Annotated in this window: 48 protein-coding genes (1 of these 48 cut by a window edge); 31 read left to right on the top strand and 17 right to left on the bottom strand. The window is 47.5% G+C overall.

The window, feature by feature from the left end:
* Positions 1–779 carry the end of an adenine deaminase C-terminal domain-containing protein gene (locus J2X75_RS19880; RefSeq protein ID WP_310339392.1) on the top strand. The gene continues 961 nt to the left of window position 1, outside the view, so 779 of the gene's 1,740 nt are visible here — the last part of the coding sequence; the start codon falls outside the window, past its left edge; it ends in the stop codon at positions 777–779.
* A 180-nt stretch (positions 780–959) separates the two neighbouring features.
* On the opposite strand, the gene J2X75_RS19885 is transcribed toward J2X75_RS19880, so the two are convergent.
* A complete protein-coding gene (locus tag J2X75_RS19885; RefSeq protein ID WP_124116638.1) occupies positions 960–1,145 on the bottom strand; it encodes a hypothetical protein in 186 nt (61 codons plus the stop codon).
* A 228-nt stretch (positions 1,146–1,373) separates the two neighbouring features.
* Here J2X75_RS19885 and J2X75_RS19890 point away from each other — a divergent pair, with 228 nt between their 5' ends.
* Entirely contained in the window at positions 1,374–2,105 is a 732-nt protein-coding gene (locus J2X75_RS19890) for an HAD family hydrolase (RefSeq protein ID WP_310339396.1), read from the top strand.
* A 102-nt stretch (positions 2,106–2,207) separates the two neighbouring features.
* Here J2X75_RS19890 and J2X75_RS19895 read toward each other — a convergent pair whose 3' ends face one another.
* A complete protein-coding gene (locus J2X75_RS19895; RefSeq protein ID WP_124116636.1) occupies positions 2,208–2,558 on the bottom strand; it encodes a cupin in 351 nt (116 codons plus the stop codon).
* A 359-nt stretch (positions 2,559–2,917) separates the two neighbouring features.
* On the opposite strand from J2X75_RS19895, the gene J2X75_RS19900 reads away from it, so the two are divergent.
* Positions 2,918–3,397 carry a Dps family protein gene (locus J2X75_RS19900; protein ID WP_310339400.1) on the top strand — a complete coding sequence of 160 codons (480 nt, stop codon included), beginning with the start codon at positions 2,918–2,920 and terminating at the stop codon, positions 3,395–3,397.
* 127 nt (positions 3,398–3,524) lie between these two features.
* Positions 3,525–4,736 (top strand): nitric oxide synthase oxygenase, encoded by a 1,212-nt coding sequence (locus tag J2X75_RS19905; RefSeq protein ID WP_310339402.1) that lies wholly within the window; start codon positions 3,525–3,527, stop codon positions 4,734–4,736.
* A gap of 49 nt (positions 4,737–4,785) precedes the next feature.
* On the opposite strand, the gene J2X75_RS19910 is transcribed toward J2X75_RS19905, so the two are convergent.
* Positions 4,786–6,186 (bottom strand): MFS transporter, encoded by a 1,401-nt coding sequence (locus J2X75_RS19910; RefSeq protein ID WP_310339404.1) that lies wholly within the window; start codon positions 6,184–6,186, stop codon positions 4,786–4,788.
* 255 nt (positions 6,187–6,441) lie between these two features.
* Here J2X75_RS19910 and J2X75_RS19915 point away from each other — a divergent pair, with 255 nt between their 5' ends.
* The 4 genes from J2X75_RS19915 to J2X75_RS19930 are packed head-to-tail and all read left to right on the top strand — an operon-like array spanning position 6,442 to position 10,228.
* On the top strand, positions 6,442–7,551 hold the full coding sequence (locus tag J2X75_RS19915) for an ABC transporter ATP-binding protein (protein WP_076332432.1): 1,110 nt from the start codon (positions 6,442–6,444) through the stop codon (positions 7,549–7,551).
* On the top strand, positions 7,541–8,374 hold the full coding sequence (locus tag J2X75_RS19920; protein WP_091012714.1) for an ABC transporter permease: 834 nt from the start codon (positions 7,541–7,543) through the stop codon (positions 8,372–8,374). The genes J2X75_RS19915 and J2X75_RS19920 overlap by 11 nt, the downstream gene beginning before the upstream one ends.
* Positions 8,349–9,158, top strand: a complete 810-nt coding sequence (locus J2X75_RS19925; RefSeq protein WP_062836831.1) for an ABC transporter permease — start codon at positions 8,349–8,351, stop codon at positions 9,156–9,158. Before J2X75_RS19920 ends, J2X75_RS19925 begins: the two co-directional genes overlap by 26 nt.
* The gene (locus tag J2X75_RS19930; RefSeq protein WP_310339411.1) at positions 9,155–10,228 is read left to right on the top strand and encodes an ABC transporter substrate-binding protein; all 1,074 of its coding nucleotides are present in this window, start codon (positions 9,155–9,157) and stop codon (positions 10,226–10,228) included. Before J2X75_RS19925 ends, J2X75_RS19930 begins: the two co-directional genes overlap by 4 nt.
* Positions 10,229–10,558: 330 nt before the next feature.
* On the opposite strand, the gene J2X75_RS19935 is transcribed toward J2X75_RS19930, so the two are convergent.
* From J2X75_RS19935 to J2X75_RS19955, 5 genes are all read right to left on the bottom strand, one after another.
* On the bottom strand, positions 10,559–11,059 hold the full coding sequence (locus J2X75_RS19935; protein WP_017691802.1) for a hypothetical protein: 501 nt from the start codon (positions 11,057–11,059) through the stop codon (positions 10,559–10,561).
* A 254-nt stretch (positions 11,060–11,313) separates the two neighbouring features.
* Complete coding sequence (locus J2X75_RS19940; protein WP_091036009.1) at positions 11,314–12,315, bottom strand: cation diffusion facilitator family transporter; 1,002 nt, start codon at positions 12,313–12,315, stop codon at positions 11,314–11,316.
* 143 nt (positions 12,316–12,458) lie between these two features.
* A complete protein-coding gene (locus tag J2X75_RS19945) occupies positions 12,459–13,055 on the bottom strand; it encodes an SMI1/KNR4 family protein (protein ID WP_310339416.1) in 597 nt (198 codons plus the stop codon).
* A 324-nt stretch (positions 13,056–13,379) separates the two neighbouring features.
* Positions 13,380–14,150 carry a DODA-type extradiol aromatic ring-opening family dioxygenase gene (locus J2X75_RS19950; protein WP_310339418.1) on the bottom strand — a complete coding sequence of 257 codons (771 nt, stop codon included), beginning with the start codon at positions 14,148–14,150 and terminating at the stop codon, positions 13,380–13,382.
* Positions 14,147–14,824 carry an alpha/beta hydrolase gene (locus tag J2X75_RS19955; protein ID WP_310339420.1) on the bottom strand — a complete coding sequence of 226 codons (678 nt, stop codon included), beginning with the start codon at positions 14,822–14,824 and terminating at the stop codon, positions 14,147–14,149. Before J2X75_RS19955 ends, J2X75_RS19950 begins: the two co-directional genes overlap by 4 nt.
* Positions 14,825–15,051: 227 nt before the next feature.
* On the opposite strand from J2X75_RS19955, the gene J2X75_RS19960 reads away from it, so the two are divergent.
* Positions 15,052–15,417: a glyoxalase superfamily protein gene (locus tag J2X75_RS19960; protein WP_310339422.1), complete on the top strand. Its 366-nt coding sequence runs from the start codon at positions 15,052–15,054 to the stop codon at positions 15,415–15,417.
* A 67-nt stretch (positions 15,418–15,484) separates the two neighbouring features.
* Positions 15,485–16,024, top strand: coding sequence for a helix-turn-helix domain-containing protein (locus J2X75_RS19965; protein WP_017691808.1), 540 nt, complete (start codon positions 15,485–15,487; stop codon positions 16,022–16,024).
* Positions 16,025–16,132: 108 nt separating this feature from the next.
* On the opposite strand, the gene J2X75_RS19970 is transcribed toward J2X75_RS19965, so the two are convergent.
* The 5 genes from J2X75_RS19970 to J2X75_RS19990 form a co-directional block, all read right to left on the bottom strand.
* Entirely contained in the window at positions 16,133–16,852 is a 720-nt protein-coding gene (locus J2X75_RS19970; protein ID WP_076332439.1) for a 3-ketoacyl-ACP reductase, read from the bottom strand.
* Between the two features lie 77 nt (positions 16,853–16,929).
* Positions 16,930–17,829 (bottom strand): DUF4097 family beta strand repeat-containing protein, encoded by a 900-nt coding sequence (locus tag J2X75_RS19975; protein ID WP_310339424.1) that lies wholly within the window; start codon positions 17,827–17,829, stop codon positions 16,930–16,932.
* Entirely contained in the window at positions 17,826–18,419 is a 594-nt protein-coding gene (locus J2X75_RS19980; protein ID WP_091012730.1) for an HAAS signaling domain-containing protein, read from the bottom strand. Before J2X75_RS19980 ends, J2X75_RS19975 begins: the two co-directional genes overlap by 4 nt.
* The gene (locus J2X75_RS19985; protein ID WP_036667851.1) at positions 18,412–18,741 is read right to left on the bottom strand and encodes a PadR family transcriptional regulator; all 330 of its coding nucleotides are present in this window, start codon (positions 18,739–18,741) and stop codon (positions 18,412–18,414) included. Before J2X75_RS19985 ends, J2X75_RS19980 begins: the two co-directional genes overlap by 8 nt.
* Before the next feature lie 297 nt (positions 18,742–19,038).
* The gene (locus J2X75_RS19990; protein ID WP_310339428.1) at positions 19,039–20,583 is read right to left on the bottom strand and encodes an FAD-dependent oxidoreductase; all 1,545 of its coding nucleotides are present in this window, start codon (positions 20,581–20,583) and stop codon (positions 19,039–19,041) included.
* Positions 20,584–20,976: 393 nt separating this feature from the next.
* On the opposite strand from J2X75_RS19990, the gene J2X75_RS19995 reads away from it, so the two are divergent.
* A complete protein-coding gene (locus tag J2X75_RS19995; RefSeq protein WP_310339429.1) occupies positions 20,977–23,799 on the top strand; it encodes a glycoside hydrolase family 3 C-terminal domain-containing protein in 2,823 nt (940 codons plus the stop codon).
* 96 nt (positions 23,800–23,895) lie between these two features.
* Here J2X75_RS19995 and J2X75_RS20000 read toward each other — a convergent pair whose 3' ends face one another.
* The 3 genes from J2X75_RS20000 to J2X75_RS20010 form a co-directional block, all read right to left on the bottom strand.
* A complete protein-coding gene (locus tag J2X75_RS20000) occupies positions 23,896–24,735 on the bottom strand; it encodes a methyl-accepting chemotaxis protein (RefSeq protein WP_307541556.1) in 840 nt (279 codons plus the stop codon).
* 215 nt (positions 24,736–24,950) lie between these two features.
* The gene (gene nrdG / locus J2X75_RS20005; protein WP_253503873.1) at positions 24,951–25,460 is read right to left on the bottom strand and encodes an anaerobic ribonucleoside-triphosphate reductase activating protein; all 510 of its coding nucleotides are present in this window, start codon (positions 25,458–25,460) and stop codon (positions 24,951–24,953) included.
* Positions 25,457–27,418 (bottom strand): anaerobic ribonucleoside triphosphate reductase, encoded by a 1,962-nt coding sequence (locus J2X75_RS20010; protein ID WP_310339433.1) that lies wholly within the window; start codon positions 27,416–27,418, stop codon positions 25,457–25,459. Before J2X75_RS20010 ends, nrdG begins: the two co-directional genes overlap by 4 nt.
* 483 nt (positions 27,419–27,901) lie before the next feature.
* On the opposite strand from J2X75_RS20010, the gene J2X75_RS20015 reads away from it, so the two are divergent.
* Both J2X75_RS20015 and J2X75_RS20020 read left to right on the top strand, forming a co-directional pair.
* On the top strand, positions 27,902–29,539 hold the full coding sequence (locus J2X75_RS20015) for a histidine kinase dimerization/phospho-acceptor domain-containing protein (protein ID WP_310339435.1): 1,638 nt from the start codon (positions 27,902–27,904) through the stop codon (positions 29,537–29,539).
* Positions 29,540–29,697: 158 nt separating this feature from the next.
* Complete coding sequence (locus tag J2X75_RS20020; protein ID WP_310339437.1) at positions 29,698–30,636, top strand: aldo/keto reductase family protein; 939 nt, start codon at positions 29,698–29,700, stop codon at positions 30,634–30,636.
* Positions 30,637–30,777: 141 nt separating this feature from the next.
* Here J2X75_RS20020 and J2X75_RS20025 read toward each other — a convergent pair whose 3' ends face one another.
* Positions 30,778–31,890, bottom strand: a complete 1,113-nt coding sequence (locus J2X75_RS20025; protein ID WP_310339439.1) for a GGDEF domain-containing protein — start codon at positions 31,888–31,890, stop codon at positions 30,778–30,780.
* Positions 31,891–32,162: 272 nt separating this feature from the next.
* Here J2X75_RS20025 and J2X75_RS20030 point away from each other — a divergent pair, with 272 nt between their 5' ends.
* From J2X75_RS20030 to J2X75_RS20115, 18 genes are all read left to right on the top strand, one after another.
* Positions 32,163–32,558 (top strand): Fur family transcriptional regulator, encoded by a 396-nt coding sequence (locus J2X75_RS20030; RefSeq protein ID WP_036612807.1) that lies wholly within the window; start codon positions 32,163–32,165, stop codon positions 32,556–32,558.
* Positions 32,534–33,340, top strand: coding sequence for a winged helix-turn-helix transcriptional regulator (locus J2X75_RS20035; RefSeq protein WP_091012746.1), 807 nt, complete (start codon positions 32,534–32,536; stop codon positions 33,338–33,340). The genes J2X75_RS20030 and J2X75_RS20035 overlap by 25 nt, the downstream gene beginning before the upstream one ends.
* A 291-nt stretch (positions 33,341–33,631) precedes the next feature.
* A complete protein-coding gene (locus J2X75_RS20040) occupies positions 33,632–35,095 on the top strand; it encodes a catalase (protein ID WP_150365873.1) in 1,464 nt (487 codons plus the stop codon).
* A gap of 209 nt (positions 35,096–35,304) precedes the next feature.
* A complete protein-coding gene (locus tag J2X75_RS20045) occupies positions 35,305–35,721 on the top strand; it encodes a BlaI/MecI/CopY family transcriptional regulator (RefSeq protein WP_017691824.1) in 417 nt (138 codons plus the stop codon).
* 1 nt (position 35,722) lies between these two features.
* Entirely contained in the window at positions 35,723–36,583 is an 861-nt protein-coding gene (locus tag J2X75_RS20050) for a M56 family metallopeptidase (RefSeq protein WP_124116615.1), read from the top strand.
* Between the two features lie 49 nt (positions 36,584–36,632).
* Positions 36,633–37,046 carry a DoxX family protein gene (locus tag J2X75_RS20055; protein ID WP_307541570.1) on the top strand — a complete coding sequence of 138 codons (414 nt, stop codon included), beginning with the start codon at positions 36,633–36,635 and terminating at the stop codon, positions 37,044–37,046.
* A gap of 199 nt (positions 37,047–37,245) precedes the next feature.
* Positions 37,246–37,947 (top strand): pirin family protein, encoded by a 702-nt coding sequence (locus J2X75_RS20060; protein WP_310339444.1) that lies wholly within the window; start codon positions 37,246–37,248, stop codon positions 37,945–37,947.
* Positions 37,948–37,991: 44 nt separating this feature from the next.
* Entirely contained in the window at positions 37,992–38,327 is a 336-nt protein-coding gene (locus J2X75_RS20065) for a hypothetical protein (protein WP_310339446.1), read from the top strand.
* Between the two features lie 175 nt (positions 38,328–38,502).
* Complete coding sequence (locus J2X75_RS20070; RefSeq protein WP_310339448.1) at positions 38,503–40,098, top strand: spore germination protein; 1,596 nt, start codon at positions 38,503–38,505, stop codon at positions 40,096–40,098.
* Positions 40,099–40,102: 4 nt separating this feature from the next.
* On the top strand, positions 40,103–41,302 hold the full coding sequence (locus J2X75_RS20075; protein WP_307541576.1) for a Ger(x)C family spore germination protein: 1,200 nt from the start codon (positions 40,103–40,105) through the stop codon (positions 41,300–41,302).
* Entirely contained in the window at positions 41,295–41,516 is a 222-nt protein-coding gene (locus J2X75_RS20080) for a hypothetical protein (protein ID WP_310339450.1), read from the top strand. Before J2X75_RS20075 ends, J2X75_RS20080 begins: the two co-directional genes overlap by 8 nt.
* A gap of 56 nt (positions 41,517–41,572) precedes the next feature.
* Entirely contained in the window at positions 41,573–42,775 is a 1,203-nt protein-coding gene (locus J2X75_RS20085; protein WP_310339453.1) for a GerAB/ArcD/ProY family transporter, read from the top strand.
* A 130-nt stretch (positions 42,776–42,905) separates the two neighbouring features.
* Positions 42,906–43,736, top strand: a complete 831-nt coding sequence (locus tag J2X75_RS20090) for a uroporphyrinogen-III synthase (protein ID WP_310339455.1) — start codon at positions 42,906–42,908, stop codon at positions 43,734–43,736.
* Between the two features lie 207 nt (positions 43,737–43,943).
* On the top strand, positions 43,944–45,443 hold the full coding sequence (locus tag J2X75_RS20095; protein WP_310339457.1) for a cobyrinic acid a,c-diamide synthase CobB: 1,500 nt from the start codon (positions 43,944–43,946) through the stop codon (positions 45,441–45,443).
* A 178-nt stretch (positions 45,444–45,621) separates the two neighbouring features.
* On the top strand, positions 45,622–46,344 hold the full coding sequence (locus J2X75_RS20100; protein ID WP_307541586.1) for an SDR family oxidoreductase: 723 nt from the start codon (positions 45,622–45,624) through the stop codon (positions 46,342–46,344).
* A 42-nt stretch (positions 46,345–46,386) separates the two neighbouring features.
* Positions 46,387–47,025 (top strand): ThuA domain-containing protein, encoded by a 639-nt coding sequence (locus J2X75_RS20105; protein WP_074092596.1) that lies wholly within the window; start codon positions 46,387–46,389, stop codon positions 47,023–47,025.
* A 72-nt stretch (positions 47,026–47,097) separates the two neighbouring features.
* Positions 47,098–47,478, top strand: a complete 381-nt coding sequence (locus J2X75_RS20110) for a phasin family protein (RefSeq protein WP_091036091.1) — start codon at positions 47,098–47,100, stop codon at positions 47,476–47,478.
* A partial coding sequence (locus J2X75_RS20115) for an ABC1 kinase family protein (RefSeq protein WP_310339461.1) occupies positions 47,479–48,929 on the top strand: 1,451 nt, incomplete at its 3' end. It abuts the gene before it with no gap.

The raw sequence follows: 48,929 nt of genomic DNA on the forward strand, positions 1-48,929 counted from the left end.
TATCCAACTTGGATGATCTCTCTATTGATCAGGTGTACAAAAACGGCCGCAAAGCTTATGACGATTACGAACCGTATAAGCAGGAACGGATTACCGGGCAGTTCCCACCTCACTTCTATAAGAGTGTACAGTTGGAGAAGCTGGGCGTAGCTGATTTTGCAATTCAGTTGTCAGATCCAAAAGTCAGTGGATCAGGTGTTGATCTCGCTGGTGAAGGTGAGTACCAATGCCGTGTCATGATGGTCAAGGATGGTTCTACTTTTGTGGAAGAACATATTGCACCGGTTCAGTCTTCGGATGGTGAATTGCGCTGGGAAGAAAGCGGATATGCGCAGATTGCGACCTTTGAACGTTATGGCGTGAACGGCAATCGTGCACATGGTCTGATCGGTGGAGACACCATCAAACGCGGGGCCATTGCAACGACATACTCACACGACAATCACAACCTGCTGGTTGTGGGACGTAATCGTGAAGATATGATATTGGCAGCTAACACGGTAATTTCGAGCCAAGGCGGCTTCTGTGTGGTGGAAGACGGCAAGGTGCTGTCCCATCTGGAACTTCCCGTAGGTGGCATTTTGACGGAAGAACCACTCGCAGTGGTATCTCATCAAGTGAAGGAATTGCGCGCAGCCATGTTGTCTCTTGGGTATGTACATTACAACCCGATCATGTCGATCAGTACTCACTCTCTTGCGGTAAGTCCGGCGCTGAAGATCACTGACCATGGCCTGATTGATGTGAATGCAGGTAAGGTTGTATCGTTGATTGTTTAAGTGTGACAGACACATCTGGTGGTCTGCTTGCGATGATCCATTAGATTATTCGTTATTATATCGTTTGCGTGTTGTATTAGAAAAAGAAGCCCCAGTTCACTCAGGTGAACGAGGCTTCTTTTTCGCGGATTCATTATCGTATTATCATGTTCGTGTAATTATATATAATCCGAACCCCGCTTATTTTAATTTCTCTGGATTTTTCACCTTAATGGAGACCACTTCCCCGCAATCCAAACAAACGGTATATACTCTTTCCGAACCAATTGACAATTTCTTATCCAATGGACGAAGATTGATGAAGTCCGAGGCTTGTACGAAAGACGTGCCTCCGCAATCCGTGCATTTTTTTTCTGAAATATTCATCGCTTATTCCACCTTTTAGTAATTAGTGTTTGATGTGATATTAGATAATTGTATTCCATTAAATGGAATGAAGCAATCATCTAATGCGAGCTGAATAATGGGCTTATCCTCACATGGAATTAATGTATTTCCATAGCATGATGTTTCATGGTTTGGACGGGACAAATGAATACATATATAGTAAGAAGAGAATGTTTGGACTCAAAAGCAGGAGGATAGACAACCATTATGGATAAAATAAATGATGCCAAAACCATATTTTTCGACGTGGATGATACCTTATATGATCACTTGCAGCCACTTCGTGGCGCTTTGCAGGACGTTATCGGCCTGCCGGATGATTTTCCTTATGCTGAGGCATATCACCGTTTTCGCTATTATAGTGACTGCCTGTCTGCACAAGAAGATCTGTCTGCTGTACCGGAGCCAGATGCGGTGGAGCGAATGCGGCGTCAGAGGTTTGAGCTGACGATGGAAGAGTTCAGACTCCCTCTACAATCGGGTCAGGCTGAAGAACTGCAAGCACAGTATCTGAGCAGACAGTTTGAGATTGTGCCTTTTGAAGGAGCGTATGAACTGATAAAAAGGCTTCAGGCAGAAGGCCATACCGTCGGTCTAATAACCAATGGAGAAGGAGAGCATCAGCGCCGCAAGCTTGAAGCACTGGATGTGCTCAGTCTCGTGGACGAGCATCTGATTTTCATCTCCGGTACGACTGGTTATGCGAAACCGGATCGCAGGTTGTTTGAATATGTGAGTAAGCAGTCCGGGACAGATGCGCGTTCCAGCTATTACATCGGAGACTCGTGGCGTAATGATGTGGTAGGTGCAGTGGATGCAGGCTGGAAGGTTATCTGGTTCAATCATCGGGAGGCGCTGCCGGAATCCGATCATCAACCTCATTTTGTAGCATCGAGCTATGAAGAGATCAGTCGTATTCTGACTTTTGAGGTTGTATAAGTTTAAGGATATATATGTTGAAAGGAGCAGTCCTGTTACCGTTTTAGGTGCAGGTCTGCTTTTTGGTGTTAAAGAAGGACTTCATTTCTTACGTTACACCTTCTATAGAGGCATTAATAATGAGGTGTCTAACTCTTCACTTTCAATTACAATTGCCATGAGTCCAGCTTCTGTTTTGGTTTCGTGCCATTCATGTTTATCCCAGAGTACGGCTTCGCCACAATGCACTTTGATGTATTCATTTGCTTCACCTCTAACCCAACCCTCTCCGCTTACGATCAAAAGGAGTTGAGGAACCACAGCTTGGTGATAACCTACTACTCCATCCTCAGGCAAGTGCATACATCCGATATGAGCTGTTTTGTCGGTCTGCGTAATACGTGACATGACGAAATTAGAATCAAATTTGGTAATCTTCTTCCCGGACTCTTGTTTAAATTGAAATATCCTCATGTTTACCTCCGTAATAGTGACTAAGTTAACTTCCTACAATGGCAACGATCCTTATGATGGGTATCATCCTACTCCAAAAAAATATGGAAACCCAATCAGATGAGTCTATCATAGCTCCAATCGTTGAGGAATAGTTTACTGGCAATCATCAATCTTCTAATTGCCTGTGCCAACGTTTCTATGAAGCTGTGCTTCATGAAATCTTCATTCACAAGACAGTGCAAAAGCCTTCCCAAACCGTATATGCGGTGTTATAATTAAAACAAGATTTAGATTAAGTCTAAATTAAAGGAACGAATCAAAGTAGTCCATAACAATCATTCAAATTCTATTTTTATATTCGAGAGGGGATAAATTCCATGAGCACAATCCAAACTAAAAACAACACTTTTGCTAACAACGCCACAGCACTTCAAGAGGTCCTGAACCGTCAGATCGCAGGTTGGTCCGTACTGTACACGAAACTGCATAACTTCCACTGGTATGTCCAAGGGCCTCATTTCTTCACACTACATGCCAAATTCGAAGAGCTGTACAACTTGGCTACTGCAAATATGGATGAAGTTGCAGAACGTTTGCTTGCTATTGGTGGACGTCCAGTGGCTACGATGGGTGAACAGCTGCGTCTGTCTCCGATTGAAGAGGCACAAGGACAGTTGTCTGCTGAGCGTATGGTAGAGTCGGTGGTTGCTGATCTGCGTACGATGGTGGAAGTGATTCATCAAGGCATTCACGAAGCGGGAGAAGCAGAGGATAACGCAACGGAAGATATGTTGATTGGATTCACCGCTGCCCTGGATAAAGAGGTCTGGATGTTAAACGCATTTTTGGGCAAATAAGCAAAGTCACCCTTCATCCTGACAACGATATGTAGAGTCCGTGAACAAAGTGCCCGTTCGCTTACAAAACAGGTGCGCTTGCCGTATAATGATGGCATTCATGATGTACAGAATGGTGGAATGAACAATGCGGTCAGACCTGGAACAAATGCAGGAAGAAGCTGAACGGTTTATATATACATGTTATAAAGAGCTGGGCCATTCGCGTGAAGACGCGCAGGCCCGGCTTGTTGCCGTTATGGGCGAGATCGAAGTAACGGGTACCTATGTGCATACCACAGAAGAATTGGAGCAGGGTTGTAAAATGGCATGGCGGAACAGCAACCGATGCATCGGGCGGCTGTTCTGGGATAAATTGCGGATCGTGGATGCCCGTCATGCCGATACGGCAGGAACGGCAGCGGATGCTGTGCTGAATCATATTCATGTGGCATCCAACGGAGGCAAAGTGATTCCGATGATTACCATCCTTCCACCGGATGGACCGGAAGGAACTCCGATACGGCTCTGGAATCATCAGCTCATTCGTTATGCGGGATATGAGACAGAGCAAGGCATTATTGGAGACCCTGCTTCGGTGGAACTGACCAAGGCGGCGATGTCACTTGGCTGGCAAGGGGCAGGTAGCCCTTATGATGTGTTACCGCTCATTATTCAGGCGCAAGGACAAGCTCCGGAATGGTATGTTGTACCCGCAGAAGAGATTGTGGAAGTGATGATTGAACACCCGGAGCAGAAGGAGATTGGTGAGCTGGGTATGCGTTGGTATGGTGTGCCGATGATCGCCGATATGCGTCTGGAGATCGGCGGTATATCCTACCCGGCAGCGCCGTTTAATGGTTGGTATATGGGTACCGAGATTGGCGCCCGTAATCTGGCGGACACGTTTCGATATAACAAGCTGCCTGCGGTGGCGGCAGCGTTTGGGTTGAATACGTCAAGTGAAACAACTTTGTGGAAGGACCGGGCGTTGGTGGAGTTGAATGTCGCTGTGCTGCATTCGTTTAAGAAAGCAGGCGTGAGCATTGTCGATCACCACACGGCGGCAGCGCAATTTGCTATGTTTGAACAGCGGGAAGAGAAGGCTGGGCGTGAGCTGAACGGGGATTGGGTGTGGCTGATTCCGCCGGTATCTCCGGCGACAACGCATATTTTCCACAGCTCCTATCGTAATGAGATTGTGAAGCCGAACTTTTTCCATCAGGATCAGGCGTATACCCTGAAAGATGGCGTGGCATCTGCTGCAGAGCCGCGAAGCAGCGAGCAGCAGAATGCACAGGTAGAGAATCAACAGCCACAGGCCGGAGATGCTCTAATGAAATGCCCGTTTGCACATTAAATTGTGCAGACGGGTTATTTTTTGTTATTTTATTTTAGCAAAAGAAAAATCACCCCTGCTTCAAACGATACCGACTCCGCATCACAGCCTGAACTACAATGGCAACAGCAATCAGTACCAGATTGAATACAAACACAGAATAGAGCGTTCCAATTTCCATAAGCAATGCTGCAACCAGTGGAGATACGATGGAGCCGATCTCGGCCGCAGAGACAATTTTGCCTATGACAGAGCTTCGGCTCTCGTCTGGGATGTGATCACCGATATGAGCAAAGAACGAATCCATGTAACATGCCCCGCCAACCCCTCCAATCAGCATACCAACGTAGACCCATAGATGGGAGGACGTGCTTAGAAATACAACAACTTCGATTCCAATCAGGAACATGCCGAGCATACATAGCAACAGACGATCGCCTAACCGGTCAGAGAGATAACCGACAAAGGGAGCAGCGGCAAGCGTAGAAATCCCGGATACGGTGAAGGCGAGACTGGTTGCAAAGGGGTCCCAATGCATGATGTGAGCTGCATACAGTGCAAAATAGGTGAGGAATACCGCATAGGCGCTCATCTCCAGAAAATGTACTGTACCGTAGCCGAGAAGCTGTTGACGCTGGGTAAGCTCTGTAGTTGGGCTAATCGTTATTGAGTCGGAAGCTTGATTGGATTGGGAGATATCCGTACCTTGCGTATGCAGTGCATCAGAAGTTGTTGAAGGTAAAGGGGTAGCAGTCATAGTAGTATGCGGGTGGGAGTCTCTTGTAGTGAATTCTTCAACTTCATCCGTGTGCAGCACCGAGTATGTTGAGCTGTCCAGAGGTTCTTGTGTTACCGTCGCAGAAGGATCTTCTATTAGATGATCACTTAACGTATCCCCAGATTCATGACTAGCTCTAGCTTGTGCTGTCGTCTTTATCCCCATCGCAGCGACCACAGCCATCAGACAACATACGGTAACGAGTAAAAAAGGCACCGATAATGGCCAGTGCAGCGCAAGCCAGCCACTAATGACTGGGCCAAGTACCATACCGCCACCCTCACTGCTGCTGATATACCCATTGTACAGGCCGCGGTTGTCTACATTCCCCCCATCCCCGATGATGGAACGCACGACCACGGTAAGCCCGGTGGAAGCGAGCCCTTGTAGCAGTCGGAGCAGGCCGAACAATACCGCAGCAGAAGACAGAGCGAAGCCACCCATGCAGACAGCGAGCAGTAACAGCATGAGGATGAGAGCACGTTTACCCCCGAGTTTCTTATAAATTGCCGCAGCAGGAATACCACCAATCACTTTCCCGACATAAAAGAGCGCAAAAATAACCCCCATCATCCAGCCGGACATGCCGAATTCCTCAATAAACAAAGGGAACAGAGGCAGGATCATGAATCCGCCCATCTGACTCAGGAAACAAATGGTCATCAGCAAGGGCAGGTTACGACGAATATCCAAGAGCCAAGACTCCTTTCACACATAAAATGGAATCCCAAACGTGCTTCACTTCCCAAAGGAATGCGTAGATATCGACATATACCCGTAATGTATGCAGGATTTATGAAAATAAGAAGAAATGACACGTGGTGTTTACATCAAAACCATTGCGGATATACCTGAATCATATATAATAGATGGGTTATCTATAAGGATGCTTGAACGAAAGTGTACAGAATGAAGAGGTACCTCAAGTATAAGGGGGCGATGTGAGGCATGTCAGAACAACAACCGATTATCCGCTTCGAAGCGGTGACTCAGCAATACGATCAGGATGAAGCCGTATTGAAGGCGGTCAGCTTTGAGATTGAGCGGGGTAAATTTTATACGCTTCTCGGCCCATCGGGCTGCGGGAAAACAACGATATTGCGGCTGATTGCCGGTTTTGCGGAGCCGACACAGGGCAGTATCTATTTTAACGGTGCGCTAATCAACCGAGTGCCTGCCCATCAGCGGCAGGTGAATACCGTATTTCAGGATTATGCGTTATTTCCACATTTGAATGTATTTGAGAACGTAGCCTTTGGTTTGCGGATCAAAAAGATGAAAACGGCTGAAATTCGCAGCAAAGTGTTGGAAGCCCTCAAGTTTGTCAATCTGTCCGGGTATGAAAACCGGGAAATTGGCGAAATGTCCGGCGGACAACGACAACGTGTTGCGATTGCACGTGCAATTGTGAACGAACCTGAAATTCTGCTGCTGGACGAGCCGCTCTCGGCACTCGATCTGAAGCTGCGGACTGAAATGCAGTACGAGCTGCGGGAGCTGCAACAGCGACTGGGTATTACGTTTATTTTTGTTACACATGATCAGGAAGAGGCCTTGGCAATGTCGGATGAGATCTTTGTCCTGAATGGCGGCGTGATTCAACAGAGCGGTACACCGAATGATATCTATGATGAGCCGATTAACCGCTTTGTGGCGGACTTTATCGGTGAATCGAACATTGTATCGGGCAAAATGAAGCAGGACTTTGTGGTGGAATTTGCTGGCGCACAGCATGAGTGTGTCGATCAGGGTCTCCAGCCGGACGAGCCGGTAGAGATTGTCATTCGCCCAGAGGATCTGGAGATTACAACCGAAGACCAAGGTAAGCTCAAGGTTAATGTGGACTCCCAGTTATTCCGCGGGGTGCATTACGAGATATCCACGTACGATGATGCTGGCAATGAGTGGTTGGTTCATTCAACGAAGAAAGCCGTTGTTGGTGCGCGGATTGGACTCTATTTTGACCCGGAAGCTGTACACGTCATGCGCTTTAACGAGACCGAAGAAGAGTTCGACAAACGACTTGAAGCCTACCAAGAGGCCGCTCATGCAGACTAAGGCCAGCACACGCAATGCGTATCTGATTCCATATGTATTATGGATGGTGTTGTTTGTTGTGGCGCCGGTTCTGCTGGTCATCTATTATTCATTCTTCGATGTGGAGGGTAACTTCACATTTGGCAACTACGCCCGGTTCTTTACACCGGTGTACTTGCAGATGACGCTCAGTTCGTTCTGGTATGCATTTCTGATTACGGCCTTCTCGTTGCTGATCTCCTACCCGACGGCGTATATGCTGACCCGGACGAAGCACAAGCAGCTGTGGTTACTGCTGATCATTCTGCCAAGCTGGATCAATCTTTTGCTAAAAGCGTATGCCTTCATTGGCCTGTTCGGAACGTATGGTCTGACCAACTCCCTGCTTGAAGTCGTGGGTATTGGTACACAGCAGATTTTGTTCACCGACTTCAGTTTTATCTTTGTCTCGGTGTACATCTTCATTCCATTCATGATTCTGCCGATCTTCAATGCGCTGGAACAGATGAACCCATCGTTGATCTATGCGGCGCGTGATCTGGGGGCCTCATCGTGGCTAACATTCCGCCGGGTGATCTTTCCGCTGACGATTAGCGGTGTGAAATCAGGCTGTCAGGCTGTATTTATTCCTGCGCTGTCTCTGTTCATGATTACCCGCCTGATTGCGGGAAACCGTGTAATTACGCTGGGAACAGCGATTGAACAGCATTTTCTCGTCACCCAGGACTGGGGGATGGGTTCAACGATTGCCGTCTTTTTGATTATTGCGATGGCGATTATTATGTTCCTGACTGGATCAGGCAAGAAGGAGGTGCGTAATGGGAAGAAACGGAAAGCTGTCTAACGTCTATCTGGCCGTTGTATTCGCCATTCTGTACGCACCGATTGCGTATCTGATCTTCTATTCCTTCAATAGTGGCGGCCATATGCGCAGCTTCGAAGGATTCACGCTTGAATGGTACAGAGAGGTGTTCGCTGATACTCGGCTGCTCATCATTGTGCTGAATACATTTATCATTGCGCTCCTGTCATCAGCGATCTCAACGATCCTCGGTGTAGCAGGAGCACTGGCGATCTACCATGTGCGTCGCAAACGGACCAAGAACACGCTGCTGTCACTCAATAACGTGCTCATCGTGAGTCCCGATGTCATCATTGGTGCATCGTTCCTGATTCTCTTCACCATGATTGGCATCAAATTGGGCTTCACTTCGGTCTTGCTGTCTCATATCGCATTCAGTGTACCGATCGTTGTGATCATGGTACTGCCGAAGCTGCAGGAGATGAGTCCAACACTGATGGATGCGGCGCGCGATCTGGGAGCTGGTTCATGGCAGATTCTGACGCGTGTGGTGCTGCCATACGTGAAACCGGGTATTTTTGCCGGATTCTTCATGGCGTTGACGTACTCGCTCGATGATTTTGCAGTAACATTCTTTGTCACGGGTAATGGATATTCGACACTCTCGGTAGAGATATACTCCAGAGCAAGGCAGGGCGTTTCGTTGTCCATCAACGCTTTGTCTACCCTGTTATTCCTGCTCACGGTGCTGCTGGTGGTTGGATATTACTTCATTAACCGCCGTGCAACACGGATACCTCCCGGAGGAAAGGGGCTGCGACCATGAAGCAACTGGTACGGACATTTGCGCTTGTTTTTGTGGCCGCGTTTGCCCTGATGATCCTGGCTTCGTATCTGAACAAGAGTCAGGGTTATTCTGGCGGCAACACGCTGACCATCTATAACTGGGGCGATTATATCGACCCAGATCTGCTCAAGGAATTTGAGGACGAGACTGGCATTAAGGTTATCTATCAGACGTTTGATTCCAATGAAGCGATGCTGACCAAGATTGAGCAGGGCGGAACCACGTTTGATGTGGCGATTCCTTCCGAATATGCGATTAGCAAAATGAAAGAGGAAGACCTGCTCGTTCCAATTGATCACAGCAAATTGACTAACCTGAGCAACATCGATCCGCGGTTCTTGGACTTGTCCTTTGACGAAGGCAACAAGTATTCCATCCCGTATTTCTGGGGCACGGTGGGGGTTGTGTACAATCCTGAGCTGGTGGATGGATTGACATTTGATAGCTGGAATGACCTGTGGGACCCGCGTCTGAAAAATCAAATCCTGCTCCTTGATGGTGCACGCGAAGTCATTGGGATGGGGTTAAACAGTCTCGGGTATTCCCTGAACGATACCAACGAAGACCATTTGCAAGAAGCGCTGAAGAAGCTGTCTACCCTGACACCAAACGTCAGAGCAATTGTCGGAGACGAAATCAAGATGCTGCTCGCGAACGAGGAAGCGGCAGTTGGGCTCGTATGGTCTGGAGATGCATCCGAGATTATGGATGAGAACGATAAGCTGGATTATATGGTGCCGGAAGAAGGCTCGAACCTCTGGTTCGATAACATGGTTATCCCTAAGACGGCGAGTAATATTGAAGGGGCACACCAGTTTATCAACTTCATGCTGGACCCTGATCATGCCGCTCGCAATGCGGAGTATGTCGGGTATTCCACTCCGAACGCCGAGGCACTTAAGCTGCTGCCAGAGGACATCTCGGAGGATGAACGCTTCTATCCGGACGAGACACTGACAGGCAAGCTGGAGGTCTACGATAATCTGGGCAAAAAAATGCTCTCGCATTATAACGACCTGTTCCTGGAGTTTAAAATGCATAGTAAATAATCGCCAATAACGTGTACACAGTTCGTTAGATTTGCAAAAAAGACAAAAAGGGTTGCTGCTCGTCATTTCAATTGAATGACGAGCAGCAACCCTTTTATTTTACCTGCTTCATAGCAATAGCGCCTGAAGTGCCATATAAGATGATCATTAAAGATCACACGTTAACGAAGGGGACAGAAAAAACTGAAGAAGCGAAGCGCTCGCCTTTATCCCCGGATTTTCCCATTCCAGATGGGATTCAAAAAAATCCGGGGATAACAGCGATCAGAAGTTGTTCTGTCAACGGAGTGGCTCAGTGTGATCCCACCTAATCATCTTATATGAACGACACTACATACGCTTTTTGCGACCCACCATGATCCATGCCCCACCCATAATCAACACAATCGCCACGAACGGTTGGATAAAGCTCAAGCTGCTCAGCATCGTGCCAATCGACATCACAGCGAAGAACAGCAACGATATCACCGTTAGAATGTTGATGGGGATCAGCAACCATTTGTTCCGACCACCGAACCAATACAATTCGAACAAACCAACAGCTACAGCCAGAATGAAGCCCGGCCACATCGTACCCCAGTTGTTAAACAGCATGGCGATCTGACAGACGATACCAACCGTGAGCAACAATCCACCGGGAACCAGCAGTCCAACCCCTCTGCCAATCATGGAGAAGTAGAGCCAGTGGAAGAACAGTCCGAGTGGAATCACGAATAACGTGGGCCAGAAAGTCGCAAAGATCGTACCCGGACCGAGTGAACCTCCCTGGTTCAGAATCAGGTACACGCCTAGCAAAATGAGAACAGGCGCAAGGATCGTACGTTTAGCCATAATATCTCTCCTTCTCAATACAAAATCAATTTTCCGAACGGTTGTATGTAGAGCAATTACTTTCGTTATTCACAGCATAGCATGAAATGGAAAAGTCTATCCTCCGTCTTTGGAGTTAAAGTGGACCTAGACCAAAGTCTAGGTACGTAAATTTGAGAAACTATACTCCCTAGATGAGGGTGTAGTTGAACATGCTAAAAACCCACTCTGTTGAGAGTGGGTTCTGTCATTCTTTTTATCAAAAGCGAAGCTTGTTATTTCACCACATCTGAATGTTTCTTGCCCCAGCTGTTCACGCCGTCATCCTCAATGATGGAGATGGCAGCATCGGCGATGTCGGGGTTCGTCATCAACTTCTCCTGAATACGGAACTTGATGTCATCTGCATCGGCAAGACTGAGTCCTTTGGTCAGTTCAATCAGACCTTCCACATGATAATAACGGCCTTCCTGAATGATACGCATCATCTGAATATCGGCAACGTGTGTGTCTGCGAGAATGGTTTGGGACACTTTGTCCTCAATATCCTGCGGAGCTGCAACACCGATCAATCCGATCATATTATCATAACCGACACGGAAGGCTACAGCGATCATCAGACATCCAATAATTGTTGTCACAATGCCATCGAGCAATGCAAAATTGGTCAATGCAATGACTACAACGGAGATCAAGGCGAGTGTCGCACCGAGTACTGCTACAACATCTTCGTAGAATACGAGACGGGTTGGTGGCGCAGCACGGCCTACATTTTTGATGGCAGCAGGGACCAAGGCAAATCCGGCGGCTTTGGGTGCGCGTGCTTCTTTGAGAATTTCCTTCATGGCTTTGATCAGGATGGCCCCGTCAATGACAATGTTCAGAACAAGCACTCCGATATTAATCCAGAGACCGCCGGTATGACCAACAGGATGCTGCAACAGATGGATGCCTTCATGGATCGTTTCATACGCCATAATGGTAACAACAATCACGGCGATCATGCAGAAAATGTTGATGACCCGTCCGAATCCGGTCGGGAAGCGGCGTGTAGGTTTTTTCTCGGACAACACACTTCCGACAAAGACAAACCCTTGGTTAATGGCATCAGCGAGTGAATGCATCGCCGAAGCGAACATGGCACCACTGCCACTGAATAGGAAGGCTCCCCCTTTGCACACAGCAAGAACAGCATTACCTGCCATCGCTACGGCGGAGGATGTGTTTCCTTTTTTGACGAGAGACATAAAACTCTCAGACTTCGGTTGTTCAGCCACTTCGTATGTTCCTCCCAGATTAATGTATTAGGTGTAGAAAAGGCAGTTTATCTATACAGCATGTGCATTTCCACTAAATGTTATTATAACCGCTTTGATATATCCCAGCATTATGCAAAAAAGGTCATATCATCATGTGCATCTCAATACTCAATGGCCTCCAAGGCACGTAAATTCCGGTTGGACTGTTCCAACAGTTCCGTAAACGTCCCAGCGACATAATATACAAAATCCGGATCATGCACGTACATAATAATCTGCCCAACGGTTCCTTGCTCTGTCGGATCAAAGTCGAACATCAGATACAAGGACCCGCCTCCAAGCTTGCCAAACGTAACCCATTTCTTTTGAAAAAGGTAGGGTTTGATTCGGGGATCAAGCTCACAGATCTCTTCTTCGGTCAAATAATCATCCATGCGGTTCTCCACCAGCGTGGACTGCTCCTTTTGAATCTTTTCCAGAGATAACAGGTAAAATGGCTCGGATTCCCGTCCTTCCTCAAGGCTTGGGTACAAGACGTGAAAGCCATAACCACTCCCATTTTTACGTTTATAAAACGCACGAAAATCAGCAGGTAATCGAATACCGTGCTCCTGCTCGAATGCGTCGAGCTGCTCATCCGTCACGCCTTCAAACTCGCGATATGCCTCCAAGAGCTCCCGGTTCTCCTCATCTTGTACCTTCTCTTCAAGTAAAACATCAAGTTCATCCATCAATTCATATATACGCTGTTCTGGCATCCAATTCCCTCCCTATGAACTATTCAGATAATATGGTGAGTGTTATGCGAGCAAACTGTGCCTGATTTCACCTCATATTATAGTTATAATCCGAAAAAGCACACAAGAAACCGGAGTCCTTGCTTACATACTACAATGGTCTCATTATTTAAAGGCGGTTGTTGCATAATCAGCACAACCGGCTCCATCCCAATCAACATCTACAACCTTCACGAAAGTCGCTCCTAACAACAAATAAAGCTAGGGATACAGGGGCAATCCCTGTATCCCTAGCTTATTATTTATCTACTATATAAGTGAAACTAACCTTTTATATCGTCCTCTTTAATCAAACTTCCAGCAGGACAAGCTCAGGTTCCCATACTGGTAGGCTTTGAACAGGAGTGATGCCCGCTTGTTCTGATCTCCCGCACCCATGGCGAGTAACAGCGGTACAAAATGCTCCGGCGTAGGCACGGCGGCTTGAGCTGAAGGTGCCAGTTTCTCATAGGAGAAGAGAGACTCCGTATCCCAGCTCACCAGCTTGTCATGCAGCCAGTTGTCGAACTCAGATGCCCACGGGTCAACGCCGTTACTTTCCCAGTTCAATCGACGCAGATTGTGGACGGTTCCGCCGCTGCCAATCACGAGAATGTCCTGCTCGCGCAAGGAAGCGAGCGCCTGTCCAACCTGATATTGCTGCTCACCTGTCAGATAGCGATTCACGGACAAGGCAATTACAGGAATATCCGCATCCGGGTAGAGCAGGCGTAGAACGACCCAAGCGCCGTGATCCAGGCCACGGACGTCATCGGTCTGTACCGGAATCCCGGCTTCTGCAAATAAACGCTCCACCTCGGCTGTGGTCTCTGCCTGTCCTTGAGCCGGATACTTGATCTGGTACAGCTCGGGCTGGAAACCGCCAAAATCATAAATGGTCTCATAGTTGGCTACCGAGGATACAAGCTGAGTTGTGGATTCCCAGTGAGCAGAGAACAATACGATTGCTTTGGGTTTTGGTAGTTCCTGTCCGAATTTCTGCAAAAATTCGGTGTATTCATTCTCCTCCAGTGCCAGTGACGGGGCACCGTGAGCAATAAACAGAGATGGCATCATTTTGAATTCAGTCCTTTCGATTCATCGGTAGTCAGATTTGCATCCGTCCGAAGCCAGTGTTGGAATTGTTGATATAGATCGGGGGTCACCTGGTGTCCACCGTTGTAAGGTACATATGTGACGTGATTGGTGTGTTGACGGAAGAAATTGGCGTTATCTTCGCCCAGTTGCAGCGGGAATAGATGATCCTGATCCCCATGTGAGATGAACACAGACAGCTCCGAATCGGGTTGCAGCTTGTACTCGTCTTTCACAAATTGCGGGATGTACCCACTCATCGCTACTATGCCTTTAATGGCATCTCCCATGATCAGCGATAGGGTCATTGCCATAATGGCGCCCTGGCTGAATCCGGCGATATAACGCCGCGTGGGATCAATAGCATATTGGGCGGACAGCTCAACAATCAACTGTTGCAGTCCCAACACGGAGGCATCATACAATTCACGGATGGGGTTGCCAATGCTTTTGATCTGAAAATATGCATAACCACTACCCTGAACGATAGGCCCACGGATGGCAACAATAATAAAATCAGACTGCATAGGCTCCATTAAACGAAGCATATCTTGCTCATCTGATCCCATGCCATGTAAGGCGAAAATCACAGGATAACGTTGATCTGGATTGTAATGAGACGGTAATCGGACTTCATGTATATAAGGAGAATTCATTGAAAACACCACCTGATGAGGAATGAGTTAATATATCGATTTGATGATAAAGTTCACTAATATGAAATAAATATTCTTATTTATGAACAAAATTTATCATGGTTTCATTGTAGGGTCAATACTTTTTTTGTATGATGAATATATGTTGTTTATAAAAAAAGTTAAAAACAGTTAATAGATAAGCCGCTGCGCATGGTTCATATTTTATTCCCAAGGACGTGATCAGGATGTTAAAGCGTATCGTGCCTATTTTGAGAATATTTGATGAAAATAAAGCTAGAGAGTTCTACCTTGAATATCTAGGGTTTCAATTGGATTGGGAACATCGCTTTGAACCGGATATGCCCTTATATATGCAGGTTTCGCTCGATTCCATCGTGATTCATCTGTCCGAACATCATGGAGATTGTACACCTGGAGCTGCCTTGCGCGTGGAAACAGATAACTTGGATACATTTCATGGTGCACTTCGTCAGAAAGAGTACAAAAATGCGAGACCCGGTATAGAGGAGACCCCTTGGCAATCAAGAGAAATGACCGTGACAGATCCGTTTGGTAATCGGATTATATTTGTTGAGGCAAGCGCCGAATAGACAACCTGAAGTAGCTAAGCTTACGTCTGGTGTCTTATATAGATCAATAGAAGGGGAGGGACGCAATATGGATATTGGCTTGGCTATTCGTACGATCCGCAAACAGAAACAGATTACGATCATGCAGATGTGCGAGGGAACCGGTTTGTCCAAAGGTTTTATCAGCAACGTAGAAAATAACAAAACGTCACCTTCCATTGCTACGCTTGAAAGTATTGCGGATTATCTGGAAGTGCCACTTCCCTATTTGCTGCTGACACCGGAGCAACGGATGAATGTGGTACGTAAGAACGAGCGCAAGGAAACAACGGCGGGAAGCGGACAGATCAAAGTGCAGCAGCTTACAGCCAAAGGTGCGATGCGTATGTCCATTGTGGAGTTACCGCCAGGTGCTTCAACCGGGGTTAGCAAACATGCCGGGGAGGAAAGCCATCTGGTGTTGCAGGGGAAGATTCGTGCGGAGCAATGCGAAGATGTGGAAGTTCTTGAAGTGGGTGATTCGTTTACCTGGAATGCAATAGTGCCCCATGAAGTGACCAATATCGGTGAGGAGCCTGCGGTGGTGCTCATTGCGGTGTCCAAAGAATTGGGTTTGGATCATTTATAAAATAAAAAGGACGGCTCCCAAGTCATGAACATGCGAACCTGCATACATGTACAATGGGAAACGTCCTTTTATATTTCTAACGAACTGAAAAGATCAGAAGCACACTGTCTATTGTGGATTAGTCGTCCAGATACCTGCTGCTTTGACAAAGACACGGTCGGACAGCTTGAGTGTTGCGAGTGCAAGTTCAGCTACATCTTCCGCTTGCATCATGCGATCTTCGTCTCCAATTTTCAGTCCGGCATTGGTCGCAAGCTCCGTATTAACGGTGCTTGGAGTCAGTGCGGTCACACGAATGTTGGACTTGCGCACTTCCTGCATCAGAGATTCAGTCATGCCGAGTAGCGCAAACTTGGATGCACAGTATGCCGAACCTGTAGCGAATCCGCGTTCACCTGCAGTGGAAGCAATATTGATAATGCTGCCGCTACTTTCCTTGATCATGCTTGGAAGGACAGCGCGTGTAACGTAATATGTACCCATAACGTTAACATGCAGAATGCGTTCCCACTCTTCTGGGTCCATATCCAGCAGTGTGCCGAAGCTTGCGATACCTGCATTATTGATAAGAATATCCACTGCACCGAGTTCCATCTCAATGGCTGCTACAGCGGCTTCCGCCTGTGTACGATCCGAGATATCTGCTACAGCACTGGTTACTTTCACACCGTATTCTTGACTAAGAGACTGCTGCAGAGCCTGAAGATCGGAAGCGGTGCGAGCGATAAGGCCGATGTGAACTCCTTCTTTGGCAAGTGCTTCAGCGATCGCACGACCGATGCCTTTACCGGCACCTGTGATGATCGCTGTTTTATTTTTAAGTTCCATGTGGGTAATTCCTCCTTAGAATTGGACTGGCATCTGATTATACTATATTACCCACAGTTCGGAAATTTGCTTCATCACTATTTGGTAATCTCAATGCTGCCAGAAGAGGTACGGGCTTTGATCACTTCTCGGCTCACCATTGGGGATTCAGGTACATCGACACTTCCGGAAGTAGCCTTAGCGTCGTAAATTCCGTCGAAATCAGGTGCAGCTTGAATGAAAATGTCTCCTGATGTTCCAGATGCATTAATCGGGGCGGAATGGGACTGTTCAATATGAATGCTACCCGAAGTGAATTGAACATCGGCAGCACCATTTAATTCAGTGATCTCAATATCTCCTGATTTAATCTTACTGTTTACATGACCGGCAATCTGATCTGCCGTGAAGCTTCCGGATGTCTGTTTCACGGTTATGTCTCCATCAATCATGGAAGCATTAATGTCGCCAGATGTTAGAACCAATTCAATATTGGGCGCCTTGATGTTTTCCAGACGTATGGAACCTGAGGTATTATTCAGCTCAAGCTGTTTGGCATTTAGACCTGTCAGATCCCAGTCACTTGAAGAGGAGTCCAGCTTAACCTCATTTAACTGGTGTCCTTCAGGCAAGGCAACGGTTATTGTGGAGTCTTGATCATTCCAGTATAAGGTGAAAAATTGCAATCGTTCACGTTCTGTCTGCGCCAGTTGGAATGTGCCGTTGGATAAGGTGGCCTGTTCGAAGCTTTTGACTACAGCAGGGTCCCATTTGCCATCCACTTCGATATAACCATTCGAATCCGGGCTTACAACAAATTCAATATCTGCACTGAAATTAGCATTCATGATAATGTTCTGCAATTCATCTGCTTTGAAATCCCATCGTTTGGAGTAATGCTCCCGTTCATCCCCGAACTGAACGCCATAGATGGATGTCCCGAGTAAACCTATTCCGATACATATCACGGCGAGCGCAAGCCATTTTTTAGTGCTCATGCGGAAACATCTCCTTTCATCGTGTTTTTATTCCATCTAATATATTGAAGAGTAACGATTTTGAAGGTTCTAAAGACATACTTCGATGCGATGGCAAACAAAATGCCGACACCGAAAGCGCCAATCGCAACGAAAATCTCCGGTTTATCGAGTTGGCCCAGGAATACAAAGTCCACAACTGCTGCTACAGGAGCCACTACCAGCAAGGAAAGGCTGGCAATAACAAGCCATACCGACCACATCATGAGACCAAGAGGAATGCCAAGGATCAGATTCAGGAATAACAGGCCGATGGCAGTGAAAAATTTGCGAGTGGCTCTGGTGTTGTTTCTGGGTGACCGCATCTCACGATACGTCGGTGCATAGAACGCATCTGAACCCGGCGTATGAATGTCATAACGATCACCGAGTGCTTCCTTGGCGATTTCTTCAGGCTGTCCGAGTTCCCGAGCGATCTCTTCTTCCAGCCTGCCTTCTCGTAGTCCAAGCTCGAAATGTTGATCATAGTCGGCGAGCAACTCAGCCCGTTCGAATGGGTCCATCGGCCGTAGATGAATTTCCATGGCTTTCATAAATTGTTGTCTATTCATTGGGGATTCCTTCCTCAATCAGATTTGCGACATTGCGCACAAATTCATTCCATTCTGTCGTCAGTGCCGTCATGTAGTCGCGACCTGTATCGGATAGTCGGTAATACTTGCGCGGCGGTCCTTCGCTTGATTCTTGCAGGTAGGTGGTGCAGTAACCGTCATTCACAAGCCGGCGCAACAAGGGATACAGTGCACCTTCAGCAACTTCGATATGTTTGGAGACCGCCTGAGCCAGTTCGTAGCCATACCGATCCTGGCGGTTAATTAATACCAGGACGCACAGCTCTAATACTCCTTTTTTGAACTGGATGTTCACATTCACACAGGTTCCTCCTTCGTAGCTTCATTTATCGCTATTGTATATTGTTCAGTAGTGGTGAATTCATCATAGCATCCAGTACTATTTAATGCAAGGTAGTGACTTTAAAATAGTTCCGTATCACGATTGATCGATAATAAGTTCGTTTAATACTGATGCTTAGCTGAAGCTACCTGTTTAGCTATAATTCAGCATACGCAAAAACCGGATCGGTTACTTCCGTCTGAAGGCGGATTCCGATCCGGTCTGTGAGATGAACTTTTGTTTCTTTGGTTTACAGGTTTAATCACTAAATGTGGGTTATTCTTGTGCATCCAGAACTTTAAGGTCTTCCACAGCAGGGCCCTCAATGACATGGCCTGCATAATCGAAGCGGGAACCATGGCATGGGCAATCCCACGAACGCTCGCCCTCGTTCCATTCGACTTCGCAACCCAGATGGGTGCAGGTGGTATCCACCAGAAACAGCTTGCCACTGGTGTCCTTGTAGGCGCCAGCCCGCTTACCATTATGACGAACGACGGCTCCTTCATCTTCACCAATATCGCTAACATTTTTGTGAACAATGCCTACTTTACCAGAGATTAATTCCTTGGCTACATTGGCGTTCTCCACAATAAAGTTCTTTATACCAGGATCAGCTTTGAATCTTGCCGGATCGAATATAGTAGCATGAGGGTTGTCACGTCCAGTGATGCGATCCGCAAGAAGGTGTCCTGCCATTGTACCCGTCGTCATTCCCCATTTGGCAAATCCAGTCGCGACATAAACATTTTCATGTCTTCCGGTAATCGGTCCAATGTAAGGCACCTTGTCAATGGAGATCAGATCCTGGGCTGACCAGCGAAAAGGTATGTTGCGGATACCAAATGTCTCCGCTGCAAACTGCTCCAGGCGTTCATAATGACCGAAGGTGCAGATGCCTTGTCCGGTTTTGTGATTTTCGCCGCCAAAGAGGATAAGTTCCTTACCGTCATGTAAGACGGTACGCAAGGAGCGGTACGGTTTATCGTCCGAGATGTACATGCCGCCCGCATAGGGTTTCTCCGGTTCGACTAATACAGCGTAGGATCGTTCGGCGTGTAATCGTGTGAAATAAAATCCGGGATCGTAGACGGGAAAATGAGAAGCTACGACGACATGTTCAGCCGTTACAGATGGTCCATCGCCGTAGGTTCGTACATGCAGTGAAGCGTCTTCCTCTACATCCGTAACTGTCGTATGCTCGTAGATCTGTACCCCTTGTTTCACAGCGGAATCGAGCAAGTAGTGCAGATAGGCCAACGGATCAAAGCGTGCCTGACCTGGCATGCGAATACCTGCCCTAGCGGGAACTGGAATAGGGAGTGGGTCTACCCACTCACCAGGGATATTGAGTTTGTCATAGGCGGTCAGCTCGATCTCCAGTTTTTTGATGTTTTCCTCCGATTGAATGTAGACGTAGGCATCTTCCTCTGCCCACTGGCAATCAATCTGTTTTTCCTTCACCAAATTGCGCATCCACTTCGCGGCATCGGCATTGCCTTCATAGTACATCCGAGCCTGTTCTTGTCCGAAGTGATGCATAATCTCATCAAATATGACGCCGTGTTGTACAGATACCTTGGCCGTGGTGTGACCGGTCGTGCCATCCAACACTTTTCCAGCCTCTAGTACGACCACACGCATACCCGTCTGCGTCAGCAAATAGGCTGTAGTAATGCCGGCAATACCGGCACCAATAATCGCTACATCAGCGGTGATATCTTCGGTCAGTTTTGGATAGGCATCGAATTGATGCATAGCACGCCACAGTGATTCGGGGACCGGGGGCAGACCCGTCTTGGGCTGCTGATTGTCGCTCATTTCTTTTCCTCCTTGATTATCTTCAATCTATCGAATGGGATGTTGTTCAGCGCACATCGTTGTACTCTTATTCATGATTGCCAGACTATGCCAGGAAAAAACGGTGTTGTTCAGATTTTGCAGAGAGCTGTTCGCAATTTCCTGCCGAGCACCTCTGTTTTTTTTGCTAAACATACTATATGATTAGATTACCGAAATCGTTTTAGGTTTTGAAAAGAATGATAGAGTTATACACCTGTAAACGTTGATTACAAAAGGATTAATCTATCCATTGGAAGAACAAATCCATCCGAATTAACCCTCGCTTTTTCTTGAGGTATGTATTCGCTATCATTTTGAATTTAGCGAGTTTTGAGAAACGTCCTAACTACCGATAACCAAAGGAGATTCTATATGACGACCAACCAAACGAAATATCCGTTTCAAGATACAGCACTAGAGTTAGACACCCGGGTGAAGGATCTTGTATCCCGCTTGACGGAAGATGAAAAAATTGAATCCATGCTGCAATATCAGCCGGCAGTAGACCGCCTGGGTGTGCCTGCATACAAACACGGTACAGAAGCGGCACACGGCCTGGCCTGGCTTGGAGAAGCAACATCTTTCCCACAACCGGTAGGACTGGCATGCACATGGGATGCGGATCTGATGAAGGAGATTGGCTCCGTGCTCGGAGACGAGGCGCGTGTATTTTATAAACGAAATCCGGCAGTGAACGGTCTTACGTTATGGGCACCTACAGTGGATATGGAACGTGACCCGCGCTGGGGACGGAATGAAGAGGCTTATGGTGAAGATCCGGAACTGACAGCCGAGCTGACAACAGCATTGGTCAAAGGAATTCAGGGCGACCATCCAAAGTATTACAAAGCGGTCGCTACCTTGAAGCATTTCCTCGCCAATAATAACGAAGTAGATCGTGGAAGCGGTTCGTCCAGCATTGATCCACGCAACATGCGTGAATATTATCTTAAAGCGTTCGAGAAGCCATTTAAGGAAGGCGGCGCACAGTCCATGATGACTGCGTACAACTCCATTAATGGTACGCCAGCGTTGTTGCATCCATTTGTGAACGAGATTGTCAAAGGCGAATGGGGCATGGATGGTTTCGTTGTCAGTGATGCAGGCGACGTCATGGGCATCAAGAACGATCATAAATACTATGATTCACACACACCAGGTACGGTAGAGTCTGTGAAGGCAGGAATTGATAGTATCACCGATGATGCTGAGCTATCCAAACAGGCACTGCGTGAAGGATTGGAACAAGGTACACTCACGATGGATGACATCGACAAAGCGTTGTTTAATACGTTCCGTGTGCGTTTCCGTCTTGGCGAGTTCGATCCGGAAGAAGGCAACCCGTACGCTGCTATTGGTGAAGAGTCCATGATGACAGATAAAGCAAAAGAACTGTCGCTCAGAGCCGCGAGAGAACAAGTAGTGTTGCTCAAAAACGACAAAGGCACGCTCCCGCTGGACAAAACAAAAGCAGGGAAAGTGGCTGTAATTGGTCAATTGGGCGGAACGGTCTATCGTGACTGGTATGCAGGCACCATGCCGTATAACGTAACCCCACTTGAAGCAATCCGTGGCAAAGTAGGTAGCGACCAAGTGGTGTTCAATGATGGTAATGACCGCATCACGTTAACTTCTGTAGCCAATGGGAAGAAGATTGGAGTGGCGGATGGTGAGAAATCAGCTGTTGTTGCTTCGGGAGAAGCGGAGACGTTTATGGTGTCCGACTGGGGCTTCGGAAGTTATACCTTGCAGGCCGAAAGCAACGGCAAATATTTAACGACTGATGAAGAGACCGTAACGGCTTCCGCAGATGAAGTGTATGGCTGGTTCGTGAAGGAAGTATTCCACCTGTTGCCACAAGAGGATGGCAGTGTAGGCCTCACCACATGGAATGGCAAAACGGTGACTGCACCAAATGGTGGAAACGACGCATTGGCAGTGTCTGAAGATCTGAAGACCTTCGGTCCCACAGAGACGTTCAAGCAGGATGTGGTTGTGAATGGACTTGAGGAAGCAGTAGAAGCTGCCAAGGCTGCAGAAACGGCAATTGTCTTTGTCGGTAATAATCCGCTTGTAAACGGGAAAGAAGAGATTGACCGTCCAAGTCTGGATCTCGCCGAATCCCAGCAACGTCTGGTTGAGGCGGTCTATGCCGCGAACCCGAACACGGTAGTCGTTATCGTGGGCAGTTATCCATTCACATCGAATTGGGTTCAGGAGAACATCCCGGCGGTATTGTACACTTCACACGCAGGACAGGAACTGGGTAATGCAGTAGCAGACGTACTCTATGGCGACTATGCGCCAGCAGGCCGTTTGAACATGACATGGGTACAATCAGCAGATCAACTGACCGACATCAAGGATTACGATATCATTCAATCCGGTCGGACATATCAATATTTTGAAGGTAATGTATTGTATCCGTTTGGACATGGTCTGACGTATGCAACGTTTAAATACAGCAATTTGGAACTTAGCCCAACTCAAGTGGGTACAGAGGGCAGCGTTACGGTAACTGTAGATGTAACCAATACCGGTTCAATTGCCAGTGACGAGGTTGTACAGTTGTACGTTCGTGCAGGCAAATCCCGGGTGAAACGTCCACTCAAAACGTTAAAAGGATTCCGTCGTCTTCATATCGAAGCGGGAGGTACAGCTAAAGTCAGCTTCACCTTGCCTGTTCAGGAACTGGCAATCTGGGATGTAACTCGTGATCGGTATGTCGTGGAAAGTGGAACTTACTCCATCATGGTTGCCAAGTCATCCTCTGATGTTCAGCTGGTTGCAGACCTGACGGTAGAAGGAGAGACGATCCCTGCCCGTAATCTGGGTGTGGCTACTCGTGCTGAGAATTATGATGCTTACCTGGGTGTTGATCTGGATGAGAGCAAAGAGGGCGGAAGTGCTGTCCGTGTAGTTGGAGAGCAAGGATGGATTGCTTTCAAGGATGCCGATCTGGGTAGTGGGGCAGCAGCAATTGAAGTGCGAGTCTCCGCAGAACAAGCAGGTGCTGTGTTAGAAGTTCGACTCGGTTCACCAGACGGTACGCTCGCAGGACGTGTGGAACTGGCGCAAGGTGAAGCCCAGCAGTGGTCTACCGTGAAGGCGGAACTCACAGGTGCATCAGGTGCGCAGGATGTATACATTGTGTTGTCTGCAGGCGTGCGCATCAGTCACTTCGAGATTCGTTAAGTCAAATAACTCATGAAAAAGCCTCCGAATGTATTCGGAGGCTTTTGTTTGGTTGTTTACTATGAGCCGTGCTTGTATTGTCCATTAAACGTATTTTTATTTTCCGTCAAACGTAATCATTTTTTGCACAAATTGCTTCAATTGTTTGTTGGTTTCATTCAGTTGCTCAATTGTACTCATGAAATTGTTTACGAGTTCAGCCTGCTCTTGGGAGCTTGCAGTGATCTCACCAAGTTCATTCTCCATGCCTTGAATGGATTGCCGAACCGAGAGAAGAGAATCTTCAATACGGGCCGTTGCTTCTTTGGTATCCACAGACAGTTTGCGAATTTCTTTGGCAACAACGCCAAAACCTGCACCTGCTTCACCTACACGAGCAGCTTCAATGGCTGCATTCAAGCCGAGCAGATTGGTTTGTTCGGAGATTTCTCGAATAAAGCTGGCAACTTGAGTTACATTTCCTGATTTCTGTACGGCTTGTTTGGAGTTGTTCCGGATCTCTTCGGTTGTGGCACTTAGTTCTTCGGAGTGCGCGGCTACGTGCTGTACACTGTCAATTAACTGGTTAGTCAGATTTTCGGTAGCATCCATAAGTTGTTGCAGTTGCTCCTGATCATCCATACTGTAGAGCAGGTTAAACAGGGCGATGACTTCACCTTGTTCATTTTTAATAGGAATGAAAGCCACGTCAAAAGGAATGCCGAATAAATCTTTAGGGTAGTGATCGAATCGTTTGACTGTACCGCCGTTGAGATCAGCAAAATTTCGATTTCCATCCAATAGAGGATCGCCGGGTTGATAATTCAGTTGTTTTAACGATTCCCCTGCTGAGAAATATAGGAATTTCTCATGATCAATAACGGAGAGGGTTACATCCTGACGAATTGTATCTCGAAAGAAAGGCATACATGTAATTAATGCTTGAACAATATCCATATAAAAGATGATTCCTCCCTGGTTACCTTATGTAAACAGTTAAATTTTAAATGCTAACTTAATAACTACCTATATTATATATCGTCATGCAATAGAGAAGAAAATAGAGAGAATGGATAAAACCTATTTCTTAAAGAAGACCGCTATACGCCAAAAAGACACGAGTCCGCTGGGGCTCGTGCCTTGTTAGTTGGTGAGGGGAATAAAACCAATGTTTACAGCATACTGAGCTGCATTGTAACGATGGTTCGAGTGGCTAGTGTTGCACTGACATCAATCAAACGTTGATTTCGACTGCCGCGGAAGGGCAGGGAGACATCACGCTCCGCTTCAACGTATCGACCGTCAATAATCACATCGCATAACCGGGCAAGCTCTGCTCTCGCAGGGTCGGTAATCAGTTCTTCATATTCAAATCCCGTGTAGGCCCATACCGTCAAATCAGGACGTGCAGCACGGAGCTGCTGGACCCAGGACGTACATTCTGCTGCCGAGAAAAAGGGATCACCACCACACAACGTAACGCCATCCAGCAATGGATGGGTCGTCACTTCATGCAGAATCTGCTGCTGCCGCTCCTCTGTAAAGGGCTCACCCGCTCGAAAGCTCCATGAATCCGGACTGAAGCAGCCCGGACAGGCGTGACGACATCCGCTGATGAACAACACGGCACGCAGGCCTGTCCCTTCATTCACCGATTCCGGAATGTAACCATATAGATTCACCGGTGCTTCACCCGATCCTGCACTTCGGCCTGCTTCGCAGCATTGAAGCGTACTTTGTAATCTCCGGTCAGATAGCCAGTTACGCGGCGTAATCGCTGGAAGTGTACATGGTTCTCGTGGGCTTCACAGCCTGGGCATACATCCCCAATGACGCCTTCATAACCACATGCAGGGCAGCGATCAATCGGATGATTAATGGAGAAATAACCGATATCCTGTGCCAGTGCATACTGCACAATTCGCAGGAAAGCTGCGGTGTTGGCCCGAACGTTTCCGTCAAGCTCCACATAGGAGATTGCACCCGCGTTACATAACGTGTGGAACGGGGCCTCCAGTTCAATCTTCCGATAAGCTGGAAGAGTGTGATATACCGGGATGTGGAATGAGTTCGTATAATACTCACGATCATTAACCCCAGCAATGAGGCCGTATCGCTCTCTGTCGATCTTCGTGAATTTGCCGGACAACCCTTCAGCAGGTGTGGCAAACAGTGTGATATTCAAGTTATGCTGCTCGCTCATCCGGTCACAGAACTCTCTCATGGTCCGAATAATGTTGAGCGCTTCGCGGTGTACATGAGGGTCCTGCCCATGATGGCGCCCATAGAGAGCTGTCATACATTCCGCGAGACCGATAAAACCAAGAGATAACGTTCCATGCTTTAATAGATCGGCAACCGGCTCGTTCGGACCAAGCTGTTCTCCACCTTCCCATACACCTTCCCGCATCATGAAGTCCGATGCCTTGGCAGGCTGTGCTGTCTGAATTCGGTAGCGGTGCAGCAGGCCGGAAGCGGCATTATGCATAACCGACTCCAAAGCAGTATAGAATCCGGCCCGGTCAGCGACAGCTCTGGCACCTTGGCAGATGCCAAATCGGATGCCGAGCTTGACGAGGTTAATGGTGTTGAAGGACAGGTTACCTTTACCACTTTGACGATTGCGACCAAACCGGTCAGCCAGTGTACGTGTGCGGCATCCCATAGTTGCGATGATCGTATCCGGATCTTCCGGATGATAGAAAGGCAGATTAAAAGAGGCATCCACATTGACAAAGTTAGGATACATCCGCCGGGATGAACAGGTGACTGCGAGCCGGAACAAATCATAGTTCGGCTCACCTTGAGCCTGATTGATCCCTTGTTTGCACTGGAAAATATGTTGAGGGAACACGGGAGTCTCCCCGTTGCCCAGGCCACGAATGGTTGCTTCCAACAATGAGCGTGATACCAACCGACCTTCTGCTGATGTACATAATCCATAGTTCAGTGAAGTAAATGGAATCTGACCACCTGCCCGGCTGCTCATCGTATTCAGGTTGTGAATCAGTGATTCAGCAGCTTGTCCTGTCTCCAGTTCAGTCTCTTCATAGGCGAAGGCATATGCGCGCGGGCACTGATTCTTCGCTTCGATGCTGTCCAGATGAAGTTGTTCATCCTCGAGCAGGGTATGCTCACCAAAAAGGCGTTGCCCTTTGCGATAATGTTTGCGGAACGATCGCTGTACGTAAGGGGCCAAATCCCAGTCAATCTTATTGGCCGATACACCGCCATATTGACTGTTCTGCTGGGATTGGAAGATGATCGCAACCAGTGCCATTGCAGACATGATCGTCTGAGGTGTGCGAACCGATCCGTTGCCTGTATTGAAGCCCGCAGCAAGGAGACGGTCAAACGGAATAAAGATGCAGTTGGTCGTTCCAAGTGCATACTGATCCAGATCGTGTACATACAGATCCCCATTCTCCACAGCTTGGGCAAGCTCTTCTGGCAACACATGACGCAGAGCATGCCACTTGGCTGTCTCCGAACCGAGCCTGCTCATCTTACCGCTGAAGGAGTCACCGTTCAGATTCGCATTTTCCCTCAGCGTATCGGCGTCTTCTGCGCCAATAATTCGTCTTCCCAGGTCGGATAATAGATCGGATGCCGGTGGAGTGGCATACTCAAGCATGTTCATGTAAGGTTCCTCCTAAAATGATTTTGGGTATCATTCAATTCACGTTAAATACTATATGTAGATTCGTATTATCCATTTATAAACTATATGTGGTTTTTTGGGTGTGATAATGGTCACACAACGTAGTGGGCAAAGTGGACTTTCCTTTAATTGCTGCGGATAAAGGTTCCCAAAGTCTGAGTAGAAGCGTATAATTGCTAGTTATCCTGCAAGGATAATTATACGAAGTCGGACAAGATGGACTTTAATCAATCTGAAAAGGCAATTTGCAATACATTTTCCGTTTTTAAACTATCAGTTCAAGACCTGCTTTTGTCCGACAACGGGCTATCGGCAGGCAGAATGATTCTCTTTTACTTCTACGGTGTTAATCATATAAGTATAGATTGTGACAGCTATTCGGATTCTTGGTGAACCCTTGTACGTGATTAAACATTCTGATATACAGATTAGAAAGTGCAGCTAAGACAAAAGGGGTGGATCATGGGGACGGCAGAAGGCATTACGAGAGGCTTCTATGAAGATATAAAGGAAGCTGCGGCCCATATCGTAGACGTATTAAGCGGTATTTTGAAGGTCAATACCATCTTTGTTGCCACAAATGACGGGGTGACCAATGTCATTTTGGAGGCCTTTAATCGTACGGAAGAGTTAGTTGTTAAAGGCAGTGCACTTCCATTTACGGATTCATATTGCAGCCTGGTATTAAGAGACAACGGTAGTGTTCTTACGATCCCGGATACATGTGAACATCCGATGACTCGATCCATGAGCGTTACGAGCGGACTTGGCAATCGCTTCTTCGTGGGCGTGCCTATTATGAGAAGATCGGGCGAAACATATGGCACCATCTGTCTGATGGATGATCCTGGTTATGTGATCAGCGAAACCGATATGAAGACACTGAAGGCGATGGCTGTATTCCTGGGTTATGTTGTTGATCTGGAAAGCACGTTGCATGTTCAGGAGCGGAAATTAAGTGATTCGGAACAAATGCAAGAACAGCTCCAGGCAGAGAAAGAACGTGCCGAATCTGAGGCCTTGACCAAAACACAGATGTTGAAGTTGATGAGTCACGAGATTCGCAATCCCTTGAACGGTATTTTGGGACTGACAGATCTGATGCGCACACCGGATATGCCCGAGGAGCAGTCCGAATATGTGAACATGATTGAGACAAGCGGTAATATTCTGCTTTCCTTGCTGAATAATATGATGAATTTCAACATTAATGAAGCGGGTAAAACGGTTATACATGATGACCCGTTTGATCTGGTAGGTACCATTGAGAATACCGTGTATCTCTATGCCGGTATTGCGACAGGCAAGAACATTGAGCTGGGATTAAATCTTGAACTGAATGTATCTCAAGTGTTTGTTGGTGATGAAGTCAAGATTGGACAGTTGCTTGCACACGTCATTCAATATGCTCTCGATTCAACGCGTGAAGGTTCGGTTCTGATCACAGCAGTGGTGAACGGAGAAGAATTGGAGGAGACCGGTACACTTCTGCTCAAAGTGAAGTACACGGGTCAGATGTTATCGGACAAGAAGACTCAAACCTTTAACAGCCAAGATGAAAATTTGAATATCCAAAAACTGATTGGAAGCAATCTGGGTTTAGCTGTAAGCCAGAATCTTGCCATTCTCATGCATGGCCGTATTCAGGTGAGCAGTGTGCAGGAAAATGAGACGGAATTCAACATTTCACTTCCGTTACGCAGATACTGGGAGTTACCTCAACTCGCAAGTGTTCAGCAGCGGTTAAAAGGGAAAAAGGTGTTACTTGCCAAGGACCCTGACATATTGCAAGGCGTCTCTTCCCTGATGCGTAGGTGGGAGATGGATGTACACATGACCTCGGGTTTGACATTAGCGCATGATTGGATCAAGGAAGGATTTATGCCTGATGTAGCCGTTGTGGATATGGGATTACTGGAAGGCGGCGCGGTCGATTTTGTACATGAACTGAAACAGCGACTGGAGAATCTGCCTGTCATTGTTCTTGTTCCATATGGTATGCACATTGAATTGCATGAAACAGAAGCCTTTGATGCTGTCCTGACGAAGCCAGTCAGACAGGCTGATCTGTTGAATGCATTGAGTATTACTTTGCCTTAAATCATGATCAGAAGACAAATCTTTATTCGGCGCACCTTATAGGTGCGCTTTTTTTCATTTTCCATTTTCTGAGCCAAAGCCCTTTTATTCCGAGCTGGTTACGTTACAATAGAAAGTGAACTTCATCTTTATAACCAACAGAGGAGGATATGCAATCAATGGATTATCGCAGATTAGGTGCAAGCGGACTGAAAGTAAGCGAGATCAGCCTGGGAAGCTGGCTGACGTACGGAGGGTATGTGGAACGTGAGAATGCGGTGAAATCAATTGAAACTGCATTTGATGAAGGCATCAACTTTTTTGATACAGCCAATGTATACGAACGGGGTGCAGCAGAAGAACTGCTTGGGCAGACGCTCAAAGCGTACTCCCGTGACTCTTATGTACTCGCAACCAAAGTATTTGGCAAAATGGGTGATGGTCCGAATGACCAGGGGTTGTCTCGCAAACATATCAAGGAGCAATGTGAAGCCAGCTTGAAGCGCCTGGGCGTTGAATATGTGGATATCTATTACTGCCATCGTTATCATACCGAAACACCAATTGAAGAAACACTCCGCGCGCTCGATGATCTGGTACGACAAGGCAAAGTGTTATATGTAGGCGTCAGCCAGTGGACTGCGGCTCAGATGGAAGCTGCGTTGGGTACAGCAGACCGTCTGCTCCTGGATCGTATCGTGGTCAATCAGCCGGTGTACAACATGTTTGACCGTTATATCGAAAATGAAATTATCCCGCTCGGCGAGCGTAAAGGCATCGGACAAGTTGTATACTCCCCGCTTGCTCAAGGTCTATTAACCGGGAAATATACGTCCGTTTCCGATATCCCAGAGAATAGCCGTGCTGCCAAGCTAGGATGGGACGAAGGAAAGATCAATGCGGATCGTATCGGGAAAGTTCGTCAGCTGATTGAAGTGGCGGACAGGCTGGATCTGAAGGTTGGCCAACTGGCCCTTGCCTGGATTCTGCGCCAGAACAATGTATCCAGTGCACTTGTAGGGGCGAGTCGTCCCGAGCAGGTAAAAGAAAACGCGGCTGCATCTGGCGTGAAGCTGGATGCTGCCATTATCGAGGAGATTGAGAGCATCCTTGCTTGATCTCCTGCCAGCACACAAGCTGAGATGATATATAATAATCCATAAAGCAAGGGATGTCCTGTGCGCCTGAATAGGCGAACGAGACATCCCTTTTTTGGAGAACGTTGAAAGGTTAGATTCATTGAAAGGTTGGATCTTGCTTTAAAGCGTAAGAGGCAGAGAGCGAAGTGGTAAGGCACACACGCGATTACGCCCTGTATTCTTCGCTTCATATAAAGCACGGTCGGCCTGTTCGAAGAAGTCGTCATCGTCATGATCATCACAATGATCGGGATACACGGCTACACCAATGGAGATGGTTAGACGTGTCGTGTGCCCGTCGGGCAGAGCAAAATGGTATTTCTCTACAGCCTGCCGGATAGATTCGGCGGTAGCCACGGCCTGACGGTGTCCACAGTCGAGCAAGAGAATGGCGAATTCTTCCCCACCGTTTCGTGACACGATATCAGCAGAACGTGCATGCTCAACGAGCAGTTGTCCAAGTTGCTTCAGGACCGCATCGCCGGCGGAATGACCATAGGTGTCATTTACCTTTTTGAATCGGTCAATATCAATGGCAAGCAAGGAAAGCTTCTGTTGGTAATCCCGCGCACGCTGGAGTTCCAGTTGAAGTGATTTTTCGAACTGTCGTCGATTGCTAAGGTTGGTAAGATGATCGGTAGATGCTCTTTTTTCCAATAGAAATAACATTTCATTGGATTTATTAATGAATTCTGCGATGAAATAGATAAATAATCCACCGGCAAAGGAAATGGTCATTTGTAACGGATATATCTTCATTAATGAATTCATGCTGTCTGTATTCAACATAAGGATGATAAAGATTAATGTCATGCCAAGCAGATTCATTGTAATTATTTTGGTCAGTCTGGACCAGGGAGCATAGGCGAAGTATACACCGGACAGTCCGATCAGAGTCATGACAAATCCTGCATCTATGGCAGAGGATGATAAGCCGAACATCAGAATACGAAGGACCGAGATCATGAACCCCGTAACGACCGAAGCCAATCCTCCCATATATACCGCTGCGGTAACGATGGCCAGATGACGTAGGTCTACAATCGTAGTTTCGTTCAGAGGGAAAGAATAGTTCATGAGTACTGTGCCATATATACCGAACAATAAGCCGCCGATCAACTGAACACGTAACGAGGGAAAAGGCAATCGGATACTATAGAACTTTGCGATGATCCCGGACACATACATAAACGTAATCATGACACAGATATTAATGAAAAAAGTGCTAAACAACCGACATTCCCCCTTTATATGCACATCCCTATATTTTATCTGAAAAGTGGTGCTGTAGCGAACCATATTATCCCAAATTTATGAGGGGATTGCTGGGAAAGGTGTTTTATTTGCATATACAGGAAGTTAGAGCGATATTGACTTCAATATACAATAAGATTTATACTTAATCTAAATCAAAGTTTATTCTTTCTTTTTGGGAAGACCATCATAAGTAGAAGATTAGTGTCTGATTTCATATAAAATGGATCAATAATAAAGGAGAAATGGTTGTGAGAACTTTAAATCTGACGATACAACGGCAAGCGGTATATGATGTGGTGCGTCATTCGGAGGATCACCCAACAGCTGCTGATGTCATGAATCGACTCGTGGAACAAGGGTATAATCTGGCCTATGGTACGGTGTATAATTCTCTTCGTTATCTGACGGACAAAGAATTGATACGGGAACTTAAACTCGGAGAGACAGCAAGCCGGTACGATGCCCGTATGGATGATCATCAGCACATCATGTGTGAAGTGTGTGGCAAAGTGGACGAGGTGATGACGGAGGTTCCTCCACAATGGATGAAACAGGTAGCTGAAGAAACCGGATATGCAATCGATCATGCTCATGTGGTCTTTGGAGGTGTCTGCGGGGAATGCAGAAACAAACGGATCAAGTAAAAATAAAACTGCCTGGCCGCCGTTTACCCCTTAGGGTTAAACCAGCCTTGTCCGATGCAGCACCGCTTGTGGACAATTGTCCTGTTACACGGCGTGTTATTCTGATCAGCCCGATGCCGGGTCAGGTTCATGAACTGGTAAAAGCCTTAACGGATAGCTGCTTTGATGTACTGGTCTTCCATCGCTGGGAACCGGATCTGCATGAGCGTCTTGTCTTTGATCTGTTGATCTATGACCTGTCTGTGGCCGGAACTATCGATGCTTTTGCTGGCATTAGCAGCCGATTGAATCGTGAGGCTGAGCATACAACCCCTTGTCTGTATCTGGTCGGTGAGAAGATGATTGGCAGCGCGAGTGGACCGATGCTTCAGGAGGAATTGCTGGTGTGGCCTGCACGCCCGCAGGAAGCACTTTACCGGGTGCAGCGCATGATTGGCAACAGTCCTGCTTTGCCCAATCGTGGGTTTTTGCCTGAGGAAGGGCACCGTATCGGATTTAAGGATTTGTGGCTCGATCGTGAACGGATGAGTGTACAGCGCGATAATAACCGGATTCATCTAACCAAGACCGAATATGATCTGTTACTCAAGCTGATTGATGCCAAAGGTGCAGTCATTTCCCGTGAGGAGATGCTCAGCGATATCTGGGAGACGGACTTTACGGGTGGAAGTAATGTGGTCGATGTTCATATCAAAAGCTTGCGCAAAAAATTGGGCGATAATGCGTCTTCGCCGCAATATATTGTAACAGTAAGAGGAGTGGGCTACCGCCTGGCGGATTAGTCCGCTTTTTTTTTGCCCAAATTTTATCTTTCACTTCATGCTTTTTCGGGTACTCCCTAATAGATAGGCAGATCAGAATCATTCCCTTAAAAACATGTTCATAGTTCATTCATGAAGTGTTGAAGAACCTCATCTTAATCTCATGTGAACCTCATGCAAGAGCAGAGTGGGACATGTTAGAATCAATTTAACAGTTAGATCAAGTCTAAATGTATATTTAAACTGAAGCCGAATATGATTTTAATAGTAGACATATAGCAGCCGTGAGACCCATTAGAGGAGGACGACATGATGACAGAACGTATGACAACGAATCAGGGAGCACCTGTAGGTGACAACCAGAATTCCCGCACAGCAGGCAGAAGAGGACCAACACTGCTTGAAGACTACCATCTCATTGAGAAAATAGCCCACTTTGACCGTGAACGTATTCCCGAAAGAGTTGTACATGCAAGAGGAGCAGGCGCTCATGGTGTATTCACGCTAGAGCAGAGTATGAAGGAGTATACAACAGCGGACTTCCTGCAAGATCCGGGTACGGAGACGGATGTGCTGGTTCGTTTTTCGACCGTTATTCACGGTACGGGATCACCCGAGACTGCACGAGATCCACGTGGATTTGCCGTCAAATTCTACACACGGGAAGGCAACTATGATATCGTAGGCAACCATCTGCCCGTTTTCTTCATTCGTGATGCCATGAAGTTCCCGGACATGGTGCATTCCTTGAAGCCGGCTCCAGATACAAACATTCAGGAACCAGCTCGTTATTGGGACTTTATGACCCTCTCACCGGAATCAACACATATGATGACCTGGTTGTTCTCTGATCTGGGTACACCAGCAAGTTATCGGGAGATGGATGGTTTCGGCGTACATGCTTTCAAATGGATCAATGCACAGGGGCAAGTCCATTATGTGAAATATAAGTGGGAGTCTGCACAAGGCGTGCGAGGCTTCTCTCGTCAGGAAGCTGCCGAGGTACAAGGACAGGACTTTAATCATGCTACCCGGGACCTGCATGAACATATCAAGAACGGGCAATACCCGCAGTGGAAGTTACAGGTACAGCTTTTGAAGCCAGAGCAAATGGATGATTTTGCTTTTGATCCGCTCGACCCAACCAAAACATGGCCTGAAGATGTATTACCGTTCCATACGGTGGGCACCATGACCCTGAATCGGAATCCGCAAAACTTCTTTGCTGAAGTGGAGCAGGCAGCCTTTTCTCCTAGTGCGCTTGTACCTGGAATTGAGCCTTCCGAAGATAAATTGCTGCAAGGACGCCTATTCTCCTATCCGGATACACAGCGGCATCGACTTGGAACGAACTATTTGCAAATTCCGGTGAATTGCCCGTACGCACCTGTTCGTAATTATCAGCGTGATGGACTCATGAATGTGAATCAGGACCCATCTCCGGTGAACTATGAACCCAACAGTTCAGGAAACAGCCCGCAAGAAGATCCGGCATACCGGGACAGTCAGGTTCCGTTGCAAGGGCATGTTACAAGAGAGAAAATCGAGAAGACGGATGATTACACACAGTCAGGTGAGCTTTTCCGTTCATTTACTCCTGTAGAGCAGCAGCATTTGCTGGATAATCTGATCAATGACCTTAAGGGCGTATCTGTTGATATTCAAATGCGTGCTCTATGCCATTTCTTCCGGGCGGATGGACAGCTTGGCGGACGTTTGGCTCATGGACTCGGCGTGGATATTTCTGCACATATGCCGTCACAGGATGGAAAATAAAGTGCAGTTTGACCCTGTACTCGCAACATCATACGGACTAATATTTGGGGAAGACCGGGAAAACCGCGAACGTGCGGAATTTCCCGGTCTTTGGCCTTTTTTACTGAAATGGAAAACAAATTTACAAATCATTTACATAAAATAGCTGACATAGAGGTTGACTTCTCATTTGTTGGCACTACAATGGGTAGTGTGAGGGGTGTCAGAAAATGAGAATACACAATTTCAAAGTGGGTGAGCGTGGGCTCAACCGATTTTTTGGTCCACTGGAAGCCAAGATCATGGACATTTTATGGGCTCGTCCTGGCAGCAGCATCCGTGAAGTGCAGACCGCACTTGAACAAGACAAAGACGTCAATTTTAATACAGTCATGACCGTGATGAACCGGCTCGTAGACAAGGGACTTCTCGGAAAGTCACAAAAGGGCAGAACATCTTTGTACCAACCGGTACAGAGTAAGGAGGAGTTTATGAACGACCAATCCAAGGAACTGTCACATGAGTTGGTGGATGAATTCGGAGCTTTGGCATTGAATCATATGCTGGATGCGCTGGACGAAGCAGATGCGGGTCTGATTGAACGCCTGGAACAGAAGATCAAACAATGGAAAAAGGATAGCGATTAAGATGTGGAAGACCCGCTCGAAACTTTTGTTTACCGTCGGGTTTGGCATTCCGTTACTCGTGTTCATGCAGATGTTCATGTACGCGATGTACAAAATTTTTGGCTGGGATATCCCGTTTAACCTGCTCTGGCTCTGCAATCATTGGATGAGTCGACTCGGTTGGTTATCCGTGGGACATTTCCTGCTGGCACTGGTATTGCTGACATTTGCGGGAACAGGTTGGTTGCTAATGGTGCGTATGATGAAAACCAGAGCAGCCGTACGTAAGCTTCGCTCCATGGAAGTGCGTGCATTGTCCCGCGAACTGGAGTCCAAGTATCACCATCTCGGACAGCCGGGATTCATTGTGGTGGACAAGCATTCTCCGGTTGCATTTACAATTGGTTTATGGAGGCCTTGCATCGTACTCTCCACGGGGCTTCTGACGATGCTGGATGCAGAAGAGGAGACGGCAGTTGTGTACCACGAAGTCCATCATCTGTGGCACCGTGACCCACTGAAGACGACACTGTTATCGGTATTTGCAATCATGATGCCATATATTCCCGTATTGAAGCATACTTCGAAACATTACAATATCGTTAGAGAAATTCTGGCAGACAACGAGGCTATTGAGCGTACAGGCAATGTGGCAAGCATTGGAAGTGCTTTGCTCAAGCTGCTTCGTGCTTGTCCTGAACCTAGGGGGGCAAAGGAACTGACCGTTCAGTCCTCATTTGCGGATACGTCGGTGAATGTCCGAATTTCACGTCTGCTCGACCCGGAACAGGACGTGACGCTGAGATTGCCACGTTATGCTGTTTTGATGTCGGCTACTGTTTTTCTATTGCTGTCTATCTTGTTTGTTTGGTCCATCGGATAGATTAATTGGGCTAAATTGAAGTCGAATATAATGAGAAAGGAAGATGAACATGAATAATAAAAGTGTAGAGATTGGATTACTTTTCTCAAGGATTATGATCGGTTTGATCTTTGTATTGCATGGCTGGAGTAAATTCGAAGGTGGAATCAGCGGTACAGTAGGTTTCTTCGAAAGTATCGGTATTCCCGGATTTCTTGCATCCGTTGTAGCCATCATTGAGTTGGTAGGTGGTGCAGCGATGATTCTGGGTCTGGGAACACGTGTGTTTGCTGCCCTGTTTGCCATCGTGATGGTTGGCGTTCTGTTTACAGCCAAAATGGGTGAGCCGTTCCTGAGTGGTACCGAGTTAGATTACCTGCTGCTTGCGGGTTCCCTGACACTGCTCTTCACAGGAAGCCGCTTCCTGGCCGTGGATTATCTGTTCTCCAGACAGGGGAACGCTCGCCAGAATGTGAGTGCTTGAATTGACTAACGATTGTTAAAAAATAATGAAGTGCAGGATTAGTCCTGTAACGAGGTTCTTTATTGGCCAGGCCGGTTCGGGAATTGATTTGCGAACCGGGCTGATCAGTAGAGAACTTTTTTCGTTTGGACGACATGCCTGAGGTTTGTTACAATGAGAATAAGTATGCTACTAAGAAAAAATAAGGAGGATGCAATTTATGATTAACGTCATTCCATCCGAAGCCCGCTCCAGCTTCGATCGAGGCTGGCTCCGTGGCAGTCACAGCTTTTCATTCGGAGAATACCAAGACCCGGAGAATACGGCGTTTGGACCGATGCGGGTAGCGAACGACGATGTGATTGCGCCTGGTCGCGGTTTTGGAGCTCACCCGCATAGTGACATGGAGATTGTATCCATCGTACTGAACGGCAAGTTGCGACATGAAGATAACCTGGGCAATGTAGCCGTTACAGGTTTCGGTAGTATTCAGCGAATGTCAGCAGGCAGTGGCATGATTCATACCGAACATAATGCATCCGATACCGAAGAAGTACGTTTGCTTCAGCTCTGGTTCATGCCACAGACAAAAGGGTTGGAGCCCTCGTATGAGACCACATCATTTGATCCAGCGGCATTGGCAGGAGCACTCGTGCCGATTGTATCCCCAGATGGGGGACCAAGAGTTGCGACCATTCATCAGGATATGACGATCTACCTTGGCCGATTAGCCAAAGACGAAACGTTAACCTTTAATCAGGATTCGGGCCGCCGGATGTACATTTTCTCCATCGAAGGCAAGCTGGGGTTGGATGGAGAGTACCTGTTGAACGAAGGCGACACGGCTCGTGTGGAACAGCGGGATTCAATCGAACTGCAAGGAAACGAAGATACGTTCTATATGATTATTGATTTGCCGTAGATGGCTGATGAAATGAACTCCAAGATGAAGGAGGATATACACGTATGGCGCAACAGGAATGGTTTATGGTTAAACATGCGGTGACCGGGCGAGGATTAGCTAATAGCAAAACAGATTCGCTGTCCTATCGGTTCCAACAGGAAGATACAGGCTTCATATTTACCGTTACGGGTCTGGACGAGCAGATTGTGGAACAGATTATGGAGCTTAGACAGGAACTGAACGTATTTCGTTTCGTCCAACGCAAAGATCAGCCCCTTTTGAAACACTGGTACTACGTAGAAGGTGAACGGGTTGTGTACGACAGGGAGAGTCACACGCTAAGCATCTATGCGAAGTCGGAGATTCGTTATGTGCCTGAAGATTATTTTGCGGATTAACTTATAAGTAACTATAGAACTTGGAACATCCCAGAGGTCTCTGTTAAATACAGAGGCCTTTTTTGCTGTCTGAAAACTCAGAGAATTTAATCGTAATTTTGCAAAAAAGACCACATAATTCCCAGCTGTCTGGCACAAGCTACCTTGTATAAAAACAAGAACGGAGGGGCGGCATATGGCGGACAAAACATCTGGGAAGGACAAGTCCCGACAACCGGGACGAGCTTCAGAAGAGAAAAAACATTTCCCTTTGGGACTGCCATCCCCGCCTTTTCTTCGGCAGCCGATTAGTGCAGTACATGAAACTCAGATTCAGGCGGTAAAGGAGATATTCTCCGATTGCTCGGATGTGGTTTTTCGCAACGTCATGATTACGCCTGAAGTGAAAGGACTTCTGGTCTACATCGAAGGCATTGTTAATTCGGCTGATATCCAGGAACACATGCTGCGTCCGATTATTCGAGGTTTGGTGCAGCAGCGCACAGATGAACCCGATGTTCCGCTGGACGATACAACCGTTGAGCTGACCCAGGTGAAGCGCGTTGAAAGCTGGGCTGCTGCGACAGAAGGGGTGCTGGCATCCTCCGCACTTCTGGTGGTCGATGGAAGTAGCGAAGCCTGGATGTTCAATGTCAAAGGCGGCGTCAGACGTGGTGTGGAGGAACCGCAGACAGAATCCGTGATTCGGGGACCGCGGGAGGGGTTTACCGAAACACTGCGCGTGAATACGGCTTTGCTGCGCTTCAAGCTGAAAACACCTTCTCTCAAGATGGTAAGCATGACTCTTGGCACAGAAACCAAGACCGATATTGTGCTGACCTATCTGGAAGGTATTGCTGATCCAAAAACGATTCAAGATGTCAAGAAACGTCTGGAAAAAATCAATATTGATGGCATCCTGGAAACGGGTTATATCGAGGAATTGATTGAAGATCATCCGTATTCGCCTTTCCCTCAGATGCACTACTCGGAGCGGCCGGATACCGTTGCAGGCAATCTGTTGGAAGGACGCTTTGCCATTATGGTAGATGGAACCCCATTCGCGCTGATTGCTCCAGTCACGATGTGGCAGATGCTGCAAGCCAGTGAGGATTATTACGAGCGATTCTTCATCAGTAATCTGGTGCGCTGGATTCGCTTCCTGTTCGTAGCCATCGCTCTGTTCCTGCCAGCCTTGTATATCTCTATTACAACATTTCATCAGGACATGCTGCCAACTACGCTGATTCTAAGTATCGCAGGTGCCCGGGAAGCCATTCCTTTTCCGGCTTTGGTTGAGGCGCTCATTATGGAGCTATCGTTCGAAGCCCTTCGGGAAGCCGGGGTCAGGTTACCCAAAACAGTGGGGCAGGCCGTCAGTATTCTCGGCGCACTTGTGATTGGGCAGGCTGCGGTTCAGGCCGGGATTGTGTCCGCCCCGATGGTTATTATCGTATCCATGACAGGTATAGCTTCCTTCACGATCCCGCGATTTAACTTTGCGATTACGGTGCGTCTTCTCCGATTTCCGATCATGTTACTGGCAGGTATGCTTGGATTATATGGCATCGTCATCGGCTTGGTCCTGATCTCTGTGCATCTGACACAGATGACTTCGTTCGGTGTCCCATATCTCTCCGGTCTTAGCCCTTACAGTAAAACAGATACCAAAGACATTCTCATTCGTGTGCCATGGTGGAAAATGATCAATCGTCCTTCTACGGTACATCGGGATCAGAAACGGATGACCGAAAAGATCAACGGTTCCCCTGAAGCTGAGGAAGGGTGGTGAACCCATGCAGTTCATATATAAGTACCGGGCAGTGATAGCGCTGTTGTTATGTACCACTTTTATTTCAGGTTGCTGGGATCGTAAGGAGATTAATGATATTGCTTTTGTGATTGGCATAGCTGTTGATAAGGAAGGAGACAACTACAGATCCAGCCTGCAGATTGCACTTCCCGGTCAATCCGGTTCTACCGGCAGTTCGGGAGGTGGCGGGGGTACAAGTGGGGACAAATCCTGGTTCATGTTATCCAATACAGCCAAATCATTGCATGGTACGTCTATTGAAGGTCAAAAGGAACTCTCACGAACAATCTATTATGCGCATCGCCGTACGATGCTTATTGGTGAGGAGCTTGCCAAGGATGGAGTGGCCCCCATGCTTGATCTGTTTACGCGGTATCCGCTGAACCGATTCTCTGCATTGCCAGTGGTCACAAAAGGTTCAGCATATGAGGTCATGGATACGGATGCACCTATAGAGAAGTTTCCATCCGAGATGGTGCGGGAACTGTGCTTCCTCAATATGCGTAATCCACGTTCACTTAAAACGTTTATAGATGCCATTCTTAGTGAAGGTGTGGATCCATTCCTGCCTGTCGCTTCGAAAGTGAGCAATGTTCCAAAAGGGTGGAAGGACGCCAAAACAAACATCAAGCTTGATGGATTGGCCATTTTCAAGAAAGATAAGCTGGTTGGCATGATCGACAAAGCTCCGGCTGATGCGCTCATTCTTGCTATGGGCGAGGCCAATGCGCCGGAGATTATGGTTAAAGCTCCTGGCGGAGATGGAGATATGTTCATCAAGTTGAACGAGAACAACGCTTCACTGCATCCCAGTATCAAGGCTGACAAGGTCACCGTGAATATTGAATTATATGCCAAGGGAGTTCTCGTAGATAACGAATCCAATTATGGTGATCGGCGTGAGAATGAGATTCTGAAGTTACATGAAGCCATTCACGAGAAAATAAAATTGGATATCGAGGAAGGTGTCCGGTTGGTACAGGGAAAATACCATGCGGACATTCTTGGGATCGGAAGATCCATTCATCAACATCTGCCAGCCAAGTGGGACACGATGAAGGATCGCTGGGATGACATATATCCTGAAGTCGAGGTGACGGTTACTCCCCATGTCATTATTGAAAACGTTGGGGTGAGCAATAAACCAATTGGCGTCGGAGAGGATGAAGTTGTACATGATTAAACCACTCTTATTTACCTACCTGGCCATGGTAATCGCGGTCATTCTGATGGATTTCAGACATTTGAAACAGGCAGCTGCCATTAATCGCTGGCTATCCTATAGTTTGATAGCAGTGGGTACAGGTATTTGGTTCTATGTGACTAATCTAAGCAAAACCTTATTTGTGTCGGTATGGATAAGCCACATTATCCAGCGCTTACTGCCCCTGCCCTAGGTTGTGGACAGGATGCATTAAGTTTGCGAGATCGCGAGAGGGAAAGGAGGTATATTATGAATCAGAGAGTGACACACCGTCAGACGATCCTGCTCGTGCTGCTGCTCAGTATTTCAGGAACGTTAATTCAGCCTCACGCGCAAGCTATCTACTATGCGGAACAACACGCTTATCTCTCGTATATACCTGTAGTCGTAGTGATGCTTGCATCAATGTGGATGTTAAGTCGGGTTCAGCGGAGATTTCCGGATCAGGATCTATTTCAAGCCCTTGCTGGGCGATTCCCCTTTTTGGGAAGGCTCGCAGGATTGATGTACATTTTGTTTTTTTTCTTTGTGTTTGCTAGGGATATCCGGTTAACGGGTGATTATATAAGCATAACGTTGTTAGAGACCACCCCCATTTCCATCATTGTGTTATCACTGATCGTTATGGGAGTTTTTATCGTCAGAGGTGGGCTCGGCTCCTTGATCGGTATGTCGGAGTTGTATGTGACATTGTTTCTCTTAAACTCCGTGATTGTGCCTTTCATGCTCATTCAACAGATCAATATGGATAACCTGATGCCGTATTTTCACGTTGATGTTGCGGGAGTGGGCAAGGGGAGTTGGTACATATTTTCGTTTTACGGAGAGATGATCGCATTGCCTTTTGTTATCAAGGGCAGTGATTTTCGATTTAAGTCGGTTGTGTCAGGCATTTTATTGTCAGCCTTGTTGATGATGCTAATCCTTGTTGAGACCATTACCTCCATCGGAGTCCCTATCGCTTCAAGGTTGGTGTATCCCTCCTATGAACTGGCAAGACAATTGCAAATCAGTGACTTCTTGGATCGGTTTGACCTTGCGCTGGCAGCAGCGACTTTGCCTACGATGATCACGAAGATTGCATTTGACCTGTACTTTGTCTGCTGGGGATTGAAGCGAATGATTCCGAACGTATCGGGAAAGGTATTGACAGGCCCGATTGCCCTCGTCGGATTTGTCTGTGCATTCTGGTTCTTCCGAAATGCCATTCAGCTCAATCGCTTCACTCGGGAATGGACATGGATTGCCATTGTTTTTGAAGTGTTGTTCCCCATTGTGCTGTTTCTTTTCCTTCGTCCTCGCAAAAAGGATAAAAAAGAATCTACCCAACAGAGATCGGGAGACCAGTCAAAGAAAGAGAAGCATGAGCCGGAACAAAAATCGGCTGATTCGGAGAAGGACGGAGAGAAAAGGCGGAAAGATTCTCATGGCGGAGAACTCCAGCCTTCCTGATGCATTCCATCAAAAATCCTTATAGATGAACGGGCAAAAAGAGGAAAAGCACAGTTTCCCTTCACAGAAGTACCCTGTATACTGTAGTCAGACTGATGAACATTCGGCTGAACTAACGGGGGGAACATGAATGGCTCAACATTTGGCAGGTGTGCGTGTAGCATTGACAGGACCACGAAAATCGAAAGAAATGTCCGTACTGGTTGAAAAAATGGGTGGAATCCCGCTTGTGCGACCGGCACAGGGGACCGTATTCCTGGATGATCGGAGTATCAGGGATGGGCTGGTATCCTGGATCTCAGACCCGCCAGACTGGGCGGTGTTAACTACGGGTATGGGATTGGATGCATTGTTTGAAATGGCTGAGGATATGGAAGTGGCAGGCCAATTGTTGGATGTATTATCGGAATCCTCAATTGCGGCAAGGGGATACAAGACGGTGAATGCGCTCAAAAAGCGCAAGTTAACACCGCTGGTACGAGATGATGACGGTAGCACGGACGGGCTCATTCGAGAATTCGCCCCACATGATCTCGCAGGGAAAAAGGTCATGTTGCAGCTTCATGGGGAGACAGCTCCCAAACTTGTCGCATGGTTGGAAGAACAAGGCGCAATTGTCAGACAAGTGCTTCCTTACCGCCATGTACCGCCGGAAGAGGCAGAGCTGGAACAGCTATTGAATGAAATTCTAAAGTTCGAGGTAGATGCTGTTGCGTTCACAAGTGGACCGCAGGTCAGATTTCTGACGCAATATGCGGCCTCCCAGGACAAGCTTGAGCCGATGCTGGCAGCCTTCAGACAAGGTGTAATTCCTGCGTCTGTAGGTAAAGTTACAGCAAACTCCATGCGTGAAGAAGGCATTGAGGCACTGGTCATTCCGGAGGAAGAGAAGATGGGAGCACTCATCGTTGAGCTTGGACGTTACTTTGCAGCAGGGCGTGCGGCCAAGATTAGAGATTAGTGGCCTGCTTTTAGATCAGTTCGACAAAAAGCTTTTGGCGTCGCTTCATGAATAAAAAGTGTGCATTAAGCTTAACCGCATCGCTATATGATGCGGTTTTGTTTAGATTATAGAATTTATACGTTACAACTAAAACACGAATGGTTCATCCTTGATAGTGCTTCGATCAGAAGTTTTTGTTATCTCGAAGAAAAGGTGGATATGACGATGACCATTGCAGATCGTAACGCCAGACCCCGACTGATCATTGCAGGCACCGGAAGTGGTGCAGGGAAAACGACAGTAACCTTGGGGCTAATGAGAGCAATCGCTCAGCGTGGTTTGAGTGTACAAGGGTTCAAATGTGGCCCGGACTATATTGATCCGACATACCATACCGCTGTTACGGGCAGACCGTCACGCAATCTGGATGCATGGATGACATCGCCCGAGTACGTGAGGCATACGTTCGAGAAAGCATCGGCAGGACATGATATTTCCATTATAGAAGGCGTTATGGGCCTCTATGATGGCAAAGATCCGCTCAGTAATACAGGCTCAACTGCAGAGATTGCTCTAGTCACGCAGACCCCTGTAATCCTGGTCGTGGATGTACACAGCATGGCTCGCAGTGCGGCCGCGATTGTCCTGGGTTTTCAACAGTTGGAGCCTGAATTAAATATTGCCGGAGTGATCGTCAACCGGTGTGGAAGTGCGGGTCATTATACCATTGTGAAAAAAGCCATTGAGCAGATGTGTGGCATTCCGGTGGTTGGCTGGCTGAAGCGGGACGAGGACATGTCCATCCCTGAGAGACATCTGGGACTGGTGCCTGCCATTGAGCGCGGTGAACTGGAGCCATTATTCCAACGGGCTGCCGATGTGCTGATGGAAGGCACTGATCTGGATCTTCTGCTGGGGCTGGCAGCAAGCGCCCCGCCGTTAAATGCAGAAGAAAGGAGTCCGGCCACGACTGCCCACACGGATTTAGCTAATACTGAACCAGGCTCGAATTCCGATTCACAATTCGATTCAGTGATCCACGTTAATAATCGACATCTATCATATGCGGTGCAGCCTGTCATTGCCGTTGCGCGCGATGCGGCATTTAATTTCTATTATCCCGATAATCTGGAATTGCTCGAAGCAGCCGGGGCCCGATTACAATACTTCAGTCCGCTCGCTGGTGAAGGTATTCCAACGGATGTGGATGGCATCTATTTGGGTGGAGGATTTCCAGAGGAGTTTGCAGCAGAGATTGCCGGTAACCAAGGGTTCTTGGAAGGACTTCGACAGGCAGCACAATCCAACATGCCTTTATTCGCAGAATGTGGCGGTTACATGGTACTCGGGGAAACGTTGACCGACCGTGAGGGCGTCACCTTCGACATGGCGGGCATTATCCCCGCACAGGTGCAGATGCAGAAGAAGCGAGCTGCGCTTGGCTATCGTGAAGCGAGTAGCGTTCGGGATTCCTTTTTACTGAAAAAGGGTGAAGTACTCCGGGGTCATGAATTTCATTATTCGACAATGACCTATCGTGATGAAGAAACGATCCCTTATGCGTATGAGACGAAGGGGTTGCGTAGCCTGAAGCAAGAAGGGTATGCGGCAGGCAACATCGTGGCGGGGTATACGCACGTTCATCTGGGCTCTTACCCGGCAGCCGCTCGAAGATGGGTGGAACATTGTTTAGCCTATCGGCAGGAGCGATATATGCAGAGATAATAGCAGCTTTTTATAGCTCAAATAGATAGCTGAATTCAATAAGCAAAATGGCTCTAATCTTGCTTTTGCCTAATGAGTCTTTGGTCGTGAAGTTGGCGATCCCATTCTGAATTAAAGGTTTTCAGATGAATATGTGGAATGAATAAAAGACAGAATCATTAGGCGAGGGAGGGACATCATGATGAGAACCGTATGTGTAACGGGAGCTGCTCGGGGATTGGGATTGGCTTTGACGGCACAGATGCTGAAGAGAGGGTATCTTGTGTATGCGGCCGGTCTGGACGTGGAAGATTCCGAGGGGATTCGTATGCTTGCAGAAGGATATCCTGACCATCTGCGCGCCATCGAACTGGATATCGCGGACGACCTGTCGGTAGCTCTGTTCACGGAGACATTGAAGCTGGATACGAATCATTTGGATATGCTGATCAATAATGCGGCTATACTAGGGAGTATTACGGATCATATCCGCGGGCCGTTGAATATGGCGGAGATGGCTGAAGTATTTAATGTGAACACCTTAGGTACACTGCGTGTGACTCATTCCCTGTTGCCCCTCCTTCTTCAAGGACGGGTCAAGCTGATTGTTGATATCTCTTCCGAGGCTGGAAGTATAGAGCAATGCAGTCGGGATGGGTGGTTTGCCTATTGTATGTCCAAAGCTGCTTTGAACATGCAGGCCCGTCTTGTGCACAATGGTCTGAAGGATGAAGGCGGACAAGTGATGCTTGTGCATCCCGGTTGGGTACAGAGTTATATGAGGGGCGAATTGGATGTTTCTGCGGATCTCACGCCCGAGCAATCTGCACAACATATCGCAGTACTTATCGACCGCCATGAACAGTTTAAAGGAGATCAGCCCGCATATGTGGACTACAAGGGCGAGAAGCTCCCCTGGTAGTTGATTGATACAGTGAGGTGAACAAGGAAGGAGATTGATTGAATGGATCATCGTAAAAAAGCATTACTACTTGGCGATTATACACATCCAGATTGGCACCCGCTTCAAGGTGTGGATGCGGAGATTAGCCGAATTTTCCATGATACTATGACTGTGCAGTGCAGTGAGAATCGGAATATGTTGCTGCAAGAAAATATAACCGGGTTTGATGTATGTATCTCATACATGGACGATTGGAAAGGGAAAGTCTCTCCTCAGCAGACAGCAGGTTTGTTGTCCTATGTGAGTAATGGAGGTGGACTGGTCATTATACATAACGGCATTTCGCTCCAAAATCGTTATGAACTCAAACAGATGATCGGTGCCAAGTTCCTGCATCATCCGGCCTATGCACCGCTTGAATTCACTGTAACGGCGGAAAGCCATCCCGTGACGGAGGGCATTTCGAATTTCACAATGGAAGAAGAGCCGTATCAGTTCGAATTTGGTTCTTTTGCCGAAACGAAGATATTGCTGGAATATCAATCCGAAGATGGACCAAAGCCTGCGGTTTGGGCTCATCGATATGGTGTTGGGCGTATTGTTTATCTGATGCCGGGTCACCATGTGCCGTCTTTTGCACACGAAACGTACCGGAAGTTACTGCTGCAAGCAGGCAAATGGGCTGCACGTTACGTCTGATCGGACAGACATCTTTGCATGCAGAGTATAAGGGGTATAATATAGAGATCAACGAAGAGGAGGATGACAAAAATGAGCGATTTGTTCAAAAAGGCGATCTCGTTAGGGCTTGGTCTTACTGTTGTAAGCAAAGAAAAAATTGAGAAAACCGTGGATGATTTGGTCAAGCGCGGGGAACTTGCGCCCGGTGAATCCAAAGCTTTGGTTGAACGTCTGCTGGAACGGGGCGATGAAGAACAGGGTCAGTTCAAGAGAATGATTCAGGAACAGGTCAAGCGAGTGCTTCAGGAAGCTGGTGTGGCATCCGAAAGTGATGTAACCAGTCTGGAACAGCGCGTTGCTGTACTGGAGAAAAAACTTGCCGAACTGGGCCAATCACCACAGCTTCAACCTGATGAATCCCCAGCTCCACTTGAAGTTCCTCCTCCTCTCAAAGGAAACGAGATCGAGTAGATGGCAGTGCGAATCAAACATGTCGGCAGATACCGTGAAATTGCCATGGCGCTAGTGCGTCATGGCTTCGGTTATATGGTCGAGGAGCTGGGTTTGTTCCAGCTGCTGGCTCTGCCCAGACGGTGGATGTCGCGTGAAGCACACACCACCAAAACGCTGAGTGAGCGCATCAGGCTTGTGCTGCAGGAGCTGGGGCCAGCTTTCGTTAAGCTGGGGCAACTCGCAAGCACAAGGGCAGATCTATTGCCTGAGTCTGTCATTCGCGAGCTAGTGAAGTTGCAGGATCAGGTCCCGCCGTTCTCTTCCGAAACGGCACGGGGTATTTTGGAACAGGAATTGGATACACCGCTGGAGGAGATCTTTTCCCGGTTCGAGGATACCCCTGTAGCTGCGGCCAGCATTGGACAGGTGCATCTCGGCAAACTTCGAAGCGGTGAATCGGTAGCCATCAAGATTCAGCGGCCGGGTATATCGCGTATTGTACAGCGTGACCTGGATATCTTGCGTGAACTGACAGCCATGGCCGAGAAGCGCTGGGACTGGGTGAAGCAATATCAGATTCCGCAAATGGTCGAAGAATATGCTCAGGCACTGATGGCCGAGCTGGATTATACGGTCGAAGGCCGCAATACGGAAAAGATTGCACAGCAATACCAACAGGACAACAAGGTGAAAATCCCGGCAATTTACTGGGATCAGACTTCGTCCCGTGTGCTCACTATGGAGTATATCGAAGGTATCAAACTTAATGATCGTGAAGAACTGGTCAGACGCGGTCATGATCTGAATAACATTGCCGAGCGGCTGGTGGATTCATTATTGAATCAGATTTTTATTCAGGGTTTCTTTCACGCTGACCCACATCCGGGCAATCTGATGGTATTGAAGGATGGTCGTCTTGCCTTTATAGACTTCGGTATGGTGGGCAGTCTGAGTGATGAGATGAAACAACAGCTCGCTTCGCTTATTATTGGGTTAATGCGCAAAGATACGGACAGTATGATCCGGGCGATTGAGAAACTCGGCATGATGCCAGATGACATGGATCTGCGTGGTCTTCATGTGGATTTGGACAAGTTGCGTACCAAATATTACGATATTCCCTTTTCGAAGATTAGTGTGGGTCAGGCGTTAAATGATTTATTCGGCGTAGCCCAGAGGCACCGGGTTGTGATGCCTGCGGATATTCTGCTGCTCGGTAAATCGTTGCTAACGATGGAAGGTGTAATCGAACATCTCGATCCTTCCCTGAGCATCGTAGATATGGCCGAGCCCTTTGGCCGTAAGCTGATCAAGGAACGTTTTAGCGCCGGAAGAATCAAGAATCGCTTGTTCCGCAGTGCGGCCGATATGGCGGAGAGTGTCATCGGTCTGCCAGGGCAGTTAAGGCAGTTATCATCCATCATTAGCAAAGGAAAGCTGAGGCTGGAGATCAGTGTCCCTGAACTCGA

It is taken from the genome of Paenibacillus sp. 2003, from assembly GCF_031455635.1.
Classification (GTDB): domain Bacteria; phylum Bacillota; class Bacilli; order Paenibacillales; family Paenibacillaceae; genus Paenibacillus; species Paenibacillus amylolyticus_B.

Coding starts and splice junctions, on each gene's coding strand:
- J2X75_RS19885 (WP_124116638.1), bottom strand. CDS start 1,145: ATGAATATTTCAGAAAAAAAATGCACGGATTGCGGAGGCACGTCTTTC.
- J2X75_RS19890 (WP_310339396.1), top strand. CDS start 1,374: ATGGATAAAATAAATGATGCCAAAACCATATTTTTCGACGTGGATGAT.
- J2X75_RS19895 (WP_124116636.1), bottom strand. CDS start 2,558: ATGAGGATATTTCAATTTAAACAAGAGTCCGGGAAGAAGATTACCAAA.
- J2X75_RS19900 (WP_310339400.1), top strand. CDS start 2,918: ATGAGCACAATCCAAACTAAAAACAACACTTTTGCTAACAACGCCACA.
- J2X75_RS19905 (WP_310339402.1), top strand. CDS start 3,525: ATGCGGTCAGACCTGGAACAAATGCAGGAAGAAGCTGAACGGTTTATA.
- J2X75_RS19915 (WP_076332432.1), top strand. CDS start 6,442: ATGTCAGAACAACAACCGATTATCCGCTTCGAAGCGGTGACTCAGCAA.
- J2X75_RS19920 (WP_091012714.1), top strand. CDS start 7,541: ATGCAGACTAAGGCCAGCACACGCAATGCGTATCTGATTCCATATGTA.
- J2X75_RS19925 (WP_062836831.1), top strand. CDS start 8,349: ATGGGAAGAAACGGAAAGCTGTCTAACGTCTATCTGGCCGTTGTATTC.
- J2X75_RS19930 (WP_310339411.1), top strand. CDS start 9,155: ATGAAGCAACTGGTACGGACATTTGCGCTTGTTTTTGTGGCCGCGTTT.
- J2X75_RS19935 (WP_017691802.1), bottom strand. CDS start 11,059: ATGGCTAAACGTACGATCCTTGCGCCTGTTCTCATTTTGCTAGGCGTG.
- J2X75_RS19945 (WP_310339416.1), bottom strand. CDS start 13,055: ATGCCAGAACAGCGTATATATGAATTGATGGATGAACTTGATGTTTTA.
- J2X75_RS19950 (WP_310339418.1), bottom strand. CDS start 14,150: ATGATGCCATCTCTGTTTATTGCTCACGGTGCCCCGTCACTGGCACTG.
- J2X75_RS19955 (WP_310339420.1), bottom strand. CDS start 14,824: ATGAATTCTCCTTATATACATGAAGTCCGATTACCGTCTCATTACAAT.
- J2X75_RS19960 (WP_310339422.1), top strand. CDS start 15,052: ATGTTAAAGCGTATCGTGCCTATTTTGAGAATATTTGATGAAAATAAA.
- J2X75_RS19965 (WP_017691808.1), top strand. CDS start 15,485: ATGGATATTGGCTTGGCTATTCGTACGATCCGCAAACAGAAACAGATT.
- J2X75_RS19970 (WP_076332439.1), bottom strand. CDS start 16,852: ATGGAACTTAAAAATAAAACAGCGATCATCACAGGTGCCGGTAAAGGC.
- J2X75_RS19975 (WP_310339424.1), bottom strand. CDS start 17,829: ATGAGCACTAAAAAATGGCTTGCGCTCGCCGTGATATGTATCGGAATA.
- J2X75_RS19980 (WP_091012730.1), bottom strand. CDS start 18,419: ATGAATAGACAACAATTTATGAAAGCCATGGAAATTCATCTACGGCCG.
- J2X75_RS19990 (WP_310339428.1), bottom strand. CDS start 20,583: ATGAGCGACAATCAGCAGCCCAAGACGGGTCTGCCCCCGGTCCCCGAA.
- J2X75_RS19995 (WP_310339429.1), top strand. CDS start 20,977: ATGACGACCAACCAAACGAAATATCCGTTTCAAGATACAGCACTAGAG.
- J2X75_RS20000 (WP_307541556.1), bottom strand. CDS start 24,735: ATGGATATTGTTCAAGCATTAATTACATGTATGCCTTTCTTTCGAGAT.
- J2X75_RS20010 (WP_310339433.1), bottom strand. CDS start 27,418: ATGAACATGCTTGAGTATGCCACTCCACCGGCATCCGATCTATTATCC.
- J2X75_RS20015 (WP_310339435.1), top strand. CDS start 27,902: ATGGGGACGGCAGAAGGCATTACGAGAGGCTTCTATGAAGATATAAAG.
- J2X75_RS20020 (WP_310339437.1), top strand. CDS start 29,698: ATGGATTATCGCAGATTAGGTGCAAGCGGACTGAAAGTAAGCGAGATC.
- J2X75_RS20035 (WP_091012746.1), top strand. CDS start 32,534: ATGCAGAAACAAACGGATCAAGTAAAAATAAAACTGCCTGGCCGCCGT.
- J2X75_RS20040 (WP_150365873.1), top strand. CDS start 33,632: ATGACAGAACGTATGACAACGAATCAGGGAGCACCTGTAGGTGACAAC.
- J2X75_RS20045 (WP_017691824.1), top strand. CDS start 35,305: ATGAGAATACACAATTTCAAAGTGGGTGAGCGTGGGCTCAACCGATTT.
- J2X75_RS20050 (WP_124116615.1), top strand. CDS start 35,723: ATGTGGAAGACCCGCTCGAAACTTTTGTTTACCGTCGGGTTTGGCATT.
- J2X75_RS20055 (WP_307541570.1), top strand. CDS start 36,633: ATGAATAATAAAAGTGTAGAGATTGGATTACTTTTCTCAAGGATTATG.
- J2X75_RS20060 (WP_310339444.1), top strand. CDS start 37,246: ATGATTAACGTCATTCCATCCGAAGCCCGCTCCAGCTTCGATCGAGGC.
- J2X75_RS20065 (WP_310339446.1), top strand. CDS start 37,992: ATGGCGCAACAGGAATGGTTTATGGTTAAACATGCGGTGACCGGGCGA.
- J2X75_RS20070 (WP_310339448.1), top strand. CDS start 38,503: ATGGCGGACAAAACATCTGGGAAGGACAAGTCCCGACAACCGGGACGA.
- J2X75_RS20075 (WP_307541576.1), top strand. CDS start 40,103: ATGCAGTTCATATATAAGTACCGGGCAGTGATAGCGCTGTTGTTATGT.
- J2X75_RS20080 (WP_310339450.1), top strand. CDS start 41,295: ATGATTAAACCACTCTTATTTACCTACCTGGCCATGGTAATCGCGGTC.
- J2X75_RS20085 (WP_310339453.1), top strand. CDS start 41,573: ATGAATCAGAGAGTGACACACCGTCAGACGATCCTGCTCGTGCTGCTG.
- J2X75_RS20090 (WP_310339455.1), top strand. CDS start 42,906: ATGGCTCAACATTTGGCAGGTGTGCGTGTAGCATTGACAGGACCACGA.
- J2X75_RS20095 (WP_310339457.1), top strand. CDS start 43,944: ATGACCATTGCAGATCGTAACGCCAGACCCCGACTGATCATTGCAGGC.
- J2X75_RS20100 (WP_307541586.1), top strand. CDS start 45,622: ATGATGAGAACCGTATGTGTAACGGGAGCTGCTCGGGGATTGGGATTG.
- J2X75_RS20105 (WP_074092596.1), top strand. CDS start 46,387: ATGGATCATCGTAAAAAAGCATTACTACTTGGCGATTATACACATCCA.
- J2X75_RS20110 (WP_091036091.1), top strand. CDS start 47,098: ATGAGCGATTTGTTCAAAAAGGCGATCTCGTTAGGGCTTGGTCTTACT.